The 54,929-nt window shown below is 59.7% G+C and carries 41 protein-coding genes (1 of these 41 running past the window's edge); 17 read left to right on the top strand and 24 right to left on the bottom strand.

The genetic code is table 11. The annotated features are described in order from the left end of the window. Both ACQK2L_RS12980 and ACQK2L_RS12975 read left to right on the top strand, forming a co-directional pair. On the top strand, positions 1 to 844 hold an 844-nt coding region (locus ACQK2L_RS12980; protein WP_425397403.1), incomplete at its 5' end, for a PEP-CTERM sorting domain-containing protein. 171 nt (positions 845 to 1,015) lie between these two features. Next, positions 1,016 to 2,023, top strand: coding sequence for a hypothetical protein (locus ACQK2L_RS12975; RefSeq protein ID WP_425397402.1), 1,008 nt, complete (start codon positions 1,016 to 1,018; stop codon positions 2,021 to 2,023). Positions 2,024 to 2,042: 19 nt separating this feature from the next. On the opposite strand, the gene ACQK2L_RS12970 is transcribed toward ACQK2L_RS12975, so the two are convergent. Then, entirely contained in the window at positions 2,043 to 3,917 is a 1,875-nt protein-coding gene (locus tag ACQK2L_RS12970; RefSeq protein WP_425397401.1) for a peroxidase family protein, read from the bottom strand. Between the two features lie 213 nt (positions 3,918 to 4,130). On the opposite strand from ACQK2L_RS12970, the gene ACQK2L_RS12965 reads away from it, so the two are divergent. Then, positions 4,131 to 6,344, top strand: a complete 2,214-nt coding sequence (locus ACQK2L_RS12965; RefSeq protein WP_425397400.1) for a PEP-CTERM sorting domain-containing protein — start codon at positions 4,131 to 4,133, stop codon at positions 6,342 to 6,344. Between the two features lie 50 nt (positions 6,345 to 6,394). Here ACQK2L_RS12965 and ACQK2L_RS12960 read toward each other — a convergent pair whose 3' ends face one another. After that, the gene (locus ACQK2L_RS12960; protein WP_425397399.1) at positions 6,395 to 7,303 is read right to left on the bottom strand and encodes a hypothetical protein; all 909 of its coding nucleotides are present in this window, start codon (positions 7,301 to 7,303) and stop codon (positions 6,395 to 6,397) included. Between the two features lie 349 nt (positions 7,304 to 7,652). Here ACQK2L_RS12960 and ACQK2L_RS12955 point away from each other — a divergent pair, with 349 nt between their 5' ends. Beyond that, complete coding sequence (locus tag ACQK2L_RS12955) at positions 7,653 to 7,841, top strand: hypothetical protein (RefSeq protein ID WP_425397398.1); 189 nt, start codon at positions 7,653 to 7,655, stop codon at positions 7,839 to 7,841. Positions 7,842 to 7,976: 135 nt separating this feature from the next. Beyond that, positions 7,977 to 8,915 (top strand): hypothetical protein, encoded by a 939-nt coding sequence (locus tag ACQK2L_RS12950; protein WP_425397397.1) that lies wholly within the window; start codon positions 7,977 to 7,979, stop codon positions 8,913 to 8,915. Positions 8,916 to 8,958: 43 nt separating this feature from the next. Here the strand turns inward: ACQK2L_RS12950 and ACQK2L_RS12945 are convergent, their stop codons facing one another. Continuing rightward, positions 8,959 to 10,695 carry a DUF389 domain-containing protein gene (locus tag ACQK2L_RS12945; RefSeq protein ID WP_425397396.1) on the bottom strand — a complete coding sequence of 579 codons (1,737 nt, stop codon included), beginning with the start codon at positions 10,693 to 10,695 and terminating at the stop codon, positions 8,959 to 8,961. 421 nt (positions 10,696 to 11,116) lie between these two features. On the opposite strand from ACQK2L_RS12945, the gene ACQK2L_RS12940 reads away from it, so the two are divergent. The 3 genes from ACQK2L_RS12940 (at position 11,117) to ACQK2L_RS12930 (ending at position 16,800) form a co-directional block, all read left to right on the top strand. Beyond that, the gene (locus tag ACQK2L_RS12940; protein ID WP_425397395.1) at positions 11,117 to 13,489 is read left to right on the top strand and encodes a transporter substrate-binding protein; all 2,373 of its coding nucleotides are present in this window, start codon (positions 11,117 to 11,119) and stop codon (positions 13,487 to 13,489) included. A 424-nt stretch (positions 13,490 to 13,913) separates the two neighbouring features. Then, positions 13,914 to 14,756: a hydrogen peroxide-dependent heme synthase gene (gene hemQ / locus ACQK2L_RS12935; protein ID WP_425397394.1), complete on the top strand. Its 843-nt coding sequence runs from the start codon at positions 13,914 to 13,916 to the stop codon at positions 14,754 to 14,756. Positions 14,757 to 15,054: 298 nt separating this feature from the next. Next, on the top strand, positions 15,055 to 16,800 hold the full coding sequence (locus tag ACQK2L_RS12930; RefSeq protein ID WP_425397393.1) for a peroxidase family protein: 1,746 nt from the start codon (positions 15,055 to 15,057) through the stop codon (positions 16,798 to 16,800). Here ACQK2L_RS12930 and ACQK2L_RS12925 read toward each other — a convergent pair. Beyond that, positions 16,735 to 17,970 (bottom strand): endonuclease/exonuclease/phosphatase family protein, encoded by a 1,236-nt coding sequence (locus ACQK2L_RS12925; protein WP_425397392.1) that lies wholly within the window; start codon positions 17,968 to 17,970, stop codon positions 16,735 to 16,737. The genes ACQK2L_RS12930 and ACQK2L_RS12925 overlap by 66 nt on opposite strands. A gap of 216 nt (positions 17,971 to 18,186) precedes the next feature. Here ACQK2L_RS12925 and upp point away from each other — a divergent pair, with 216 nt between their 5' ends. The 6 genes from upp (at position 18,187) to ACQK2L_RS12895 (ending at position 24,677) form a co-directional block, all read left to right on the top strand. After that, positions 18,187 to 18,873 carry a uracil phosphoribosyltransferase gene (upp, locus tag ACQK2L_RS12920; protein ID WP_425397391.1) on the top strand — a complete coding sequence of 229 codons (687 nt, stop codon included), beginning with the start codon at positions 18,187 to 18,189 and terminating at the stop codon, positions 18,871 to 18,873. Between the two features lie 147 nt (positions 18,874 to 19,020). Beyond that, positions 19,021 to 20,283, top strand: coding sequence for a NupC/NupG family nucleoside CNT transporter (locus ACQK2L_RS12915; protein ID WP_425397390.1), 1,263 nt, complete (start codon positions 19,021 to 19,023; stop codon positions 20,281 to 20,283). 131 nt (positions 20,284 to 20,414) lie between these two features. Continuing rightward, the gene (gene hpt, locus ACQK2L_RS12910) at positions 20,415 to 20,969 is read left to right on the top strand and encodes a hypoxanthine phosphoribosyltransferase (RefSeq protein ID WP_425397389.1); all 555 of its coding nucleotides are present in this window, start codon (positions 20,415 to 20,417) and stop codon (positions 20,967 to 20,969) included. A 119-nt stretch (positions 20,970 to 21,088) separates the two neighbouring features. Then, positions 21,089 to 21,340, top strand: coding sequence for a DUF485 domain-containing protein (locus ACQK2L_RS12905; RefSeq protein WP_425397388.1), 252 nt, complete (start codon positions 21,089 to 21,091; stop codon positions 21,338 to 21,340). After that, complete coding sequence (locus ACQK2L_RS12900; RefSeq protein WP_425397387.1) at positions 21,337 to 23,064, top strand: cation acetate symporter; 1,728 nt, start codon at positions 21,337 to 21,339, stop codon at positions 23,062 to 23,064. Before ACQK2L_RS12905 ends, ACQK2L_RS12900 begins: the two co-directional genes overlap by 4 nt. Before the next feature lie 53 nt (positions 23,065 to 23,117). Then, positions 23,118 to 24,677: a cryptochrome/photolyase family protein gene (locus tag ACQK2L_RS12895; RefSeq protein WP_425397386.1), complete on the top strand. Its 1,560-nt coding sequence runs from the start codon at positions 23,118 to 23,120 to the stop codon at positions 24,675 to 24,677. 24 nt (positions 24,678 to 24,701) lie between these two features. Here ACQK2L_RS12895 and ACQK2L_RS12890 read toward each other — a convergent pair whose 3' ends face one another. From ACQK2L_RS12890 to ACQK2L_RS12865, 6 genes are all read right to left on the bottom strand, one after another. Continuing rightward, positions 24,702 to 25,175, bottom strand: coding sequence for a hypothetical protein (locus tag ACQK2L_RS12890; protein ID WP_425397385.1), 474 nt, complete (start codon positions 25,173 to 25,175; stop codon positions 24,702 to 24,704). A gap of 83 nt (positions 25,176 to 25,258) precedes the next feature. Further along, positions 25,259 to 26,815: a SpoVR family protein gene (locus ACQK2L_RS12885; protein WP_425397384.1), complete on the bottom strand. Its 1,557-nt coding sequence runs from the start codon at positions 26,813 to 26,815 to the stop codon at positions 25,259 to 25,261. A 74-nt stretch (positions 26,816 to 26,889) separates the two neighbouring features. Next, positions 26,890 to 27,201, bottom strand: a complete 312-nt coding sequence (locus ACQK2L_RS12880; RefSeq protein WP_425397383.1) for a hypothetical protein — start codon at positions 27,199 to 27,201, stop codon at positions 26,890 to 26,892. Positions 27,202 to 27,298: 97 nt separating this feature from the next. Continuing rightward, entirely contained in the window at positions 27,299 to 28,414 is a 1,116-nt protein-coding gene (locus ACQK2L_RS12875; RefSeq protein ID WP_425397382.1) for a DUF444 family protein, read from the bottom strand. Positions 28,415 to 28,591: 177 nt separating this feature from the next. After that, positions 28,592 to 30,649, bottom strand: a complete 2,058-nt coding sequence (locus tag ACQK2L_RS12870) for a PrkA family serine protein kinase (protein ID WP_425397381.1) — start codon at positions 30,647 to 30,649, stop codon at positions 28,592 to 28,594. A gap of 705 nt (positions 30,650 to 31,354) precedes the next feature. Further along, on the bottom strand, positions 31,355 to 32,362 hold the full coding sequence (locus ACQK2L_RS12865) for a hypothetical protein (RefSeq protein ID WP_425397380.1): 1,008 nt from the start codon (positions 32,360 to 32,362) through the stop codon (positions 31,355 to 31,357). A gap of 153 nt (positions 32,363 to 32,515) precedes the next feature. On the opposite strand from ACQK2L_RS12865, the gene ACQK2L_RS12860 reads away from it, so the two are divergent. Both ACQK2L_RS12860 and ACQK2L_RS12855 read left to right on the top strand, forming a co-directional pair. Continuing rightward, complete coding sequence (locus ACQK2L_RS12860) at positions 32,516 to 33,766, top strand: TIGR00300 family protein (RefSeq protein ID WP_425397379.1); 1,251 nt, start codon at positions 32,516 to 32,518, stop codon at positions 33,764 to 33,766. Between the two features lie 140 nt (positions 33,767 to 33,906). After that, positions 33,907 to 34,743, top strand: a complete 837-nt coding sequence (locus ACQK2L_RS12855; protein ID WP_425397378.1) for a dimethylarginine dimethylaminohydrolase family protein — start codon at positions 33,907 to 33,909, stop codon at positions 34,741 to 34,743. 15 nt (positions 34,744 to 34,758) lie between these two features. On the opposite strand, the gene ACQK2L_RS12850 is transcribed toward ACQK2L_RS12855, so the two are convergent. The 6 genes from ACQK2L_RS12850 to ACQK2L_RS12825 form a co-directional block, all read right to left on the bottom strand. Continuing rightward, positions 34,759 to 35,460 (bottom strand): hypothetical protein, encoded by a 702-nt coding sequence (locus ACQK2L_RS12850; protein WP_425397377.1) that lies wholly within the window; start codon positions 35,458 to 35,460, stop codon positions 34,759 to 34,761. Positions 35,461 to 35,711: 251 nt separating this feature from the next. Then, the gene (locus ACQK2L_RS12845) at positions 35,712 to 37,067 is read right to left on the bottom strand and encodes a porin (protein WP_425397376.1); all 1,356 of its coding nucleotides are present in this window, start codon (positions 37,065 to 37,067) and stop codon (positions 35,712 to 35,714) included. A gap of 377 nt (positions 37,068 to 37,444) precedes the next feature. Continuing rightward, positions 37,445 to 38,173 carry a DUF4190 domain-containing protein gene (locus ACQK2L_RS12840; protein ID WP_425397375.1) on the bottom strand — a complete coding sequence of 243 codons (729 nt, stop codon included), beginning with the start codon at positions 38,171 to 38,173 and terminating at the stop codon, positions 37,445 to 37,447. Positions 38,174 to 38,238: 65 nt separating this feature from the next. Further along, complete coding sequence (locus tag ACQK2L_RS12835) at positions 38,239 to 38,829, bottom strand: CvpA family protein (protein WP_425397374.1); 591 nt, start codon at positions 38,827 to 38,829, stop codon at positions 38,239 to 38,241. A 68-nt stretch (positions 38,830 to 38,897) separates the two neighbouring features. Continuing rightward, positions 38,898 to 40,736, bottom strand: coding sequence for an ATPase, T2SS/T4P/T4SS family (locus ACQK2L_RS12830; protein ID WP_425397373.1), 1,839 nt, complete (start codon positions 40,734 to 40,736; stop codon positions 38,898 to 38,900). Continuing rightward, complete coding sequence (locus ACQK2L_RS12825) at positions 40,736 to 41,881, bottom strand: type IV pilus twitching motility protein PilT (RefSeq protein WP_425397372.1); 1,146 nt, start codon at positions 41,879 to 41,881, stop codon at positions 40,736 to 40,738. The genes ACQK2L_RS12830 and ACQK2L_RS12825 overlap by 1 nt, the downstream gene beginning before the upstream one ends. A 232-nt stretch (positions 41,882 to 42,113) precedes the next feature. Between ACQK2L_RS12825 and ACQK2L_RS12820 the strand changes: the two genes are divergently transcribed. Next, complete coding sequence (locus ACQK2L_RS12820; protein WP_425397371.1) at positions 42,114 to 43,334, top strand: hypothetical protein; 1,221 nt, start codon at positions 42,114 to 42,116, stop codon at positions 43,332 to 43,334. Positions 43,335 to 43,340: 6 nt separating this feature from the next. Here ACQK2L_RS12820 and ACQK2L_RS12815 read toward each other — a convergent pair whose 3' ends face one another. From ACQK2L_RS12815 to ACQK2L_RS12780, 8 genes are all read right to left on the bottom strand, one after another. After that, complete coding sequence (locus ACQK2L_RS12815; RefSeq protein WP_425397370.1) at positions 43,341 to 44,432, bottom strand: WD40/YVTN/BNR-like repeat-containing protein; 1,092 nt, start codon at positions 44,430 to 44,432, stop codon at positions 43,341 to 43,343. A gap of 4 nt (positions 44,433 to 44,436) precedes the next feature. Beyond that, positions 44,437 to 44,709, bottom strand: coding sequence for a MoaD/ThiS family protein (locus ACQK2L_RS12810; protein ID WP_425397369.1), 273 nt, complete (start codon positions 44,707 to 44,709; stop codon positions 44,437 to 44,439). Positions 44,710 to 45,164: 455 nt separating this feature from the next. After that, positions 45,165 to 47,468, bottom strand: coding sequence for a hypothetical protein (locus tag ACQK2L_RS12805; protein ID WP_425397368.1), 2,304 nt, complete (start codon positions 47,466 to 47,468; stop codon positions 45,165 to 45,167). A gap of 305 nt (positions 47,469 to 47,773) precedes the next feature. Then, entirely contained in the window at positions 47,774 to 48,736 is a 963-nt protein-coding gene (locus ACQK2L_RS12800; protein WP_425397367.1) for a lytic polysaccharide monooxygenase, read from the bottom strand. A gap of 200 nt (positions 48,737 to 48,936) precedes the next feature. After that, the gene (locus tag ACQK2L_RS12795) at positions 48,937 to 50,736 is read right to left on the bottom strand and encodes a hypothetical protein (RefSeq protein ID WP_425397366.1); all 1,800 of its coding nucleotides are present in this window, start codon (positions 50,734 to 50,736) and stop codon (positions 48,937 to 48,939) included. A 120-nt stretch (positions 50,737 to 50,856) separates the two neighbouring features. Next, positions 50,857 to 52,722 carry a DUF7453 family protein gene (locus ACQK2L_RS12790; RefSeq protein WP_425397365.1) on the bottom strand — a complete coding sequence of 622 codons (1,866 nt, stop codon included), beginning with the start codon at positions 52,720 to 52,722 and terminating at the stop codon, positions 50,857 to 50,859. Positions 52,723 to 52,852: 130 nt separating this feature from the next. Beyond that, a complete protein-coding gene (locus ACQK2L_RS12785) occupies positions 52,853 to 53,725 on the bottom strand; it encodes a hypothetical protein (RefSeq protein ID WP_425397364.1) in 873 nt (290 codons plus the stop codon). Between the two features lie 17 nt (positions 53,726 to 53,742). Continuing rightward, a protein-coding gene (locus ACQK2L_RS12780) for a PQQ-dependent sugar dehydrogenase (RefSeq protein WP_425397363.1) crosses the window boundary here: on the bottom strand, positions 53,743 to 54,929 show its 3' portion. Its footprint extends 235 nt past the window's final position; only the last 1,187 of its 1,422 coding nucleotides appear in the window; the start codon falls outside the window, past its right edge; it ends in the stop codon at positions 53,743 to 53,745.

Genomic DNA, 54,929 nt, shown 5'->3' with positions numbered 1-54,929 from the left:
TACAACCACCGGCATGATGGTGGACGGTGATCCCGGCGTTGGCAATGATCCCGCTTTGGTGCAATACATGTTCGACGCCAACGGCGTCGACGATGTGAAGCTGACGTACGCTACCACCAGTGGCATCTTCTTTCTGGCCAATGGGTTTGAATTGACTTCCGGTGGAAACTCGCTGAACGTCGATTTCCAGGGGACGGGCGGCGCGACAGAAGCCGGCTTCATGGCTTACGATTCGATCAACGGTGTCGATGGCTCGCCGGACGGCGTCACTCGCACCGAAACTTACGCCTCAGCATTGGGCAATTCGGGCATGGTTGACTTGACCGTGGAAATCGATCCCTTCCTCCCGGGTGGTCCCGCAGTAGACGGCAACGCCCGCGCTATCGATCGCACGGGGAACACCTATAACGGCGAATTGGCCGACTTAGCGATCGACTGGATCGGAGCCGACGCCCGCACTGGCGGATTGAACGAGTCGATCATGGTGTCGCTCGGCAACCTGAAGGCAGGGATCTACGAAGTAACTTCGTACCACCACGACCCACAGGACCTCATGGGTGATCTGAACGTGCTAGTCAACGGTTCGATGACCACCATGGTCGCCATGGGCAACGGCGACCCAGGCGCGTCTTCACCACCGGGATCAGTCAGCTTTCTTATCGCTAGCGACGGCAATTCGCCAGTCGACATCGAGTATGCTCTGGCCGAATTCTCGCTAGGTCCACCACTGCGTGCATTCCCGCTTATCAATGGCATCGAGGTCAAACTGATCCCCGAGCCGTCCACGATCTGGCTGTGCGGACTCGGAGCAATCGGTTTGATAGCTCTCCGCGTTCGGCGGTAGATTCGAGCACGTGTTTTATCCTCGGTCTATTTAGCACATCCGATGGCGGCATCCGCTGAGGTTCTGTACCCTTATAGACGCGCTCTCGGGGGATGGGCTTGGCAGCATTGATGGGAATCGACCAAAGCCAACAGTACTCCGTGCAATAGTACGCTAGACCGCAGAGGACCCATGGATCGTACACAATTGAGAACAGACTTTCTGGCTGTCCTCATTTATGATGACAAGAATGGATGCTATTCCGAAGAACCCCGCGTTTACACTGCGACACACCCAGAGATCGCCTATCGACTTGCCGTATCAGATGGCGAAGAAGAGAGGTATGGCAAACGCTTCATCGGCTTGGCCTATCTAGACGAGACATTGGAGGATGTGCCGCCCATCGCCTGCTCCCAAAAAGGTGAGGCATCTGAGTTTGTTGTTGACAAACAGCAACTCACAGCGTTCTCCAACCCGCGCTGGAAAGGTGTGCCTTGGGATGAAGTGGAATTAGCTGATGCATTACGAGGTCCCCCACCGATTCTGGAAATCCAGGGGCTTGAATCCGTGCCGTGGGAAGAATACTCCCATGCTTATGGCAAAGCCACAGACGTTGCCAGAGACATCCTTGGCTTGGTATCAACAGACAATGGCGTTCGCGAGTCCTCGCTGTGGCAACTTTTTGGTTCTATCTACCACCAGGGCTCCATCTATACAGCCACAGCGGTAGCCGTCCCGTTCTTGCTTCAGATCGCCGGTGACGCAAGGGTCCCGGATCGTGCAAACGTGGGGGATCTATTGCTCGACATCGCCAACAGCAGCGCTATACATGAAGAGAAGATACGAAAGCAATGGAAGCGGCGCCGCGATGACTTTGGAGATTTCTATGCAAAGAACTGGGAAGAAAACGCCGAATACGAAATCGAAAGCGTCGCGTCTGTCCGAAGAGCTTTTGCAGATAACATCGCTGCTGTTCGGGAGTTGAGTTCAGACCCGGATGCTAGAGTCTCCACAATCGGAGAAGCGATTCTGGAGAACTTGGAGACCCCACTAAGTCCAATCACTCTGTGTTCGTACTGCGGAGGCACGGGAGATTGTTACTGCAAGCGGAAAAATGTAGCAAACACTGGAGATTGCAAAAGGTGCAAGGGATCGACCCTCTGTCACGTGTGTAGTGGTAGTGGGATCAACAAGGAATAGCCTAAGATTGTGCCAACATCTACCGTGGGCGACACCAAAGAACGGCCACTGCGCCAGCTAACAAGCAAGCGGTGACCATCGACGCCGGTTCGGGTACGACGGAACGCACCGCAACGGTCGAACCGCTGCTGACCTGTCCAAGCACCAGGCCGAAGTTCGCCTTCCATAGATCGTAGGCTTCGGTGCCCAGGCCGCTTCCGAGGTTGTTGCGCCACACGCTGTAGTCGGCCAGGTTCACTACGCCGTCGTTGTTGAAGTCGCCCTCGTTGAGTTCTGCGAACTCTGGAACGAAGAACACGTTGGTTTGCAGGCCGGTAACGTCTGTGTTGTTCTGGATCACGTCGGCTAGCGTGAGTGTGTCAAGGTCGACGATCCCGGCGATGGTTGGGTCGAGGGCGCCGTCCTGGTAGAGCCCGGCCTCGGCGCCGGTGTAGAAGAAGCGATCGCCATCGCGCAGTCGATCAAACTGACTTTCGATCACCGCCTTGAAGAAGCTGCCCACGCTGGCGCCGGCCACGTGGTCTTCGGCCAGTCCGCCAACCCAAGCGTCGACGTTGTTAATGTCGTCGTCGTAAATATCGGCCAATGCCGCAGCAAGTTCCGGATCGCTGGTGATCTCAGTGAAGCTCGCCGCGGAACCTTGACCATGCCTGCTCCGTAATTCGGAGTAGTTTGGCAGGCCGGCGTCGCGACCACGTTGAATGTTGATGGCCGCCAAGTCCATGCCCCCTGCGCCTGGAGGGCCGAACAGCGCGGTGCGTAGATCGTCGACCATCAGGGTGTCGATCTCCTCCGCGCGCTGGTTGGCCGCACCGCGCAGCAAGCTATCGATCAACGCGGGGTCGCCGTCAATGAGCGTGGGATTGAAAAACGCATTGCGAAGCGGCAGCTCCGAGGCCGTGCCCTCGGCGTCGAGCACCTGCAAGTTGCTGGAAACCTGGCTGTGCCCCAGGCGGAATGCGGCGTGGGCAAACGCATTGGTTACCGCCGCGGTGAGATTGGTGCGGTAATCGTGGTCGGCCGCCCTGGGCGTGCTGGGGCCATCGCCAATTAGCGCGGGCAGGAACTCGTTGTAGGTGATCGCTTGGATCTCCGCCCCCACCAACTGGCGGGCGAGTTGGAAACGGCCTTCGTCGTCCAACTGGGGATCGGCCACGGCAATGGCGTCGACCAGCCGATTGTGCTCGCGCGCAAAAATGGTCTGCAGCGACGTAAGCAGCGGGTTCTCGTTGGCCCGAATGTCGCCGGCCAGGTACATGTCGGTATTGGGGATCGGGCCGTGATTCTCCACCTCAAGGCCACCGGTGTTCTTCGGCAACAGGTCGTTCGCGCCCATGGCCAGCTTGCCGCCAGTGGTGCGAAGTGCAGCGGCCCGCGCATCGTCGCTGCCGTAGACGAGCGACGCATCCAAGTAGCTCGTGACGTTGTTGATGGGGGTGCGCTGGCGCCCACGATCGCTTCCAGGTTCCCAATTGGCGCGCACAAACGGGATGGGCGCCGGTCCCAACGGATCGGCGGTGTCGTTGATCGCGATTGGGGCTTCGCCGTTCACCTCGGCACCATCATCCGTCATTACCATTTCCAGGTCGTGCGTTACAAACTGCCCCCACGCCCAAGCCAGGTCGCTCAACCCGCGCACACTTTTGGCCGTTTGCGTTTGCGCGAATACGGCATTGCTCACGTCGCGAGAGTTGGCGCGCTGCTCGTCGCCAATCATGGTTCCCGAACTGTCGAGAAATCGCGCGGAGTATCCGAAGCGAATCATCCCGGTGCCGGCGGCCCCTCGCTCGGTATCTGAGAGATGGTTGTTCGTGCCGTCGAACGTGCGGTACTGTGCTTGGGCCGATCCCACGACCAGCAGAAAGGCGATCGCCGCCTTGGAAAGAACCTTCATCTTTACACCATCCCCCTGTTCCGCTGTGACTCCCGCCCACAGGGAATTATGGTACCACTGCGGCCCGCCGCAATGCAAGCCGGCGGCCTCGGCAGGCCCGCTGTGTCAGGGAAATCGCGATCCGCCGACGCCCCAACATTTCTTGACAAGCGGTTGGCCGACGGGTTAGTTTTTGTCGAGCAACTGGGTTTTATACTAGCTAGGAGGGGAAACATGTGTGGGCTCTGGCGCATCGTCTCTGCATGCACGCTGCTAGTCATCTCGGTCGTTCACTCGACCGCTTCGGGGCAAGTCTTTTACACGTTCACTTCCGGGCCCTCAGGCGATGGCTTCGACTGGCCTGCTTCGCCGACTGGTCTCTTGCCCGGAGGTTTCGATTTCCATACCCCCGACGGTGTAGATTTCTACAACTACACTGGCAACAACTTGTTCTTCGACAACAACTATCAGGTGGCTGGCAACTCGCCCGACATCGATGGCGATGCAATCTGGGGCAATCCCAACTCGGGATCGGTCGATGTCAACTTGTCGGGGCTGGGAACGCAAAGCGTGTCATTCTCGTTTGCCCAGTCGATGGGCAGCGAACCGTTCCAGACCGACGACTTCATCGAGATCTACGTAGAGGATTCCGAAGGGCGTGCTACCTACCACTATGCACCCTTGAGCAATACGTTCACTGGCTTGGGCGGCTTCGACGGCTACTCCGACACGGTGCAAATCGACACCTCGTTCCTGATGGACGATGACGAGTTGGTGGACGGCGGTCCCTTTGTCGACATCGAGTACATCTACATCGAGATGTACGGCTTGGACAACACGGTGGAACCGGCGGAATTCGCCATCGACAACTTCTCGCTCGATGGTGGCGGTGGCAACGGCACGGATCAGCTCTACCCTTCGGTCAATGGTGGTCAGATCAACGTCTCCAACTCGACCAACAGCACCAACACGCTGCGTGGAATAGGACTGCATGGACAGGGCATCGAAGTCACCAACGACGCGCTGACCTCGACAACATTCTCCATCGAGATCGTTCCCGGCGGCGACCTGACTCCCGCCGGATTGCCCAGTGGTGCATCCATCGGCCCACTTTCGACGCAGTTTAACCCCAATGTGGCCACGATCGACCGCTCGCTACCCAGCGGCAGCTACGAAAGCGACTTCACCATCATCAATGATGGCGATCCCCTGGATCCGGACAACAGTTTGACATTGAATATGAATCTCTTCGAATCCGAGTCGCTCACCGGGAACTTCTCCGGCGTGGACGTGGCCGCGTTCGAAGACGTAACCCTCGGCAACGCAGCAGCGCCCGAAGGCGGGTTCCGCGCCGCGGTGAAGGTCACGGCTACTCAGACGACGGGACCGTTCTCCGTCGACGACTTCCCCATTGAACAGCGAGTGCTGGACGGGGAGTTGATCCAAGCCAACGTGGCGTTCCATCGCTTTGGGCAGCTATCGGGACCCCATGTCGGCACCTATACCGTGTCGCTGGAGCAGGCGGCCTTCGTGGTGAACGAGTTCGTCGACTTGGAAGTTTTCCTGGCCAACAAAGAGCCTGTTCCCGACGAGAGTTGGACCCTCAATTACACGCTCACCAATAGCAACAACGACAATGCCAATTTCACTGCCGGGTTTGGCTACGCTGGTCGGTTGGGCGTGAACCGGTTCGAAGTTGCCGCGACCCTGATTGATGGCACCAGCAGCACGAACCAAAACGTCGGCATGCAGTTCACCACCGATCCCGATCCTTCCAGCGCCGAGATCATTGGCGATCCGGTCGATCTACAATTTGGCGGCGGTGCAGGTGATCCCTACGTACTACAGTTCACTTACGACGAGTTTCTGGTACCAGAGGGGTTTGCGGAGTCGCAACTTGAAGTGCTCTGGTACGATCCGGTGGCCGAGGAGTGGACCTTGGCGATCGATGGCAACTCGTCAAGCACCAGCACCTTCTTCGCTGGTTCGTGGGAAGAGTACCTCGCCGGCCCAGGGGGTGAAGTCTTCGACGCCAGCGATCTGGGAGCATTCGGTGTGGATGTTGCGAACAATCACGTCTGGGTGGCACTCGACCACGCATCGATCTTTGCCGTTGGTGTGCTGTCCGAGAGCACGCTGCTTCCTGGCGACTACAACAACGATGGGCGGGTGAATCTGGCCGACTACACCGTGTGGCGCAATAACCTGGGCAGCAACGCTACGCTGCCCAACGACCCCACGCCCGGCGTTTCCGCAGCCGACTACGACGTATGGAAATCGAACTTCGGCAGCAGCGCGTCCGCCTTGAGCCAACACGCCGTGCCCGAACCATCGACGGTTGTCTTGGTGCTCCTCGGCCTGAGTGCAATGGCGTCTTGGAAGCAAAGCGAGTCTTCCCGACGTAAGCTGCGCCCCGGTGGGTACGCGAAAGCTCAGTGTTTGTGCTAGGTGAAAGCACTAGATCGCACAAGCGATCCGTAATAAGGGTTTGCGCCGATTTAGGATCGTTTTCGACCCACTCCAGCCAGGCAAACCACTGCGAAGCCAAGGGCCAGTGCGCAGGTGGATGGTTCTGGCACTTCCGCCACGCCGGCATTCACCACCAAGCTAGATAGAAAGGAGATACTCAGCCCATCGTCGCCAGGGCCAAAGGCAACATCGAAGGAGCCAGAAGTCATCTCGTTGAGTGGTACCACGGCGTTGGAGTCATTGAACTCACTTAGGCTGAAATAGTTGGACGCGACGACGAACTCGCTGGACGGACCCGCGATGGTGCTGTCGGCTGCTCCAATCACACTATCACCGTCTCCGATGGCAAGAGTGATCCCGGGCATCCAGGTACTGTCGAGAGTTCCAGTGAATACGGCGGAGTAATCGAATGAAAACGTGTAGAGATCGGTCTCGGCGCCAAACACTGAGAAATACAGAATGTTCTCGCTGGAGACCTGACCGAAGAATACCGATCCCGGAGTCTGGGCAGAGGCCGAAGCATTCATCGTCGTCACCAAGCTGTCGCCAATACCAAACGAATCCAGGTCATAGTCGTCGACAAAAGGATCAAGACCGTTTAGCAAAACCTCTTCCGAAGCACTGGCGGAGCCGATGCTTCCTGGAGGGTTGCTGGGAGACTCACCAGTAAACGTGGAGCCATTGGGTCCAATGTCTTCGAACACCAGGTCACCAACCTCGGTGGAAGTTTCGAAGGTCGCTGGCGAAGTATTGTTGGTCAGCGTGTCGGTGATCGTCACGCCAGTGAGCGTGAACGTCAACTCAAGTGTGGCGTCGGCGGTGTTCTGCGCTTGCGCTGCAAAGGAACTACATAGCGATAGGATCGACACGGTGCCTACTATGAACGCGCGATGCAGTTTGGTGAACTCTTCACAACGTCTAAGATCGTACGCCATCATTGGTCAATACCTTTGGTTAGCCTCGAATCAACAGATGCCCATTACTCGCCGCTTAGCTGCCAGCCGTGCCCCCTTTGGCCACCACAGCGATGGCCGCCAACCATCGAGAGTTAGAATGTTGGACTAGGGGAACCCGCACAGCCAACCCGACCAGTTTAGTCGCAGCCAGTTGACTGTCAATGTTTCGATGTGCTGGCACGGCGTAAAAGTCATGTTTTTTCGAGAATTCCCTAGAATGCTGAATTATTTTCGGAAGCCGGCCGGGCACAGTCGCCGTTTCAGATTTCTAACCGCTTTGCGCCGCGGGCGCTAATGGGCTACGAGCTCTCCCGAACAGTTCGCCATTCACGTGCTGCAGCGATCCAGAGCACCGTCCGCGGCCTTTCCCAACGACCCCACGCCCGGCGTGACCGCTGCCGATTACGACGTGTGGAAATCGAACTTCGGCAGCAGCGCGTCCGCCTTGAGCCAACACGCCGCGTCCGAACCATCGATGGATGTCTTGGTGCTCCTTGGCCTGGGAGTGATCGCGTTTTAGAAGCCAAGGCAAATCATCTCGGCGTAAGCTCTGCCCGCGGGTCGGTTGATCGCGTCAACTTGCCTAGCTAGATTGCATGTCTACGCTGCCGCGAAGCTCCACCGCGTAGTTGACTCTTCTTGCCGGCGCCGAGCTATGAATCCTGAAATTCGTTTGCATGTCGAACCAGGGGTGGTGAAGAGTTGGGATGCGTTTCGACGCGAGAGCCCGCCTTGCTCGATTGCACTAGACGGATACGTGGATGGGCCACCAGACTTTGACCACGATGGGCCGTACGCCAACTTCGATCATCACCGCGGTGTAAATCGCTTGGCCACCCGTAGCACGGCGGGCCAAGTGCTTGTTGCCATCTATCTCGGCCTATTCGAGAGCTTTTCCGAAGGCGGCAAACCGCTGGCAAACGTGTTTGTAAACGACTGCGATCAAGACGTGTGCATGGCGTACTGGTTGCTTGTGAATGCTGGTCAAGTGAGCGAATTGCGAATTGAGATGACGATTGCGCAGCTGATCATCATCGAGGACCTATTGGACGCAACAGCCGGAGCGATACCGGCCGATCCCAATCGACCGACCATTCGCAAACAAGCCTGGGCCTTTGAGTTGTATGACGCAGCTCGAGCTACTGGCGATCTGCAGCGGATGAATACAGACGAAATGCGCGGCCTGATTGAAGCAACAGCCGAGCGACTATCCCAGATCGCGTTGGGCAATGGAGAGCAGCGCGACCTGGTGGGGGATTACGAAGTGCTCAGAGGCGGACCGACGTGGCAGATGATTCGCGAGCGTGGTCAGCACGCCCGCACCATCCTGTTTGCCCAGGGGGTGCGTGCGTTCGTGGCGGTGAGAGATCTGGAGCCCGGTCGCTACGCGTATACGATCGGCCGCATGTCGCCATTCGTCGACTTCCCCATCGAACGCATCTATGACGCGTTGAACCAAGCTGAAAATTGCATCGACCCTCACAACCGATGGGGAGGCAGCGACACGATCGGCGGGTCTCCAAGGTCCCAAGGAAGTCGACTCACGCCACAAGACGTTGAGGCGATCGTCGAGGGCGTTGTTCAGGGCGGCTAACTTGAAGCTGCTCCCGGTCGAACTCCGATGTGGTTACCGCAACCTACGGTTGAACCGTATTGCCGGCGCTGACGACAAGATCGGAACCGCGGGTGACTCCATTACCACGGGAACGAAATAGTCTGCGGAGACTCTTCGATTGCTCTTGTAGCAAGGGGGCGGTCAAGCGATCGTAGGTAGTGAATCCCTCTTGCGTCACCACCACATCTCGCCTTTGCCAGATCAGTAGCTCTACACTGTCGCGGCAGGACTCAGGCAACGCCTGCTGAACGCTTGCCAATTCTGTCGCGCCGATTTGCTTGTGCCCAAACACCTCCACTAACGCGTGCCAACGGCCGTCGCGCCAACGAAAGTCCGTATTAAACGGCGTCAATCCCAGAGTTTCTTCTACGGTTGATTGGATGGCGGCCGTAAGGAGTGGCAATCGCTCGGCTTCCTCTGCCCCGGCATCCAGGACGTTCGACCACTCCACCCGAACTGGCCCATTGCGGTCCTGCAGCGCCGACGAGTCGACCCGAGCATAGAAATGCAAACTTGGGTCGCCGAACCGCAGCTGTAGCCGTTGTTCTATGTCGGCGATCTCATCCCTTCTGAGTTGTCGTAGTGAATTCAAATAAGCCACGACGATGCCCTTGTTCAGGTCCGACTCACCATATTCGACGCGCGTCAGTTCGATTCCTGGCTCACCATCGAACGCTTCGAGGAGCACTTGCGATGCAAGCGATTCCATGGCCCCGAAACTCTGCGGAGCGGAAACAAGAAAGTCGCCATTCAGGTCCGGGCGTACCACTTGGAGGGACGAGCCAACGGCTGACACGTCTTGGGAGTAAACCGTGCGGACGACAAGATTCACTGGAGTGTCAAGCGTGCTTGCCAGAGCAGCTTCCATGTCGGTGACCCATGTCGGAGAGATCGTCCGATAAGAACGCACAATAGCCAGCACTTGAACTCCACTGGGGTCCCACTTGTGGCTGACGGTTTCCAAGTCGGCTCCGTGTTTCTTTGAAAGCTCTTCCGCCAACGTTGTTTGAATTCCCCGTTCAATCTCCCTGGCGTTGTGGATCTTCATTAGCGAGTTGGTAAGGACTACGGTCATCAACACGAAGGCCAATGCTGTGGGACCAAAATGCCGAATAAGCTGTCGAGTTGTTCGTGGTTTGGCGGGCACGAGACCGCTCGCCCAGAAGGTCAGCAAGGCAACGACCAGGATGGCAACGAAGTTCGCCAAGAACAGCAGCAATGCCCCACCCGCTCCGTACCATGCGCCAAGTGACAGACACAACCCGCAAGTCGATAGCGGAGGCACGATCGCGGTTGCGATCGCCACACCTGGTAGCGCGGGACTTACCCGCTCGTCGACCATGGCGTAAGCTCCGGCAAATCCTGCGAACACTGCTACCAAAAGATCGAGCAGGCTGGGCTGCGTGCGGGCCAGCATTTCGGTGGTGGCTTCGCCAAAAGTGAGCTGTGGCATCCCCACGAGGTAGGCCGAGGCGATGGCGAGCACCACTCCGAGCGCTTCGCACCAAAGTGCGGTCAATAGAAGCCCAGGTTTGCCGCGCAGCATGCCGAGCGCGATACCAAAGATGGGAGTCATCAATGGCGACACCAGCATCGCGCCAATGATCACTGCGATGCTATTGGCAATCAGCCCAAAGGAAGCGATCATCGAAGAAGCGATCAGCATCACGAAGAAACGGCCGCGTGGCTGCGAGGCGTGGGATATATCGTGGACGATCTGCCGAGAGCGTGTCGCCGAGACGCGAGAGAAGCGGAACATGCGATGGGCCCGAGATGAGAAAAGACGATCCCTCGGAGTTGAAATCGATCCCTCAAGGTCCAGTAGAACGCGCTAAGACAAAGAGTTCAACAAAATGTTGGGCGTGCCGTAGACACTACGGCAGAAGCTGGGAAAACTATGCGCTCTGTATGGCCGGATTGCGGCAAACCAATGCTGCACATGCCCCCTGCGAGGCACCGTTCGCAACCTGCAGACAACGTCTGTTTGCGAGCAGTAGCTTCCCCAGCTCCTCAGGCCATGGTGCAGGTTCGCTGCTGTCGCTACGGCCGATTTCCTGAGTAGAATGGACGATTGCCAATTGACGGTCGGCGTTTTCGGAGCAAGCGTGATCTCAATCACGTTTTGACAGAAGCCCACTAGATCCGCATTCGAGTTCCGCAGTGACGACAAACAGGTAACGATGGAATCCACACCCAACAGTTCTGCCGATCCAGACGACAACGCCCCGCACGCGGACGGCTCCAAGTCGCTCGACGAAACGATGCAGCTTGGGGGCGACACCAAGCCGGCCGCTGCGAGCGGCTTGCACAATCGCCCCGAGCAGTGGATCGGTCAGAAGCTCGGCAAGTACGAGATCACGTCTTTGCTTGGTGTGGGCGGTATGGGCGTCGTGCTCCTGGCGCGCGACTCCACGATCGATCGCGACGTGGCCATCAAAGTACTTCCGCAGGAGTTGTCGGCCGATGAGCTTTCCTTGCACCGTTTCCTGGCGGAAGCGAAGAGTGCGGGAAAACTGAGCCATGCCAACGCGGTGACCATCTATGAAGTATCGCAAGAAGGGCCCATTCACTATCTGGTGATGGAAGTGGTGTCTGGCGGCAGTGCGGCCGGGCATTTGGAGCAGTCGGGTGCTTATGCGGTCGCCGATGCGACTCGCATTGTCGCCGAAGCCAGCAAGGGGCTCGCGGCTGCACACAAACAAGGCCTCGTCCATCGGGATGTGAAGCCTGCCAACCTTCTACTGACCCATGACGGAGAAGTGAAAGTCGCCGACTTCGGCCTCGCCAAGCGGGCGGACAATCGGTCGATGGCGATGACCCAAGCCGGGCATCTAGTCGGCACGCCCTACTACATGAGCCCCGAGCAATGCGAGGGAGGCGATGTCGACGCTCGCAGCGACATTTACTCGCTGGGGGCGACTTACTACAGCCTGCTAACAGGTCGCTGTCCGTTCGAGGATAGTGGCAGTGTCGTGCAGGTGATGTATGCCCATTGCACAGCAGGCCCACCCGACCCGCGAGAGGTTCGTGCGACGGTGCCCGCCGCATGTGCGGCGATCGTTCAGCGAGCGATGGCCACCAAACCTGAGGATCGCTATCAGTCGATGGACGAGATGCGAACCGATTTGGAGGCGGTGCTCGCTGCGATGTCTGGGGCGGGGATTCAGTTGCCGAGTCAATCTTCCGCCGCGCTACCACGCTCTGGCACGAAGACTGCCAGGCGAAGTTTCGTAGCAAAGCTGGTCGGTGCCGCTGGATTGCTGCTCTTAGTCGGCGGCGGCATCGCTTATTTGTCTGGCGGGCGGAGCGGTGATGGTAGTTCGACGTTGCCAGAAGAAGCGCAGCCAAATCCAGGCGCGGTGGCCAGCACGCCGCCCACTGGAGAGCCGATTCGCGTGGGCGTCTTGCACTCGCTGACCGGAACCATGGGCCCCAGCGGAAAATCGGTAACGGATGCCACACTTCTGGCGATCGACGAAATCAATCAAAGCGGTGGACTTCTTGGCCGCCCCGTGGAGGCGGTCGTTGCGGATGGTCGGTCCGATCCTGACAGATTTGCTCGTGAGGCGACGAAGCTGATTGAAGAAGAGCAGGTATGCACCGTCTTCGGTTGCTGGACGTCCGCAAGTCGCAAGACGGTTGTCCCCATCTTGGAGGAGTTGGATCATTTGCTCGTCTATCCGGTGCAGTATGAGGGCATCGAAGAGTCGCCGAACGTGATCTACACGGGGGCGGTCCCCAATCAGCAGATCATTCCTGCAGTGAAGTGGGCCTATGCGTTCGACAACAAGCGGCGTTTCTTCCTGGTCGGATCGGACTATGTCTTTCCGCGCGTGGCGCACGAGATCATCAAGGATCAACTCGAGGAACTCGGCGCGGAGTTGGCGGGGGAGGCTTTCCTGCCCTTAGGCAGTTCGCAGGTGACGCCCATCATCGAGCAGATTCAAGAAGCGAAGCCGGATGTGATCCTCAATTGCATCAACGGAGACTCGAATCTGGCTTTCTTCGCCGAGTTGCGGGCCGCCGGTATCGACGCGAGTGTCACGCCGACCATTTCGTTTAGTGTCGAGGAGGAAGAACTGCGTCAACTGGACCCGTCTGCCATGGTCGGAGACTACGCGGCGTGGAACTACTTTCAAAGCGTTGAGTCGCCGGAGAACAAACAGTTTGTTGATCGCTTCAAGAAGAAGTATGGTCCTCAGCGTGTCGTGACCGACCCGATGGAGTCGGCCTATCTTGGCGTAAAGTTGTGGGCGCAAGCCGTTGAGGAGAGCAACAGCACCGACGTTCGACAGATTCGCAGGGCGATGCTCAATCAGCGGGTCGCTTCACCTGGTGGAGAGGTACGCATCGATCCCGCAACGCAACACACCTTCAAGACACCTCGCATTGGTCGAGTACGTCCCGATGGGCAATTCGAGGTCGTCTGGACCGCGACAAAACCCGAGCACCCGAATCCCTACCCTTCTACGAGAACGGCCGAAGAGTGGCGGGCCTTCCTGCACGACCTCTACACAGGATGGGGCAACCAGTGGGCGGCACCCGCGGAGTGATTCGACCGCGGCCAACTTTCCCCCCATATTCTTCCCGCTGGTTGTAGTTATTGGACACTAACTGGGGGACAATGCGGGGTTAGGAAGCGTTGTGCTGGACTTACTTCCGCACTCGGAAGTGGCTCGCGGCGGTGAGGCTTCCGGCGCACCGGAATTAGAGTTTTGTCCCCCTGCCGAGGGTTTTGCCCCAGGTGGGGGAAACCACCTGGGACAAAACTCGTGGACCATTATTGGCTGTTGTTGCCGTAAGTTATTGTCAGTAGATGACTTGCACGATTCGGCGGTTGGAATAGCTCGTGAGTTTTGGTCCCATGGATCGAATGTTGGCCCAAAACGGACAAAACTCGACGCCCTGCAACCAGCCGGCGGTGTGGTTTACGATTTGGGTTCGATCCACTCCATCCACATAAACAAGGTCTCCACCATGTCGCGTCCCACGCCTGCTGCTGCCCCCAATGTCGATCCGTTGCATCCTGCCGGCGGCGGGTGGCACTGCAGCCATTTGTTCTACTCGTTTGATCGCGGGGTGCTGGCCGATATGCCGGAAGAGCTGCGAGCCGCGGGGCGGGAGGAGCTGGTGGCCGCGCTCGACCCCGAGGCCGATACGGCGCCCACTCGCCTGCAGGTGAGCGTCACCAGTGGGCATAAGGCCGACTTTGGGCTGATGCTGATGGACACCGATCCGCTGAAAGTCGACACGGTACACCAGCGGATGATGGCCTCGCCGCTTGGCGTAGCGCTGCGGCCGGGGTACTCGTTTGTGTCGATCACCGAGATCAGCGAGTACGTCCCCAGCACCGAAGAATACGGGCAGCGGTTGGTGGCCGAGGGCGAAACCAAAGACAGCCCCAGCTGGCAGGCCAAGGTGAAAGCGTACGAGGGGCGGCTGGGGGCGATGAATCGCCAGCGGCTGACGCCAGAATTCCCCCCCTACAGAGCTACGTGTTTTTATCCGATGAATAAGAAGCGGAAGACCGGCGAGAACTGGTTCACGCTGCCCAAAAGCCAGCGAAACCGCCTGATGGGCGAGCACGCCCGCAGCGGAATGGCCTTCGCCGGCAAGGTGAGCCAGCTGATTACCGTGGGCGTGGGCCTCGACGATTGGGAGTGGGGCGTGACGCTCTGGGCCGCAAATCCGGAATATTTGAAAGATATCGTCTATCAGATGCGGTTTGACGAAGCCAGCGCTCGCTACGCCGAGTTTGGGCCGTTCCTGGTAGGATACGTAACTAGCGCAACGGAGATGCTTTGCCATTGCAGAATTTGAGAGGGTAGTTAAACTGGAGGAGTGGGGATTACCGCAATGGTCCCACACGGAACAGAAGCCTGGATAGGCAATCTTCCCACGAGTCCGACGCTCTTCCTCTATTTAGGTCGCTAATCGCCTGACGCACTTTTGATCGTCCTCGAGCCGATGTGCCCGAGCTTTCGTCGATCAGTCAGGTATCGCCCGACCCCTTCTCTTTTGGCTTTGTCGGTGCTGACTGATTGCGTGGAAGCCCTATGGTATTAAGATCAGGGTTGGATCGAAGTAGCGTGGGCTAGACTCTGAAGAACCACACACCATGATTGACACGCTTGTATCATCTCTGAGAACTCGTCAACTCTGTGCCGCACTGCTAGCCGCTGGCTTGCTCGGCGGCACGGCTGTGGCTCAGCCGTTTCGTACGTTCGACGGTAGCGGCAACAACTCCGTGAACTCCGACTGGGGACAAGCTGGCACCGCGTTTTTGCGAGTGTCGCCCGACTCGTACCCCGACGGCATCGGCGACGTGTTCCTCTCGTCACCCGACGTGCCCAACCCACGAGTGGTGAGCAACGCCCTGTTCAACCAAACCTCGCCGATCGACTCGACGAACGGCATGTCGAGCGGCGTTTGGCAGTGGGGTCAGTTCCTCGATCACGACATCACGTTCACGCCGACGAACTCCGCCGAGCCGCACATGATCTTCGGCCCGGTGAACGACCCTTATAACATGTCGATGATTCCGATGAATCGTTCGATGGTCTCCACCGGCAACGGAGTGCTGCGCCAGCAGACCAACGCCATTTCGGCGTACATCGACGCTTCGAACGTGTATGGTTCGGATCAACAGACGGCCGACGCGCTTCGCTCGGGCGTGGGCGGCAAGTTGCTTACCTCGTCGAACAACCTCCTACCGACGACCAGCGACGTCACAAACGTGCACATGGACAACGGCGGCAACCCGACCACCATGTTCGTGGCGGGCGACGTGCGTGCCAACGAGCAACTCGGCCTCACGGCCATGCACACGCTGTTCATGCGCGAGCACAATCGTATCGCCCAACTGCTGGTCGACAACGAGGGGTACGACCCCGTGAACGACGACGAGCTGATCTACCAGAAGGCCCGCACCATCGTGGGCGCCGAGATGCAGTCGATCACCTTCAACGAGTTCCTGCCGGCGCTGCTGGGCGACTACGCTCCGCAAGCGGTCGACTACAACTACGATGCGAACGTTAACGCCAGCATCACCAACGAGTTCGCCACCTCGCTGTTCCGCGTGGGGCACACGATGCTCAACGAGAACCTGCTGCTGGCTGGCGAGAAGGGCCAGGTGGTTGGTCAGATCGCCTTGCGCGACGCTTACTTCACCGGTTCGAATGTGATTGGTTCGCAGCCCGAATTGGTCGACAAGCTGCTGATGGGCCTGGCCACTCAGACCGCGCAGGAAATCGACACCAAGCTGGTCGACGACGTGCGCAACTTCCTGTTCGCCCCGCACCAGGGCATGGGGCTCGACCTGGCGTCGCTGAACATCGAGCGAGGACGCGAGCACGGCCTGGCCGACTACAACACCATGCTGGCAACGTACGAAACGCTGATGTCGGGTGTCGACGGGTTCGACTCGATCGACCTGAGCGCGGCCGTCGACTTTAACGACCTGAACACCTCGGCCGAAGTGATCGCCGAGCTGGAGCTGCTGTACGACAGCGTGGACGACCTCGACTCGTGGATGATGGCCCTGGCCGAAACGCACGTCGACGGCGCGAACGTTGGCCCGCTGATCCTCGCCGGCCTGGTCGATCAATTCACCCGCCTGCGCGACGGCGACTCGCACTTCTACATGGGCAACTCGTACCTGTGGAGCGACGAGGTGGGCGGTATTGTCGACTTCGACAACCTGGTGCTGATGGACATCGTGGCGTGGAACACGGAGATGAAGAACTCGCCGATGAACTTCTTCCAGGTAGCCGCGGTGCCTGAGCCGGGTACGCTGGTGCTACTCGGCATCGGGCTGGTTGGCTTCGTCGTCGCCCGACGGAAACGCCAGATCCACCCAAACTAGTCGGTGGTCGGTGGCCTTGATGGCCTCGGCGCCCGGCTCACCCCGCTTCGGCCAGAACACACCCGAGCCGACCACGCGTAAGTCACGCGACGGAAGCACGTAGTCGACTCGCAGGTTACCGTGACCATCGCCGCTGAAGTCGGCCGTGTCGAAGCGCGGGTCGCCTTGGTGATTGGAGTTGAGGTCCGCGTGCAGCTTGGCGGACTCGATGGCTCCTTCGCTAGCGGGTGCGAACGAAGCGTTCACCCGCGGGTGGTCGAGGAGTTGGCGAATGTTCGCGCCGGCCGAATCGCCGTCCACCGGGTCGGCGTTCAGGTCGCCGAGGATCACGAACGACGCATCGGCCGGCAAACTGCCACGCTGGCCGCGATCATCCACCAGGTAGCCTGAGCGGTCGGGCGAGATGTAATCGGCCCAGAGACGGATCTCGTCGTGATTGCGGCGGCCGTTGCGGTTCTCGGGCCCATCAAACACAGGAGGCGTCGGATGCGAGCAGAGGAAGTGGACGGTGCGCTTCTCGCCGCCGATCTCGACTTCCACCGGCACGTCCCAATGGCTCTTGGAGGAGAGGCGAAAGACCTCGAGCACTTCATCCGAGTAGTAAGGCTCGTTGGCGCCCGGCTTGGTTGGCAAGTGGTTGTCGGGAACATCGCGCCACAACAGCTTTTGAAACGTACGCACATCTTTCTCGAGGAACGCCAATCGAGAATAGACCGCCATGCCATACTGCCCAGGGTATCGACCAAAGCCAAAGGCGTCGTTCGGTCCATCCTTGGCGCCATCGCCATCCACATCCAGTCCACTCGGCACGCCGGTGTTGACGGGAGCGGTGAAACGATACCGCAAATCAATCGGCTTCATTCCCTTTTGCGACTTACCCAAGTAATCCGTACGAAAGACCTCCACCGCATTTCCGTCCTTCGTGTAATCGAACTCGTTGACCAGCAGCACGTCGGGCCGCACTCGCTGGATCACTTCGGCGATCCTTTGAACCCGCGCGTCCCCCACGTTCAAGTCATCAAGTAACTGCCCCTCCTCGTTCCGATAGAACGACACGTTGTACGTCGCCACCCGAATGGAGTCCTTCGGCTTGGCTGGCTCGTCGGCGAGCAACGAGGAACCACCGTACAGAATCACACATAGAGATAGACTGAAAGGAAGAAGCTTCATGGCACAGCACGGCAGCAGGAACGGCGAAAGTCTGCGGACTGGGGACATTGTAGCGGCAATCCGTCGGCGTGGCTCATCCGAGGCCATTGAAAAGCGGAGCTTTTCGCGCGGCGGATTCTTAACATCTGCTCGCCGGCGGGCTAGAATGCCGGGCAAGTGGCGGTTGTTCGTCGCCGCGTGATCTACGCTTCTCGCTCTCCCGGGAGTCGTTGCCCGATGTCCACTACCACCACCAGCCGCTCGCCCCAGATGTCGCCCCACAGCCAGCAGATCGCCTCCGGAGTTTTTGAGGTCGCCCACCCGTTGATCGAGTGCCACCTCACCGCGCTGCGCGATCAAAGCACCAGTCCGCTGTCGTTCCGCGCACACGTTCGCCGACTTGCAACGCTGCTGGCGTACGAGGCCACGCAGGACCTGTTGATCGAGCAAGTGCCGGTCACCACACCGCTCACCAAGACGACCGGCGGGAAGCTCGCGCAGCGGATTGGACTGGTCCCTATCCTCCGCGCGGGGCTGGGCATGGTCGATCCGGTGCTCGACCTGATCCCCACTGCCGAGGTCTGGCACCTGGGCCTGTACCGTGATGAGGACACCGCTCAGCCGGTAGAGTACTACAGCAAGCTACCACCCGACCATCCGGTGGACGTCGCGCTGGTGGTCGACCCGATGCTGGCCACCGGCGGTTCGATGCTCGCCGCGCTTGAGACGCTCCGCACCTGGGGCGTCACTCAGGTGAAGCTGTTGTCGATCATCGCCTCGGAGGAAGGCATCAAGAACGTCGAGGCCGAGTTCCCCGACACGCAAATCTACGTCTGCAAGATCGATCCCGATCTGAACGACGTGAAGTATATCGTACCGGGCCTGGGCGATGCGGGCGATCGCATCTTCAACACGCTCGATTAGGCGCAAAGGCGCCAAATAGCCGGCCCGCTACGCGGCCGGCGATGATTATACTGGCGGATCGATCGACTGTCGCCGCTCGCGCTGTGCCACGCGTGAGTGCGTGCGGTGGTCTAGTTTGCCCCATCCCTCGAGATACGTATCGCCGCCATGGAACGCTTTGTCAGTCTGCTGGGAATCGTCGTGTTCATTGGCCTGGCGTGGGCGATGAGTTCGCATAAGCGAAAGTTCCCCTGGCGAGTTGTGGCTGGTGGACTGGCGTTGCAGTTCGTGATGGCCGTCTTGATCCTCTCCAAACCTGGGCAAAAGGTATTCGGCTTTGTTCGCGATGTATTCACCAAGCTGACCGACTGCGTGGATGCTGGCTCCGTATTCGTGTTTGGCGACGTCTTCGAAGAGCACTACATTGCTTTCAAGATTCTGCCGACCATCATCTTTTTCTCCGCGTTCATGTCGATCTTCTACTACTTTGGTGTCATTCAGAAGGTCGTGGGCGTCATGGCCTGGGTCATGCAAAAGACGCTAGGCACGTCGGGCGCTGAAACACTGTCGTCCGCAGCCAACGTATTCGTAGGACAGACGGAAGCGCCGCTAGTCATCCGCCCCTACATCAGTTCGATGACCATCTCGGAACTCAATGCCGTGATGATTGGCGGGTTTGCAACCATGGCTGGCGGAGTGCTGGGAGGACTAGCCGGAATGGGGTTCGACGCTGGCGTTCTGCTGGCTGCGTCGCTGATTTCTGCTCCCGGGGCACTGGTGTTAGCCAAGGTCATGCAACCAGAAGTAGACGAACCAAAGACGCGCGGCAGCGTGAGAGTCGACGTCAAGGATGAGAGCGCCAATGTGTTGGAAGCCATTGCTAATGGCACCATCGGCGGGCTGCAACTTGCACTCAATGTCGGCGCCATGCTCATCGTCTTTCTCTCCCTCATCGCAGTGGTGAACATCTTACTAGCGCTTTTGGGAGACGGTTACTGGTATGTCGTTGAACGACTTGGTATCAGTGAAACTCCCGACAACATAACTCCCTGGTCGATCGAGAGAATTCTCGGGACTATTTTCCAACCTATCGCCTGGCTCATTGGCATCGAGTGGGCCGATTGTCCGAGGGCTGGAGAACTGCTGGGATTGAAAATGGGCACGAACGAGTTCGTCGCCTACGGCAGACTGGGCAAGTGGAACGCGCCGGATAGCGGCGTGGAGATTTCTGAGCGCACCCGATACCTGATGACCTACGCTCTGTGTGGCTTTGCCAACTTCTCGTCCATCGGCATTCAACTTGGTGGCATCGGAGGCATTGCACCGGAGCGACGAAGCGACCTGGCCAAACTAGGGCTGCGAGCAATGCTCGGAGGAACGCTGGCTTCGTTCCTGACAGCGTCTATTGCGAGCTTGCTGTACACGGGTTGAAACATCGCAAAGTCCCGGCGAAGTAGCTCGCCGGCTATATTTCCCGCCGAAACCAACTCGCTGACAATCACGACTTAATCGTCTATAATTCACCTTCTCCCTTTCACCCCCCCAACCGCGAGCTCTCCAGCATGAAGACCCTCTACACCAGTCAACAACTTCACGATGGTGTATCGGCCATGGCAAAGGAAATTGCTGACTGCTACGAAGACCGGCAGCTTACGATTGTCGGCGTGCTGACAGGTAGTCTGGTGCTCGTGGCCGACTTGATTCGGCTGTTGGAATTGCCGATGCGTGTCGGCGTGATTGCCGCCAGCAGTTACCGCGGCGCCACGACCACACGGGGCGAGCTCTCCATCAACGACGAGCTCATGCTCGACATCCGCGGTCGCGATGTGCTGTTGGTCGACGATATCTTCGATACCGGGCACACGCTCGTGAAGGTGATGGAGAAGATGCGGGAGTACGAGCCGACTTCGCTTCGTTCGGCCGTGCTGCTTCGCAAACATGGCCGGCAGGAAGTCGACGCCGCGCCCGACTTCGTCGCGTTCGACATTCCCGACGAGTTCGTCGTCGGCTACGGGCTCGACTACGAAGACATGTACCGCAACCTGCCGTTCCTGGGCGCGCTGGAAGAAGCCGACTTGGCGGCCCACGCCGAGAACACTAGCGAGCAGATGGCCTAACGGCCAAGAACCCGCGCAGCGATCCAAGTTGCCGCCCGCCCTCTCGATGCGTTAGACTACGCCCAGTCAGCTTTTGTCCCTTTGCGCTGCGAAGCGCCCCTCCTCTCCCCCAGGCATCCATGATCGAACGAAACGCCCGCATCGGGCTGGTGCTGTTTGCTGCGTACGTCGCGCTATACGGCGGCTTCATGCTGCTTAACGCGTTCGCACCGTCCACTATGCAATGGACACCTGCCTTGGGGATCAACCTGGCCATCTGGTACGGGTTCGGTTTGATCATTTCGGCGGTCGTCCTGGCGCTGCTCTATGGTTTCCTCTGCAAGTCCAACGGCGGCCAAGGATTGGACAACTCAGGGGAGACCACTCCATGAACTTCGATCCATCTCCTCTAACCGTCGGCGTGTTCGCCCTGTTCGTCGCGGTGACGCTCGGCATCAGCTTCTACATGGGCCGCAAGGCGAAGTCGTCGCAAGGCTACTTCGCCGCGCACGGCCAGATCCCGTGGTTCGTCAACGGAGTGGCCTTCGCCGGCGACTACTTGTCCGCGGCCTCGTTCCTCGGCATCTGCGGCATGATCGCTTTCTTCGGCTACGACGGCTTCCTGTACTCCATCGGCTACCTGGCCGGCTGGATTGTCGCGCTGTTTGTCATCGCCGAACCGATGAAGCGGCTGGGCAAGTTCACGTTCGCCGATGCGCTGAATCACCGCTTCAACTCCCGCAGCATCAAACTCGCCGCCGGCGTCAGCACGTTGGCGGTCAGTGTGTTCTACCTCATCCCGCAGATGGTCGGGGCCGGCGCGCTGGTGACTCCGCTGCTCGATTGGCCACACTGGCTTGGCGTGTGCGTCGTGGGCACCGTGGTGATCTTGATCGTCGTCACCGCTGGCATGGTGTCGACCACCTGGGTGCAGTTCCTCAAAGGCTCGCTGCTGGTGGTGTTCAGCGCGGTGCTCACCGTGTTGATTCTGTACCGCGGATTCGAAGTTACCGAGCAACCTGTCGAGCAGCAAACCATCGTCCGCTCCGGCGACAACATCACCGTGAATAACCAGCCCGCGGACGAAGCAGCAGCCGAGGCCGCGCTCCGCCCCATCGGCGAAGTCGTCGCCCTGCCCGATGGCGAGAGTCGCACCGGCCCGGTCGGTCCGATGGAGTTCTTCAGCACCTTGCAGGAGAGTGAAGTCGTGCTGTGGAACCAAGAAAGTACCACCAGCGAAGATGGCGCCCTCACGGTTACCTACACACCCAACAAACGATCAGGCGCCGAGGTACTCCTTCCCGGTGAGAAGTTCACCGGCCTGCGCAGCGACAAACTCATCGACAAGGTGAACTTCCTCTCGCTGATGCTCGCCTTGTTCTGTGGTACCGCGTCGTTACCGCATATTCTGATCCGCTACTACACCGTGAAAGACGGCGCCGCGGCTCGCAAGAGCACCATCGTCGGCATCGCTTGCATTGGGTTCTTCTACGTGCTCACGCTCTACATGGGCCTGGGCGCGATGACCAGTGGCGACATCTTTTCGTTCAACTCGAACATGGCCGCCCCGCTACTCGCGCGGAGCATCAACGAGCCATTGTTTGCCATCATCTCGGCCATCGCGTTCACCACGGTGCTCGGCACCGTGAGCGGTTTGATCCTGGCATCGGCCGGCGCGGTCGCGCACGACCTGGTTGAAGCGCTATCAACCGAGACTCTCACCGATCAGGAACGCGTTCGCATCGCCAAGATCGCCTCGGTGGTGGTTGGCCTGATTGCGATCGTGCTGGGCATCGTGTTCAAGGAGATGAACGTCAGCTATTTGGTCGGCTGGGCGTTCAGCGTGGCCGCCTCGGCGAACTTGCCCGCGTTGGTGATGATGCTGTTCTGGCGCCGCGTGACCGCCGCGGGTATCTCGTGGGCCGTGGTGGTCGGCATGATCAGTTCGCTCGCTTGGATCCTGCTCTCGGCCGACAGCTACGAGAAGATCTACGGCCTGCCCGCCTCCGATGCATTGGTCCCCTTCAGCCAGCCGGGCATCGTCACCATTCCGCTGGGCTTCGCGGTGGTGATCGTGGTGTCGCTGCTCACCCAGCCGCGTGAAGCGGCTGCCTGAGTGGTCGATTGTCGCGCCGCGACCTAAGGTAAACGTGGACATTACCTCTTAGCGTGAGCGACCTCGTGGCCAAGCAAGACAACACCCGACGATTGGTCGTCGTGCTGGGCGATCAACTGAATGCCAACTCGGCGGCGCTCGACGATTTCGATAAAGCACGGGACGTCATCTGGATGGCGGAGGTCGACGACGAGTCGACCCACGTGTGGACGCACAAGGCGCGTATCGCGCTGTTTCTCGCGGCGATGCGCCACTTTCGCGACTCCCGCCGCACTGATGGTTATGAGGTCGACTATCGCCAGCTCGATGAGGGTACGGAATCATCGCTGGGCGAGGAACTGCAGCTCGCCATTCGCCGGCATCGCCCCGAACGCATTGTCATGGTCCAGGCGGGCGAGTATCGCGTGCAGCAGCAGATCGAGCAGACCGCCGACACAGCCGGAGTGCCACTGGAGGTGCGCGACGACCGCCACTTTTACTCCACGCCCGACGAGTTCGCCCAACATGCCAAGGGTCGAAAGCAACTGCGGCTGGAGTTCTTCTACCGCGAGCTTCGCAAGAAGCATCAAGTGCTGCTGGACGACAACGGGGAGCCGCTCGGCGGTGCGTGGAATTACGACAGCGCGAACCGCGACAGCTTTGGCAAGCAGGGCCCGGGCCAACTGCCCGAGTTGCCGGCGTTTCGCTCCCACGGCCCCACGCAAGACGTGTTGAAACTGGTCGCAGACCGTTTTGGCTCGCACCCGGGAGAGCTGGAAGACTTCAACTGGCCGACAACGCCCGGCCAGGCCGAGCGGGCGCTCGAGGAGTTCATCGAACATCGCCTGCCAACCTTTGGTCAGTATCAGGACGCATTGTGTACCGATGAACCGTTCCTGTACCACTCGCTGCTGGCGTCGTCGCTGAACCTGAAGCTGCTCGACCCGCAAAAAGTTGTGGCCGCTGCGGAAGAGGCTTACCACTCAGGCCACGCGCCGCTGGCGAGCGTCGAGGGCTTCATCCGCCAGATTCTGGGTTGGCGAGAATACGTGCGCGGCATCTACTGGCACTTCATGCCTGAATACCTCGAGCGAAACGCCCTGGCGGCCCGTGGTCCGCTGCCCGACTTCTACTGGACCGGCAAGACCGACATGCACTGCCTGAGCCAGGTGATCGAGCAAACGCTGCGTTACGGTTACGCCCATCACATCCAGCGGCTGATGGTCACCGGCTTGTTCGCCATGCTGCTCGGCGTCGACCCCCGGCAGGTGCACGAGTGGTACCTGGCCGTGTACGTCGACGCGGTGGAGTGGGTCGAGCTACCCAACACGCTCGGCATGTCGCAGTACGCCGACCGTGGCGTCATGGCCAGCAAACCGTACTGCGCGAGCGGCAACTACATCAACCGCATGAGCAACTACTGCGCTGGCTGTCGCTACAATCCATCGAAGGCCACCGGCGACGACGCTTGCCCATTCACCACCCTGTACTGGGACTTCCTCGCCCGCCACCAAAAGCGCCTCAGCGGCAACAATCGAATGACGATGCAACTGAAGAACCTGGAGCGGAAGAGCAGCGAGGAACTGAAAGAGATACGCGAACAGGCCAAGGCATTGCGAGAGCGGTTGCTCTAAGGGAGTGATACTCTTGAACCGCCCCTATACTTCGGCCGCCGCGGCGCAAAAATCGTCCACCAGCCGCGAGAGCACCTGCCGTGTGATGTCGAACGCTTCGGCCTGGCGGGCGGCGCGGCGGGATTTGTTGTAGCGGCGCAGCGAGATCGCGCCGGCCGTGACCAGCACTTCGTAGTAGCTCGTGGCGTTCTCCGCGCGGTGGGGCGGAGTGCTCCGCATCTGGATGGTGCACGACTCGTCGTCCACCTCCACAGGCGCGATCGCTTCGAGCAGGTAGCTGACCTTGCTGGCCAGTTTGTCGGCGATCTCACGCAACTCGCCCGACGTCTTGCCATCGAGCTTTTTGCTCTTCAATTCCAGCAGCCGCACCGAGACGCCCAGACTTTCGATGGCCGCCAGCTCGCACAGCACCGAGTGGTCCCCTTCCTGCGCAACAAGACTCACCGGCCCAGCTCCGGCGGCCGCTAGTTGCTGTTCGAGTTGTTTGGATATAGACATCTGCTTAAGTCCCAATGCTGAATAACCAATGACCAATGTGATCGTCTGCATTGATCATTGGTCATTCAACATTGGTTATTCCTCTACTGGTCTTCTTCGTACTGTTCCATGTCCGGGACTTCGTCGCCCCAGTCGATATCGTGGTCAGAACCATCGAACGATATCACCGCCTGGCGTCCTTCGAGCGTGGTCTCGATGTGCACCGGGCGGCTCCAGATGCGGTGCAAGTTCTGCAGCGTGTCGTTGGCGTAGTTCATGTCGAGTTCCACGCCGGTGTACGAGTGCTTCAGGTACAGCTCGCCCCGATTCCGATAGTTGCCATCTTCCACGACAATCTTCGGCCGCCCCATGTTCGTCAGGCTGTTGAGCAGCTGCTGCTTGACCTTGGGAAACGCCCTGCTTTCGATTTCGTAGTACTCGGTATCATCGTTGTAGCCAAAGCGGAACAGCTTGTGCTCGCGAACGAAGTCGAGGGTCAGGAACTCGTCGATGAACGTCAGGTCGTTGTGGATCTTGCGAACTTCGAAGATCTTCTCGCGCCCGGCGCCCAGTTTTTTGTCCCAGTCGCGGCGGGCCTGGAAGTCGTCGCACTCTTCGTACTCTTTGCCAAACGCACCGCGATTCCAGCGATCTTCGATGTCGCGGAATAGTTCGATGCCCACCTTGTAGGGATTGAGCCGCGTGGGACTCGAAGCCAGGGTGCCGCTGTGGTGGTCGCAGTAGTTCACCACATCGCCCGGCGTGAGGCCTTCGCGGGTCATGATGGTGCTGTGCCAGTAGCTGGCCCAACCTTCGTTCATGATCTTGGTTTGGCCCTGCGGGGCAAAGTAGTACGCCTCGTCCCGCAAGATCGCCAGCACGTCTGCTTGCCAAGCCGCAAGCGGAGCGTGTTCCAGCAGAAACAGCATTACGTCCTGCTCGGGATGCTCGGGGAAGCGCCGTCGCTGGGTGTCCGAGTCGCCGAGTTCCTCGACGTCAGTCTCATCGTCGCCAGCCGGTTTTTCCTTGGGATTGATGAACGAATCCATGTACCCCTTGGCCGGGAACTTGCGACTTTGGTTCTCTTCATCCTCCTCCGGCTTCTGTCCAAACTGGTACCGATTGCGATCCGCCCGACGCTTGATGAATGGCGAGTGGATGTCGATCAGATCGTCGACCGACGAGCAAGCGTCGATGAAGTCTTCCACCTTGTCCACGCCCACGGCGTCCATGTGACGGCGAATCCGCGTGCCGTGGTTGGCCATCTCATCCATCATCTTGCGATTGGTCTTGCTGAACCAGAAGTTGTTCTTGAAGAAATCGCAATGGCCATACACGTGCGCCATGACCAGCTTCTGATCCACCAGCCCGTTGGAACGCATCAGGTAGGCGTAGCACGGGTTGTTGTTGATCACCAACTCGTAGATCTTCGACAGCCCGTAGTTGTAGCTCTTCGAAAGCGACTCGTACTCCATCCCAAACCGCCAATGCGGATACCGCACCGGGAACCCGCCTCGCGCGGCGATGGCGTTGAGCTGATCGGCGTCGATCAGCTCGAAGATCGTCGGAAAGAAGTCGAGCCCATAGTTCAGCGCATGCTGCTCCATGATCACTTGCTGCTCAGCAAGCTCGGGCGTCAAATTGGAATTTGGAGTCGACATTGTATGGCCTGCCGGAAGCGTTGGCGCCCGGAGATATTGTTAACCACGGAGTTCACTTTGACCTGGTCGCATGCCTAATTCCCTTGCCGAGGAAGCAAGTCGCTCACCAATGCCATCACACCCTCGGTCGTGGTCATGTCGGCAAATAGTACGTCTCCATTGTCAATCGAAGCGTCAACTATCGAAACCTGCATATCGAAAATGCCGGAACAAAGCTGCCCGCCATTAGTGGATATCGAGAAATCGTAAGGCGTCATTCGCAGGTTCCAGCCAAATGCATCTTGCTCCTCACCTATTTCGTCTCCGAAATCAAAAGCCTCGGCTCCAAAATCCTCAATCAGCCGGTCCTTCAAAGCCCTTATAGAACGAAATCCTGGAACTGGCATCGCTCACTACTTTCCTGCCTACCTATTACCTTCAGTACTTGTTCACGGTCTCTGCGTTCTCTGTGCTCTCCGTGGTTCATTCATCGACATGGGAACTTCACCTACCCGTCCCCAGAAACGTTCCAATCGCATCGTAGATCGCGTCGCGGTCTTCCATTTCTGCGGTGACCAGCGTTTCGTATTGGTCGCCGAAGCGGGTTTCGAGGTTGCCGAGGTATTCGCCGCTGCCGTAGGGGCTTTCGACCTGCCCGTAGCAGTACAAGTTCACGTGCGGCATGATCTTCTCACGGAGGATGTTGAACGCCCGCTCGTTGTCCTCGCCCCAGTTGTCGCCGTCGGAGAACTGGAAGCAGTACAGGTTCCATTCGGCAGGCGGCAGCTCCTCTTCAATGATCTGCGCGCACACTTTGTAAGCGCTGCTGATCCGCGTGCCGCCGCTTTCGCGGGTGTGGTAGAACGTGTGTTCGTCCACCGCCTTGGCCGCCGCGTCGTGGATGATGTACCGCGTCTCGATGCCGCCGTACTGGCGGGCGAGCCACGTGTCGATCCAAAACGCGGCCGTGCGGACGATCTGCTTCTGCTCGTCGGTCATCGAGCCGCTGACGTCCATCATGTAAATGACTGCCGCGTTGACTTCCGGCTTGTTGATCGTGGTCCAACTGCGGTACTGCTGGTCGCCCTTGATGGGGGTAACTCGCGGTTCGTCGGGCTCGTAGCTGCCGGTCGAAATCTGCCGCTTGAGGGCCTTCAGGTAGGTTCGCTTCTTGTGCCGTAGCGACTCGGGACCGGTCGAGCGAATGCTGTTGTACTTGGCCTTCTCCTGTTCGATCGACGCCGTGCCCTTCGGCTGAATGTTCGGCAGCTCCAGCGCATCGCCCAACAGGTCGGCCAACTCTTCCAGCGTCATGTCGACTTCAAGCAGATGGCCTCCGCCGGGATCCGAACCAGCTTCACCGGGCCCACCGGGTCGCTCCTTGCCGCCTTTGCCGACGGGCGTACCCTCCTCGCCATCGCCCTGCCCCACGCCGCCGTTGCCGTTGTCGCCGAAGCGGAAACGCGGCACGTCGAGCTGCGGCACCGGGATGCTTACCAGGTCTTTGTTCTTGCGACCAATCATCTCGCCATGCGAGACGTACTTCTTCAGATTCTCGCGGACCTTGCCGCGCACAATCTGCCGGAAGCGTCGTTGATCGCGTTCAATCTTCAGGGACATGGGTAGTTGTCATTCCTGGTGGTTCTAGGAGTGTGTCATTCCGAGGGAGCCTAAGCGACTGAAGGATTTGACGCTTGACCCAGCAGTGGTTCGCAAGGCAAACGAGATTCTTCAGTCGATTCCAAGCCCGCACAGAGGTTATTCCGGTCTGGGCTCCTTCAGAATGACACTAATTCTCTACTCCTTCTTACTATCGCCACGCGCGAAGATGCTCGCTACGTAGTTCAGCACGTCGGTCGCGCTCTCGTCGTCGTAGCCGTAGTTGCGGATCAAACGGTCTTTGACGATGTCGATCTTCTTTTGCGTGTCCGCGTCAACCACGTTGGAAACCAGGCTGGTGAGCTTGATGGTGTCCTTCTGGTCCTCGAACAGCTTGAGTTCGAGCGCCTTGTACAAGCGTTCGTTCGACTTGTAGTCGAAAGTCTTGCCGTCCATCATCAACGCGGCGATGTAGTTCATGATTTCGCGGCGGAAGTCGTCCTTGCGGCTTTCGGGGATGTCGATCTTCTCTTCGATCGACCGCATCAGTCGCTCGTCCGGCTCCTCGTACTGACCGGTAAACGCGTTCTTCACCTTTTCCTTCTGGGTGTACGCCTTCACGTTGTCGATGTAGTTGCCGCACAATCGGGCGAGGGCGTCCTCGTCGGCGGCGATGGCACGTTGCACTTCGTTCTTCACGATGTTTTCGTACTCCTCCTTCACCACCGACAGTAGTTCGCGGTACTCCTGCTTGGTTTCGTCGCTGTTGATCAGGCTATGGTGCTTCAGCCCGGTCTCTAGCTCGTTGAGCACCATGAACGGATTGATGCTTCTCGCCTCGGGGTGAGCGACCAGGGCGTTCGAGATCTTGTCCTGCACGTACCGCGGGCTGATGCCCAGCATGCCCTCGTTCACGGCCTGGTCGCGCAGTTCCTTGATATTCTCCTCGGTGAATCCTGGCAGCGTCTTGCCGTTGTACAGCTTGAGCTTCTGCAGCCGCGTAAGGCCGGCGTGCTTGGGCTCTTCGAGCCGCGTGAGAATGGCCCACATGGCGGCCATCTCGATCGTGTGCGGCGCGATGTGCTTGCCTTTGACCGTCTTGTTGTTGTAGTCCTTTTCGTAAATCTTGATTTCGTTGTCGAGGATCGTGACGTACGGAATGTCGATCTTCACCGTGCGGTCGCGCAACGCTTCCATGAATTCGTTGGTTTGCAGCCGCTTGTACTCCGGTTCGTTCGTGTGACCGATGATCACCTCGTCGATGTCGGTTTGGGCGAACTTCTTCGGCTTGATGCGATGCTCCTGGCTAGCGCCCAGCAGGTCGTACAGGAATGCTACGTCGAGCTTCAGCACCTCGACGAACTCGATCAAACCACGGTTGGCGATGTTGAATTCGCCGTCGAAGTTGAACGCCCGCGGGTCGCTGTCGCTGCCGTACTCGGCAATCTTGCGATAGTTGATGTCGCCAGTCAGCTCGGTGGCGTCCTGGTTCTTTTCGTCCTTCGGCTGGAACGTACCGATGCCGATACGGTCCTTTTCGCTAAGGATCAACCGTTTGACGCGAACATCCTGGATCACACGCGTCCAGTCGCCATCGTACTTCTTCAGGCGCTGCTGATAGATGAATCGGCAGAACGGATCGAGCTCGCCGGTGATCTTTACCTGCGGTTCGTCCTCGCTGCGGCCGGTGTTCAGCCGGCTCTCCACCTCGCCACGGAATCGCTCGGGGATCAGGTGCAGCGGATCCTCGTTCATCGGGCACCACTCGATCGCGTCGGGGTTGTCGGGTTCAGTCTCGCTAACCCACCCCAGCGTGTAGAGCGCCCCCTCGTCGGTAGCCGAATACCGTTCGAGACCCTTCTTCAGCAACCGGGCGATGGTACTCTTGCTGCTTCCCACCGGACCGTGCAACAGCAGCACGCGGCGTTCGATGCCGTAGCCGTTGGCCGCGCTTTCCAGCGCGTTGACCAAACCTTCGAGCGAACCGCGCAGGCCGAACACCGCGTCCTTGCCGTTGTTGTCCGGGTCGTCGAAGAAGCGGTAGTACTTCTTCTTCTCGCGGCCCGACTCCACCACGTCCACGCCGTACGACAGTATCATGTCGTACAGCCGCTGATAAGCGGTGCGCGTGACCAAGGGATTCGCGCGGACGATTTCGAGGTACTCCTCGAACGAACCAATCCAGTTCTTGCGGCGAAACTGATCGCGATCCTGGCGTTGAGCTACCAGATCGATAATCGTGCGTCCTTCACTCATCTTGCTACACTCCCGAAGGTATAAAGGCTCGCATCATCGCGAGTCGTAGGGTTCGATTTAAAACGCAGTCGGATTTGGATTTGTCCAGCAACGAATACAACGCAACCGACGGACGGTCGCGACTGTTTGCTCCTAATTCGTGCGCCGAATCAAACCGACAACACCTTCGTTCCTACAGCCCGCGCAGGCGCAGGGGTAGCGACCAGCGGGGGCCATCGGGCGGTGAGCCAACGCGCGTCCATTGCGGTTGGGTGCGGCCAGGGAAGCGGGCGGGGGATAGACATTCAACCCCGCGAGAAGTGCTGCTCGCCGCGTACACCCGATAGAACCTGAAGCATGCGACTTCGCTTGCTCCCGTCGCACGACTCGCTGCTTCGGTCCTACCGAAGAGGAGTAACACGGCGTGTCGCGAAATCACCTGCCGAAGGCGAGGTTGGCAAAGATCGGCAGAAGGTAAGGTGGGGGCGTGTCGGCCGAAGGTTCGCTTGCGGCCGCGATTCACTTGCTTGCGGGAACATCCCTGCCGCAGCAAATCGCACCTGCTCATCTAATTCAAGTATTGTTTGCAATTTCAGGCGCGGCAACACCGATATTCGTACGGACCGTAAGAATCGCCAATTTGACGCAAATCCGAATTTCCACCCCGGTAGGACATTTTAGGGGGAAACACCGCTTTTTGAGCAACCTGAAACGAGCGGGCGACGCTCAGCTCTCTTTTTTGCCGCCGCCGCTGCTCCGCCGACGCCCACGGCCGCCACGCGAGCCACCGCGACCACGGCTCGACCGTTTTCGCTCGCCGCGAGCGGCAATGTTGGCATCCACAACCACGCCGATCGCCTCTTGCCAGGGCGGAATGTTTTTGTGCGAAACCGCACGCGCGCGTTTTTCCGGCTTTGTGTCATCGTCGTCCGCATCGTCCGACTCGTCGCCGTGCTCTGCCGATAGATCATCGTCCTCTTCGGCGGCGGCCTCTTCCGACTCCTCGGACGTCTCCCGCTTGCGACCTCGACCGCGCCGACGGCCGCGGCGGCGGCGACCACGGCGGCGCTCGCCATCGCCTTCTTGGTCTTCGGACTTCTCCGCGGCCTCGCTCTCGGTCTGCGACTCGGCCTCCGCGTCTGCGGCCGGCTCCTCCTCAGCCACTTCGGGCTCTTCCGCTTCGACAGTTGGTTCCGGCGCCGGGGCCTTCTTGCGACCACCAAAGGGAAACCAATCGGGAAGCGCCAAACCGGTACCTCCAAACCCTGAAGGGGCGGCTGGCTCGCTAGGTGCCTGTTGCTCGACCGAGGCTTCTTCCTCCTGCACTTCGGGATCTTCGGTGATCGAAATCTCCGCCACCACCTCGGTCACTTCCATCACCTGCTCGACGACTGGCTCATCGGGCGTGTCATCCGAGGTGTCCCTCGTATCCACCTCGGCTGGCTGCTCTTCGGCAACTTCCTCCTCCGGCGCTGCTTCTTCGGCTGGCGCGAATTCGGCAACGAGTTCTGGCTCGGCGGGTTCGGGCTCGGGCTCCTCGACCTCCAAACCAAACGACTCGGCCAGCTCGCCCCACGCGCTGGCGGGACGCGACGGCGCGCGGTGCTCGACCACCGGTACCACGGGCGCTTCGGCCGGGGGCGGCGTTTGCTCGGGTTCGGGTTCTGCGGTCGGCTCGATGCCCAAACTCTCGTTCAGGGATGCCCACTTGTCCTGTTGGTCGCCGGATTCCATGTAAGTCGTTTTCTGAGTGATGGATAGAGTCGAACCGGTGGTCGCCCTAGGAGGGCGCCGCCAGCGGGCTTTCCGAAATTGGCCCAATAGCAGACAGTATAAGTAGTTACGCCGATTCTCGAAAGCCAGCCGAAATCCCACGGATGCTGCGTCATGAAGCAAGATAGCAAATCGAAGTTCGTCGAAGAGGTCGAACTCCGCGGGCATATTATCGATAGTTTGCTGCTGCCGAAGGTGCTTGACACCGTCACCACCGGCCGTGGCACCTTCGAAATCCGCCAGATCGCGATCGGCAGCGGCCGGCACGACCCCAGCCACGCAGTGCTGGGCGTGTACGCCGAGGATCAGGAAACGCTCGACGAGATCCTGGCACAGATCTCCGACCACGGCGCCACGCCCACTGCGGGGCAGGACTGCCGACTGGTCGAGGCCGACATCGACGGTGCCTTGCCGGAAGGGTTTTACAGCTCGACCAACCAGCGAACAGAGATCCGGCTCGATGGCCAATGGACCGAAGTGGCCGATCAGGAGATGGACTGCGGCGTCGTGCTCGACTCCGAAAGCGGCCAACCTCGCTGCCTGCCGATGACCGACGTGCGGCGTGGCATGCAGGTAGTGGTCGGCCACGCTGGCGTGCGGGTGTTTCCGCTCGAGCGGCAAGACGCTGGGCATGCGTTCTCGTTCATGAACAGTTCGGTCAGCACCGAGAAGCCCAAGCGAGTGGTGGTCCGCGAGATTGCCCAAGCGCTGCTCGCGAATCGCAACGGTCCTGGCAAGTCGCTGCTGGTGGGCGGTCCGGCGATCATTCATACCGGCAGTGGCCCTTTGGTGAGCGAGCTCATCCGCCGCGGCTACCTGCAAAAGCTGTTCGCCGGCAACGCGTTGGCCACGCACGACATCGAGCAATCGCTGTTCGGCACCAGCCTGGGCGTGAACGTGCAAGACGCGCAAATCGCCGAAGCCGGACACGAGCATCACTTGCGGGCGATCAACCGCATCCGCCGCGCGGGCTCCATCGCAGGCGCCGTCGAGCAGGGAGTGCTGACCAGCGGCATCATGCACGACTGCGTGAAACACGATGTCGAATTCCTGCTAGCCGGCAGCATCCGCGACGATGGCCCCCTGCCCGACGTGGTGACCGACGCTTTGGAAGCTCAGCGACAAATGCGCGTTGGGCTAAAGGACGTGACGTTCTGCCTGATGGTCGCCACGATGCTGCACTCGGTGGCCGTGGGCAACCTGCTTCCCGCGTGGGTGAAAGTAGTGTGCGTCGACATCAACCCTTCGACGGTCATTAAACTGGCCGACCGCGGCAGCTTCCAGACCGTAGGCCTGGTGACCGACGTCGAACCGTTCTTCCGGTCACTCTTGGCGGAACTGGACGAGTTGTCAGGACAGAGCTAAGTAGAAACTCGGTACAAGATGCGTCAGCGCTGGCCAAATGGGCGGAACTCAGAATTAGCCACGGATGAACTCTGACAGGACGCTAGAACGTTGCGATTCGTGTTGACACTGCAGTAGTGAAACTTATGACAGACCAACCTATGCAACGCCCTCCCACGATACTCATGTGCCAGCCGACGTACTTTGGTATTGAGTACGAGATCAATCCGTGGATGAACGTCGAAGTGGCGGCCGATCACGCGGTGGCCGAGCAGCAGTGGAATGGGCTGTTCGAGCACCTGAAGTCGACTGGCATCGCCATCGAGTTAGTCAAGCCGCGCAAGGGCCTGCCCGACCTGGTATTCACGGCCAACGCCGGGCTGGTGTATGAGAACCGCGTATTGGTGTCGCGGTTTCGGCATCCCCAGCGGCAAGGCGAGTCACCGGTGTTTCGTGCATGGTTCGAAGAGCATGGGTTTGAGATCGTCGACTTCGCCCCGCCCGACCAAGGGGGCGGGTACGACTTCGAGGGGGCGGGCGACGCGCTGTTCTGCGGCGACACCCTGTTCGCCGGCTACCGCATGCGTAGCGACGCCACCTGCCACCAGCAGATTGGCGCAATCCTGGGCGTGCGGGTGATTCCAGTCGAGTTGGTCGATCCGCGGTACTATCACCTCGACACCTGCTTCTGTCCGTTATCGGAGGACGAAGCCATCTGGTACCCGCCGGCGTTCGACGAGTACGGCCGCCGGGCGATCGAAGGCGCGGTCGCGAACCTCATCGAGGTCGAGCAAGCAGAAGCCGAGCGGTTCGCCTGCAACGCGGTAGTGGTCGGACAGCACGTGTTTACCAACACCGGCTGCCCAAAGCTGCACGAACGACTGGCGTCGCGCGGCTACACGACGACCGCTACACCTTTGGACGAGTTTGTCAAAGCGGGCGGCAGCGCGAAGTGCCTTACGCTGCGACTCGATGGCGAAGAAGCGGCCGCGTGGTAGTCGCACGCCTGGCGCTCACTCGGCCACGAAGTCGACCCGCTCGAACTGGCCTTCAGGGTCATTGATGGTGACCTTGTCGCCGGGCTTGTGCTGGATGTAGCCGACAAAGTGCTTGAAGGCGACACCTGGCTCGAAACAATCCAGTCGCTTGAACAGCGCGTCGACCCAATCGTAGGCCTCGCCTTCGTCAGCGGGACCACTCTCGCCACTGGCAGAGGAAAACTCGAGCATGTCTTCGCTCTCCCCTTCCTCGTCGTAGTTCTCGCCGACCTCCAGGTGTTCGATTTCGTTGCCGTTGTCGTACAACGTGTAGCCGAGCGCACCTGCCGTATCGCTAACCTGGTAGTACAGGACCTTCGTGCCTAGCTGCTTGGATAGGGCAACCGCGTCGTCTTTGTTGAGATGCGTGGCCAGTTCGGCTTTGAGTGCTTCGGGATCGAAGCTGCCACCCATAAAGGGATTCATGGCGTCGGAATAGCTTTCGCGGCCAATCACCTGACTCCAACGATGGCCGGCGAATCGAAAGACGAAGAAACACTGCTTGGTCAGTTCGACCTCTCTGCCGGCAACGTCCACTTCTGGCGCGCTGGCGCCGCGGTGCTGGGCGAGCGCCGCGCTCACAGCCTCCACGTCGGCATCGACGAACACCGACGAGCCGTTGTATTCGAAGGATCCCACGCCACGCATGGTTGCAAGCTCGGATTCTTGCTCGGCCATCACATCTCCTTGGGCTTCAGGACTCGGGAAGAGGCTTTGTCTCCCCGAAGATTACCCGAGCCTGGAGCGTGCGCCAACAATCGAGCCACGCCGTAGGGTGTCCTTCCCTCAGGAGGTTTGCTCTGCGCACAAAAAAACCGGGGCCCTTCACAAGGAAGGGCCCCGGTCTGTAGGTTTCTTAAGAGAGTGCCAACCGTTGGCGGGGGTCAGTCGCGTGGGCGGATCATGTTGCCGTAGGCTGGCGGTTTCTCTTAGTAAGTCAAGATGCAGTCAACACCGAACACGGTCTGGTCGAACTCGGCACCGAAGGCCGTCTCGGCCGGCAGCCAGTTGTGGCGAACTTCTGGACGAAGAACCACGTTGGCGTGCGGACGGTAGTTTAGGCCGTAGGTCAGGCCGTAGACCGAGGTGGAGTCGTCGGCGGCAACAATGCCGTCGCTCTTCCACCATTCGAAGCGAGCACCAGCAGCCCAGCAGTCGTTCATGGTGTAGAACAAGTACTGGTTGATGCCGACCTGAGCTCCACCAGCACCACCCGAGGCGGTGTCGTTGTAGCTTACCAAGTCGCTCTGGAACACGTAGTTCAAGCTGTCGCTCAGCGTAGCGTCAACCACAACGCTGTGGCTGTAGCCATCGGCACCAGCGGTACGCAGACCGAAGTTGCCAGCGGTGAGGATGTAGGTCAGGGCGACGTCGTCGGTCAGGCTGGTCGAGAAACCACCCAGGAAGGTGGATCCACCGAAAGCTTGATCGAAGCCAGTGTCCCAACCAGCGGTCCAACCACCGTACAGCTCAACGCTGTCCAGGCCGCTGTAGGTCGCCAGCACACCGGTGTGGGTGAACGGCTCGCTGTTGAACATGGTGTAAGCGTGGCTGTAGAAGAAGTTGTCCGGAGCGGTAACTACTTCGTAGCCAACCAGCGTGAAGAAGTGACCAGCGATCACGTTCCAGTCGCCAGAAGCAACCTCAACATAAGCTTGAGGCATAGCCCAACCGTACGATCCGTGGTCGAAACCGGCCGAAGCATCCCACACAGGGCTGTCGTTGCCGAAAGACTGGGTCTTTTGAGCATCGGTACCGTACATGATGTCGAAGCGGAAACCCCAGTCAGCGCTGCAAGCGCCAGCTTCGGCAACCTTCTCGATGTACAGCCATTGTTGGTGCAGGTTCAACCGGTCCGGCTGGTCGTTGAAGGCCAGCAGATCGTTCGGCTGGAACGACAAACGGGTGTTGTCGCTGTGGTAACCCATTTGAGTCCAACCACCCATGGTGATGGAGCAGCAACCACAAGGATCGATGCAGTCCATCAGAGCCCAGGGATCACCCAGGCAGCAGTCGCCCAGGCAGTCGCCCAGGCAGCAGCCGCTGTCGCAACAGCAGCTCGAGCAACATGAGTCGCCGCAGCACGAATCGCCACAGCAACCAGAATCACAACATCCAGCATCTTCGCATCCACAGCTCGGTTCCTCACAGCCACAGGCAGGCTCGCCGCACTCGTAGCCCGTGAGGTCGTAGTTGAATGCCGTTTGGACCGCCGACTGCCCAAGCGCCGGTCCGGCACTCATGGCGATCAAGGCACAGCCCATCGTCCATTTCACAACGTTCACTTTAAGACTCCTTCTTCGGGGACTATCGCGGCATTCGTCGGATGCCTACGAAAACGGGGGAGTATTCCACGGCGAACTACGCCGCAGGCGGGTCGTAGTTCGCGCTAACGACAAAACCGCCTCGCTGAACATATCGACGCCCGCACCCGTCGGCATGCATCGCCACCATGGCAACTTGGACAAGAATCTGCGACAACTGCCACAATCGTGGTAAGCTGTGCGGCCTGTACAGATAAAGCCGCGCGAACGAGAAACACGCTGCGGATAGCCCCCGCCAGAGGGCCATCCAGTCAGATAAGCCAGGGAAACTTTGCGGGCTTGGGCGACACCAGGCGGCTGCGTTTGCGCCTGCCATCTCTTTGCAGATGGGAGAAAGACTACCAGCCCATCGACTGCTCGGTCAGGTACCAGGCGCTGCCGCCGATCCCTTTCAATTGCACCCGCCTGACCTGCACGCGAAATCTCACGGGGTTCCCGGCGCCGCTGGGTGGGACCAACTCAAATTGCTGCAGCACCTCGAAGGTTCCACGATCGCGAGGGGCGACCAGCACGTCGCCCGGCACGATCTTCGATCCCTCTGGGGCATCGCGGAGCACGGTGGCCAGTTCTTCCTCCTCGAACTCTTCCAGCCGCTTGATGGCGGCTTCGTCGGTGGCGTAGTGCTGCTTGAGCGACTCGTCGAACGGGCGCCGGCCATCCGGTGCAACGGTCAGCTCGAGCGCCGTGATCAGTTCGTCATCCATGACCAGTTGGCACCACTCGCTGGCCCACTCCTGAGCCTCGCCGGCCAGCAGATGCTGCTGCACCATCCCCCGAACGTACACGCCCGAACCAATGGTCAGCGACAAGGCGAGCCCCACCAGCGCCAGCGAACGGCCAACCTGCTGCCCCCCGCTGCGAGCAATGCGCCACAATGCCAGCAGGGAGAAGATGATGCCCAGCAGCGGGACAATCAACAGCGAAGGCGTCACCAGGGCCGAGGCCGATAAGACCCCCAACACGGTGGCCAGGATTGCCAGCACACTCACAGATCGGTATTCGGCGACCGCCTGGACGTCGTCGCTCACATACGGGTCGTTGCCCGTGGCCTCGGTGGTGTGACTCATTATCTCTTAACGCTCCATCGCACTCGCCAATGCTCGCCGCTTGCCCAATCGGCAAATCTTCTCTTCTACGATCGCAGGTTCTCCTGCTTGCTCACTCCTTCGCGCTGCTGATTGAACTCTTTGATGTACTTTCCTTGGGTGAAGCTTGCCTTGCCGCTGCCCATATTCTCAGGCGCCATCATGCTCTCTGCCATGTTCAGCCACACCACGTCCGGGTTAACGAGCGGGGAGCGGCCACTCTCGAGGAAGGCGCCGCCGAAGATGTCGTCGTCGAAGGGCGCTGCAATTAGACTAGCTCCCACGATGCCGGCCATCAACCACCCGGCGACGATGGCCATCAAGGGACCACCCACTGGATCGATGGGATGCTTGAACCGCATTTTGGTCTTCGACAGGTTAGCGGCACAGATCCGTTGCAGCACCACGAACGCAATGACGTAAATCAGCCAGATCGCCACAAAGTCCAACAGGGCTGCGTAACTATCGCCTCCCTTATCGGCGATGAGCTTCGCCAGTGGCGAGTAGAAACCGTAGGCAATCAATCCGCTCAGCAGGATGTTGATCACCGTTATGGTGTTGTTCCACAGCCCTTGCTGAACACACATGGCGACGGTCGTAAAGAACACGGCGCCAATGATCACGTAGTAAAGCCACATGGTTTTTGAGGGGTCAGGATTCGGGGGTCGGGGAAGTTAGCAACGAGGTTGTAGGATATTGCGGAAGCTTACGCTCCTTTGAGGATGCGTTGGGCCTCGGGGATGCTGGTCACGCCTTTGGCGACCAGCAGAATGGCTTCCTCCTGGAAGGTCCGCATGCCGGCCAGTCGGCCTGCCTTGCGCAGCAGGTCGAGCTTCGGTTGCTTGATGAGCACCTCGCGGACCTTGTCATCCGCCACCAGCAGCTCGAACAACCCAGTGCGTCCGACGTAACCCACGTTGTTGCAGTTGAGGCACGGCTTTTCGAGTTCTTCGGGCTTGGGCGTGCGATACAGTTGCTGCACCTTGCCGGGTGGCAGGCCGAGCTTCTTCAGCATGTCGGGAGTCGGCTCGAAGCCAATCTTGCACTCGTTGCACAGCTTGCGAATTAAGCGGGTGCAAAGCACGGCCGTGAGGTTCTCGGCAAACTCCTTCTGCGGCACCTTCTTTTGCAGCACGCGAAGCATCGCCTCGGCCGCTTCCATGGCCGGCACGGTGGTGATTAGCAGGTGATTGTCTTGCACTTCGCCCAGCAGAATCTTGGCCGATTCGCGATCCACCAGATCGCGAACGATATAGACGTTGGGGTAAGTGCGAATCAACTGGGGAAGCAACGTGGCGGGTGTTTCCCCTTTTTTGCTGTCGAAAGTACTCAGGGCGACGTTTTCCATGTCGCGTTCGGGATGGTGCACGTCCTCGATCGCTACGAAGTCGCGCATCAGACGGTCGGTCTCCAGAATCGACACGTCGGTCAGCGTGGTGAGTCCCCCTTCGGGCGGAGCGGCAATGACCAACACCCCTTCGTCCAGGGCCATCAGTTCTTCCCACCGGGCTTTGATCTTCTCCCGCATGCCAAGATCGTCGTACGTCAATAGCTTGGTCTGTGCACCGCCCAGCATCTCCAGTAGCACTCGCTCGCCGGTCTTCACGCCCTGGCTGACGAAGGGGCACAGGTACTGCACGCCTTCGTACTTGGCGCCGAACTGGCCGGCTTGCTTTTGGCGTCGTTCGGTGATGTCGAGATTGGCGAGTTGCTTCATCACAGCCAGCATTACGTCGCCACTCTCGCGATCGCGGCCCTCGCCGTTGTGCCAGACGCCGTCGATCAGGTGCTTCACGTTCACCCCGCCCTGCATGTAGTCGAGCACCATGCGGTCGCTGCGACGCGTCGCCATATCGGCAATCATCTCTTTGACGAGCAGATAGCCAGGCGACTGGCGGGCGGTGATCAGGTTGCCTTGATTGGTCTTGTCGTCGCCACCGAAGGCCGACAGGTCGACGGGCGCGCCTTTCTCGTAATCGGCCATCGGCTCGCCTCGGCCGGTGATGTACCTGAACCAATCGGCCGTGAAGACCTTCTCGTGCGTCTCGACCGACTTGTTGTGAGCCACCGTATACATGATGAATGGCACCAGGTACGCAAGCGTCAGTGCTCCAATGCCTACCGCGTAGATCGGAACCATCACCAGCAACAGCAAGGCCAGCACGAACGGAAAGAAGATAATAGGATTCCACTTGCCGTAACCCAGGCCGTGGCGTTGCGAGCTGCGATTCACCCAATCGGCCGTGACGATCCAGAGCAGCACCAGCAAAATGACCGGGATCAGCTTGAGCCAACTAAGAAACGCCGGCCCACGCTTGGCGTTCATTTGGGCTTTGGTCCAAACGGCGCCGGCCGCAGGCTTGGCGGCATCGCCACCAGCCGCTTCTTCGCCATCGGCGTTGTCGGCACCGTCGTCGGCCTGGTCGCCAGCTTCACCGCCCTCGGCTGGCTGAGCTTCTTCTTCCTGGGCGAAGGCCACAGGCGCGGTTGGCCCTGCCAAACCGACCACCAACGCAATGAATAATAACCAAATGAGTCGCTGCATCAGAGAATTCCGCCTTGCGCTACGTCGATACCCTTGAGTGCCATCTTCAATGCTTCGCGATTCGGGGCAACTTCCATTGCCACGGTGCGATCAATCAACTCGTTGTCTACCAGCTTCTTCAAACTCTGCGTGAAATCCTGCATGCCGTCTTCCGAGCCGATGCGAATGGCGTCGGGCAGTTTCTCGTCCTGTTCTTCCAAGATCAGTTTGCGGACCGTCGGCGTGAAAGTCATGATCTCCACCGTTGGCACCCGCCCCACGCCAGGTTTGATACTTTTGAGCAGCTTCTGTGCGACGATACCCTTCATGTTGAAGGCAATCGCACTCCGCAGCGCGCTGTGCATCTCCTGGGGAAACAAGTCGAGGATACGACCGATGGTGGTCGCTGCACTCGAAGCGTGGATCGTACCGAACACCAAGTGGCCGGTCTCGGCCGCGTGGATGGCGGTCATGAACGTCTCTTTGTCACGCATCTCGCCCACCAGCATCACGTCGGGATCTTCACGCACGGCGTGCTTCATGCCGACTTCGAAGTCGACGACGTCCAACCCGATCTCGCGCTGGTTGATCAAGCACTTGTCTTCGGTGAACACAAACTCGATGGGATCTTCGAGCGTGAGGATGTGCTTGCGATACCGTCGATTGATCCAGTTCAGCATCGAGGCGATCGTGGTACTCTTGCCCGAACCGGTCACACCCGCCAGCAGCACCATGCCCTGATCGTAGGTGCACAGATTCTCCATACCCGGCGGGAGGTTGAGTCCCTCGAAGTCAGGAATCCAGCTACTCACCCGCCGAGCGACCATGCCCATGTGGCCGAGCTGCTGCAACAGGTTCACGCGGAACCGCCACACGGTGCCGTCCACGTCGCAGGTGTGCGCAAAGTCGGCCCCGCCGTCCCGCTCGAAGATCTTGCGATTCCGCTCGTTCATCAGCGGGTAGCAAAGCTGCACCATCTCTTCATCGCTGATCACACCACGGTTCATCGGCCGAAGCGATCCGTCGACGCGGACCATCGGCGGCTTGCCAACCTTCAGGTGCAAGTCGCTGCCCTCGAGCTTCACACAAGCGCGAAACAGCTTGTCGACCTCCAAATTGGGTCGCACGTGCATGAGACTACTTTTGACGTCGTCATGCTCAGCCATGGAAGGAGGATCCTGTAATGCAAAGTCCCGTTACCACCCCCACAGCCGCCTGGCCGGTGGGGAAACCTCTAGTTTACACAGAACCCCCCCGCGAGTGGACACCCCGGGGGGAGAAAAAGGCCACCGTGCAAAGCGGAAAACTGATGCTACCCGCCCCACCTGACGTCCCCGCCTCGCGAGGATTGGTTACAATCTGCAGACAAGTTCGTTCATTAAACCTACGGCAATTCCCATGCGTTGGCAGTTCTCCGACCCCCACTCGCCCGCCGACCTCAATCATCGCGGCCAGGTGCAAGAGCGAATCGACCGCTGGTGGGAGGCATTCGCCCACCAAGCGCCGCGGCTCGAGCGGCTTTTCAAGCGGGAGGACCAGTGGGACCTGCCCAACTGGATGGCCAGCAACCTGCAGGCGATTCATCCTCAATTGATGTGGGAATACGGCCCGGCCGTGGATTGCGACGGTCATCGCCTGGTCATCACGCCCGAGTCGGCCCGGCACCTGCGTCCTCTCACCGAGACCATCCTGGACAAGGCACCAACAATTCCAGGTTGGGAATTCTACGGACACCGCCTGGCCGAGCCAGTCGATATGGTTGGCCCGACGGTCGAGGCTCGAGTGGGGTTCGAACCTGAAGACTACCAGGTGCAAGTTCAAATCGGAGAGTTGAATCGGATCGACCTTTGCTATTTCTCTCCCACGATCCCGTCGAGCGAGGACCAACAATCGCGGCACGCTGCATTCGTGATCACTGAGACATTGCTCGGCGAAGAACTGCTCGACAACTGGATCGGTTACATCGACGTTGCTCCGCTGAAGAAACAAGGCGTACTCGGATCGTTTCTCGGCAAACAGTCTGAAGCGAAGAGTTTGATACCTCTGGATCGAATGCACGATACGGTGCACGCGGCAATCGGAAGCTTGCACGATCAGTTGCCACGCACGCCACATTACGACTGGGTCGATTCTGCGGAGTGGACGGGTTGGAAACTCGAGCCTGACCAGCAAGACGACTACTGCGAACAGCAGGACTTGTTCGTAGGTTTCTCGGCCAACCCACCCATGTGGACGGCTGCTCATCAAGGTGGAGTGTTCGACTCTGCACGGTTCAGCTCTGTTGGCGAGACGTTCTGTTATGTCAAACTCGATGGTTCAGAGGGGTTGGACGAAGAGAAGTTTGCTGACAAGTCGGAAATCGAAGACGCCCTCAACGCGGCGCTCATTCCGGCGAAGCTCGGCTGCCACATGGGCGGAGGTACCGGGCTGCGATACTCCTATGTCGACCTCGCGCTGACCGACTTGGATCGAGCAATCGACGTCATCCGAAAAGTGCTGCAGGCGGGCAACGTTCCCCGCCGGTCGTGGATTCAGTTCTTCGATTCCAACTGGTGCGCCGAGTGGGTCGGCATCTACGACGACTCACCGCCGCCGCCGATTCCCGACTTCGACGAATGACCGACGCTACACCACCGCCACCTTCACGCAGTTGATCGGCGGCAGCGAGTCGAACAAACACGTCCACTCGTCGCCGCTGTCGTGGCCCATCCACAGTTGGCCCGTGGTGCTGCCAAAGTACACCGCGGGGTCCTTGAGTTCGTCCACGGTCATCGCGTCGCGGAGCACCGTGAAGTAGCTGTCTTTCTTCGGCAGCCCCTTGGTGAGTCGCCGCCACTTCTTGCCGCCGTTGGTCGAGCGCCACACGGCCGGCCGCGCGTCGGGGCAGGTTCGCGTCATCGGTTCCAGCGGCACCACGTACACCGTGTCAGGATCGTGCGGGTGGACGACAATCGGGAAGCCAAAGTCACTCGGCAACCCCTCGGCGATGGAGTACCACGACTGGCCATGGTCGTCGCTGCGCAACACGCCGATGCCGGGACGATCGGGCCAGCCGCCGTGGTTTTGCATGTACAAGCGGCCCGGCGCGTCGTTGTGGCGGGCCATCTTGTGTACGCATTGGCCGAACTCCGGGTAAGGGTCGGGCACAAAGCCAGCGCCCACTCCGTTGTTGGCCGCCTTGAATGTCTGCCCGCCGTCTTCGCTCAGGTAGTGCCCGCCGGTCGAAATGCCGAGGTGCATCCGCTCGCCGTCGCGGATGATCGTGTGCATGCAAAGGCCACCGTTGCCCGGCTGCCACTTTTTGGAGTGCTTGTGGTTGCTGATGCCCGCGACCATCTCCCAGGAGTTGCCCCCATCGCCAGAATGAAACAGCGAAGCGGGCTCGACGCCGGCCCACAGGTCTCGCTTGCCAGCGCCCGTTTCGAGCGACCAGATGTTGCCCAATGCCCGACCGTCCTTCTCGGGGAACGCCGGCGCGCTTTTGGTCTCTTTGAACTTCTTCCCTCCGTCGGTCGAGACGATTAGCTTCATCCCGAAGAACGCATGGCAACTGGAGGCCAAAACGCGGGCGGAGCGGCGCGTGTCGACGAGCGCCGAGTAGACCGAAACCCCAGGTCCGAACGGCCCACGGAGCGAAAACCGACCACGCCCCTTGCCCGCCTCGGCGATGAACAGCCCCTTCTTGGTGCCAATCGCCAGCAGTACTCGATCCGCCATCGTGCTATCCTCCGGAAACGGCCGTAAAAATGGAAAGTTCGTCGCCCTCGGCAAGCGGCTCGTCGAGCCCCGCCGTCTTCGAAACCATCGCGTCGTTCACAAACACATTCATGTGCCGCCGCACCGCATGCGTCTCGTCGCACACGCAGCGGTACACGTCGGGCCGCACCGCAGCAATCGCATCGAGCGCTTCGCGGACCGTGCTCGCCGCGACGGTCAGTTCGCCGACACCGCACTCCGCCTGAAGCATGCTGGGAAGTTGAACACGAACCTGCATCTGCTCGCCTCTATTCTTGCTTGCCACAATCCAGCCAAAAGCGTACCCGTTGCCCCCGCACCCGTCGAGCATTTTCACCCGCGACCAACGCCGAGCAGCGACCTCTTTGGCTAGTCGATTTCAACGACGTCAGATCGACCGTTCTGCCACGGAGTTTTGGGCCAATTCCCCCGATTTCCATCCATTGGCCCAAAACCCCAGCCGCATTGGTCGCCTTACGTTGCAAAAGCCCCTTGTTTTCTCGACCAAACCATTCGGGGGGTGCGACAAAACCCTCCGCGTTGTTCCCCGCATGTTTAAGAGTTGGCCCAAAACCCAATGGGTGGCCCAAAACTCGATAGTGGCCGATCGCTCCGCAATCGTGCGTCATCGCGACGCTTGCTACCGACGAGGCGTAGCTCGTCGGCTATTGGGCCACCAAATCACACAACTGTACATAATGACACGCACCCCTATTAGACCATCTTTGGGTGCGATTTCAATAGAGTTTTTTGACACCGCAGGACTGCCAAGAGAGCCACGAGCAGCAAGGCCACCCCACCCGGCTCCGGTACCCCGGCCGCTTCCACGTTGGCAGAATCGCTCTGGCCAAAGTGCGACTTCCACACTTCGTAGTCCGCCGAGTCGACACCCGGCAGGCCGTCGCCGGCGTTGTTGATCACCGCGTCGTCGGCCGCGCCGAGGTTGTTCCGCCAGAGGGTGTAGTCGGCGAGGTTCACGACGCCATCGCCATTGAAGTCGCCAGGCGTGGACGTGGGCACTTCGCCAACCGTGAGCACCGTATAGCCCGCCAAGTCGCCGGTGGTGAAGTATTCGAGGGTGAAGTCGTCGCCGTAGACCGCATCGGTGATGGGGGCCCAATCGGCGAGGTCGGTGGACCAGTAGCGGATGGCGTCGGTGCCTTGGACGAGGTCGAGGAAGTCGTTGATAGAAGCGTCGGCTTCGCCGTTGAGGGCGAGCATGCCGCCGGTGGTCATGTTGAGGAAGGAATCGTGGTCGAGGTCGGCGTCGATCGTCAGTTCACCACCAATGCGTAACAATCCGCCGCTAGATATTTCAAGCGTCGCACTCCCTTCTTCGCCAAGGCGCAGACCGCCGCTGTTGTTCCATTGAGAGCCAGTACCAGTAACCGTTGTCGATGCCGATGCCTGTGAAAAGAACCCAAGTGCGCTATTTCGACTGCTGACTAGTCCGCCCGCTTCTACCTGGAGCGTCCCGTGACCAGAAGCACCGACTGATAGAAATGTTCTGTTTTCCCAATACGAGCCAATCCCGGTGACTGTGACAGAACTCGTTGAATCTACTCGGTTGGCGACATTGCCAAAGGCGTTATGGACCTGTCCGCCTGCCTCGATGCGGAGGATCCCTTTGCCCCGGTCGCCGACGGTGAGGTCGTTGCTGTTGTTCCACTGAGAGCCAACGCCAGAAACCGTGGCCTCGCCAATTGAACCGATGTTTACTCCCAAGTAGCCATCCGCACTGCTTGCGGTGACTCCGCCGGTGATGGTCAGACTGCCCTGGTCTTTATATCCCACACCTAAGTAGCCACCATCCGCGGTAACGCCTAGTGTGCCGCCCGAGCCAAAGCTGGTAATTGCCTGCGTGCCATGGGAGGCATCGAATTGCAAGTTAGCATCGAGTACTGCACCCTGGGTAGCATAGATCGTTCCATTGCCATACAGGTCATCCAGGGAAGCGAAGAGCGTGCCGGCTGTGACTTGTCCGCCATCGTCAACGGTTAGTGTCCCGTGGCCGTCCCGACCAATGCCGAGTTCACCGCTGCACATCCACTCAGAGCCAGCGCCGGTGACGATGGCGGAACCCGATGAGCCCACAGAGTACCCAAGTATTCCAGATGTACTGCTAACCTGTCCGCCCGCAGACACCAGCAGCGATCCGCTACCCTCAGAACCGATCGATATCGTGCCGGTGCTGTTCCATTGGGAACCGGCACCGGTGACGGTCGCTGTACCCGTGGCCCCAGGCAAATACCCGACATCGCCGTCGGCGTTGGTAACGACACCACCTGCCGTTACGAGGAGCGACCCGCTACCCTCGCGACCGACGGAGAGTGAGCCGACGCTATTCCACTGAGAGCCGACGCCTGTGACGGTCGCCATTCCTGTTGAACCCGATTCCCTTCCGAGATGGCCACCCAAGCTGCTCACTTGCCCCCCCGCAGAGACAACCAGCGATCCGCTGCCCTCGTTGCCAACGTACAGCGAGAAACTGCTGGTCCACTGGCTGTCGGCTCCGGTTACAATAGCTGAGCCAGTGGACCCTGGACCGTGCCCTAGATAGCCATAGCTGTTGCTGACCATTCCTCCCATTGATACTTGGAGTATCCCGCTGCCCTCTCGACCCACGTAGAAGTCGCTGGTGTTTTCCAGCAAGGAACCAGAACCGGCAACCGTAACTGATCCAGTGGATCCGAAGGAATCGCCAACATAGCTAACCGGATTGTAGACCGCTGCGCCATCTGTTACGTACAACGCCCCATTCCCTTCTCGACCCACGTAGCATGCTGTGAAGTTCCTCCATAACGCGCCAGAACCTGTCACTGTTGCTATGCCTGTGGAACCTGAAGAGTACCCAACGTAACCATTGAGATTGTCGACTCTTCCCCCATCTGCCACTCGCAGCGTTCCTTCACCTGAGTAGCCAATATATAGATTGCTGGAATTACCCCATGTGGAGCCCGCGCCGGAAATCGTTGCCGAACCCGACACCTCTGATTGAAAACCAATATAACCAGACATGGAATCTATATCGCTTCCGCCATTGACATTAATCGTTCCGTCGGAACTTTCGCCGATATATACGTCGTCGAAACCAAACCACCTATCAATATCGGCTGGACTCACATCCCCAGAGGAAACTTTCGCCGCCTGCCCCAAGGATGGATAGAACAGCAGAAGCAACAGCAAAGCAGTAAAATGGCGCTGCATGAAAATACCAGGAAAACACTACCTGCCAGCGGGATGAATGGATGCTATCGATGGCACCGAGTATACCCGAGAATCGCGTGCTTGTGGGCGGGAGTAGGGTGTTTCTTTGAGCGGTGTCAGATTCGCACAGTAGCTGAACGTCGCCGCACGCGGTACAGAATGGCAAGCATCAGCAAGGCGAGCGTGGTCGGCTCCGGCACGCGAGCCGATTCGCTGGCTGCCGAGTTCCCCTCCCCAAAGTGTGACTTCCACACTTCGTAGTCCGCTGAATCGACGCCCGGCAGGCCGTCGCCGGCGTTGTTGATCACCGCGTCGTCGGCCGCGCCGAGGTTGTTGCGCCAGAGGGTGTAGTCGGCGAGGTTCACCAGGCCATCGCCATTGAAGTCGCCGGGCGCGCCGGTGGCCGCGATCATCAGGTCGGAAGTGGAGAAGAAGACTTCGCCTACCGGATCGTCCCGTTGCCAGGCTATCCAGAGTACGTGATGACCTGATCGATCTTGAGGAATCGTGACATCAAAGAAGTAGTGATTGCCTTCCAAGACCGGGTCAGGCCGTCCGAGGAACTCCATTTGCTCCCAGTTGAGTGGAGAGTCGGGCGACCAGTCGGCGGTGGTCATCCACACGTCCCAGACGCTCGGCTCATGCACCGCCGGGGCGTAGAAATCCACCTCCAGCGACTCGCCAGGCGACACGAGCGTTGTCGGCCAATCGGCACTCACTTGATCAAGCCCCGCGTAGGTTCTCGGGTAGTCGGAGGAATTGGCATCCGTCCTGCCCCCGCTGGCCAGTGCTCCATCCGGCACCCAAGGCGAGTAGTCGAACGCTTCTGGCAAGCCTGCTTGCACTGCATCCGGAATGTTCCGCGAGACCTCGTTCCATGTGTAGTAAGATTGTTTGCCATCAAGGTCCACCGCGTTCTCAGCCAACTCGAAGTTTGGATTCTCCGGATTGCTGGAATAGACTTCGTAGACACGACTGCTCGGCGATATAGCAGTGCCATGACCGATAGCAACCGATGCGTTCACCCATGCCGCCAACCCCACCACAACCAACATGCTCAAATTCGAATGGTGTCTCACTTCGTGCTCCAGTAGATAGTGCCCAGAAATCGCCTTGGACCAGATAACCGCTAGCGAAACCTCGCCGCGTCACGACAAGGAATCGAGGAGTGATTTCGGAATAGCAGAGACAGACTATTCCCGCTTGCATCCAGTTTTACGTGGCACGCAATTTACTTGACAGATACGGACCGAAGTGATCGTACAAGTAGGGCAACTCGCTATCGGCGCGCGACGCATGCCAACGTCGAAAGCATCGCGATCAGAAGAACCACCCCACCCGGCTCCGGCACGCGAGCCGCTTCGACGCCGGCGGAATCACTCTCGCCAAAGTGCAACTTCCACACTTCGTAGTCCGCCGAGTCGACGCCCGGCAGCCCGTCGCCGGCGTTGTTGATCACCACGTCGTCGGCCGCGCCGAGGTTGTTGCGCCAGAGCGCGTAGTCGGCGAGGTTCACGACGCCATCGTTGTTGAAGTCGCCGGGCGTGGACGTAGGCACTTCGCCCACCGTGAGCACCGTGTAACCCGCCAGGTCACCGGTGGTGAGGTACTCGAGCGTGTAGTCGTCGCCGTACGTTGCATCGGTGATGGGCGCCCAGTCGACGAGGTCGGCGGACCAGTAGCGGATAGCGTCGGTGCCTTGGAAGAGGTTGAGGAACTGAGTGATGGAGTCGTCAGCTTCTCCGAACAGGGCGAGCATGCCGCCGGTGGTCATGTTGAGGTATGCACCGTGGTTGGTGGACAATTCACCCGCGACAGTTACTAAGCCTCCCCGTGCGATGCTCAAAGAACCATCGACATCAAGCTCCTCGAGGAGACTCCATGCCGAACCACTTCCGATGACCTTTGCGCTCGTCGAACTTAGAAAGCCGCTTTCGCTTGAGATCCGTCCGCCGGCCTCGACGTTCAGAGGACCTCGAAGGATAAGTCCATCAACCATACTCCATTCGGAACCGCTTCCGGTGATCGTTACGGTGCTTGTTGGACCGACTTCGCCGGATTTGCTGGTAACCAGTCCGCCCTCTTTAACGTTCAGTGAGCCACTGCCGAAACGGCCGATGTAAAGCCGATTGCTGTTCCATTGAGAGCCTGAACCTGTGATCGTCGCCACACCAGTAGAACGCGACCCTCCACCTATGTAGGAGATGGTGGAGGTAACCGTTCCGCCCGCTTCGACGTTGAGCGCGCCATTGCCTCCACCGCCGATGTAGAACATGTCGCTTTGGATGGTCCAATGGGAGTCGGTTCCCGTAACCGTTGCGATCCCCATTGCTTCCGGCCAACGGCCGATATGCCCGGAGGAAGATGTAACCTCGACTCCATCTGCGATCGTCAACGAACCCCAACTCTTATATCCCGCGCCGAGCGTGCCACCGTTTGCGGTGACACTCAACGTCCCTCCGGTGCCAAAAGTAGCAATCGCCTGGGTTCCACCAGAAGCGTCGAATCGCAGATCTGCATCGAGTACCGCACCTTCGGTTGCAATGATGGTACCGTTGCCGTGGAGATCGTCCAGCGAGGCCCACAGTGTAGCAGTCGTGACTTCTCCCCCGTCCGCTACAGTCAGAGCGCCGTCGCCCGCAAATCCGACATACAGATAATGGTCGCTGCTCCACTGCGAGCCTGATCCTGAAACTATCGCCGCGCCTGTCGCACCGACTTCCACGCCCAGGAGGCCTGCCGCGCTGGTAACCAGTCCGCCATCTTCGACGTTAAGTATACCGTCGCCAAAACGACCGATAGAAAGAGCGCCGCTGTTATTCCAATGAGATCCAGTTCCTGTGATCGTCGCAGTGCCTGTGGCTGCAGCCTCGTCCCCGACATACCCTGAACTCGAGGGGAGAACTGCACCACTTGAGACTGTAATACCCCCATCGGCTGTCTTGCCAACATACCCATTGTCAGTGCTCTGCCACGTTGTCGGATCCTCCGGATCCACGTCCCCACTCCAAGCAATCTCTCCCAGCGAAGCGCGCGCCAGGGAGATCAGACAGACTAGAACGAATGCTCGGCGAAACAAGTTAACTACCCCCTGTGGGCACCGCCTGTCGGCGGCGCGGATGGACGCTGGAGATAGCTCTGAGTATAGCCGAGAATCGCGAGCTTGTGGGCGGGGTGTAGTGTGTTTCTTTGAGCTACGTCAAAATCGCACAGTGGCCGAACGTCGCCGCACGCCGTACAGAATGGCAAGCATCAGGAGGGCGAGCGTGCTCGGCTCCGGCACGCGAGCCGATTCGACGCCGGCGGAATCACTCTGGCCAAAGTGCGACTTCCACACCTCGTAGTCCGTTGAGTCGACGCCCGGCAGGCCGTCGCCGGCGTTGTTGATCACCGCGTCGTCGGCGGCGCCTAGGTTGTTCCGCCAGAGGGTGTAGTCGGCGAGGTTCACCAGGCCATCGCCGTTGAAGTCGCCGGGCGTGCCGGTGGCTGTAGCGACCAGACTCGAAACAAACACTCCGCCAGTCCCGTCGGTGAACGCGGCGCTGAATACCAATTGGCCTGAGTCGTTGAAGCTACTTCGCAATCCATCCTCGTTGCCCGAACCATTCCAAAACCCAAAGGCGGCGATTGTTCGCTCGTCGACACCAGGGCCGTCGTCGACGTCGATCGTTTCGCCTTTGCGAGCCACGAAGTGCAGCACACCGTTAGTGTCTTCGACGAAGAGCGCCTGGTTGTTTTGGAACACAACGTCGTCGCCTCGCAGTTCTGCCAGAAAAGCTACTTGTCCGGCGGCGTTGATTGCGGGGTCGAAGAATCCGGCAAACTCGACTCCTTCGGGCGTTCCGACCGGGTGGTCTCCCTCGCGACCAATAAGCCGTAGCCCGGCGTCGGCACTATCGGCCCACAGGGTTTGGTTCGTATTGAGATCGACATCGTTGGTGCCACCGGGACGATCCAGCGTTTGGCTTCGAAACGCGACATCGCCCGCGGCGTTCAGGTAAACGCTGCCAAACTGCTCGATTGCTTCGGTGCCATGCGAATGAAACGGCTGTTCGTAGCCACTGTAGCGCAGTTGCAGCGGTCCACCGGTTCGACTTGCCCAAACGCCGGCGACATCGGTATCGGTGAACCCAACAAACGCATAGCCTCCAGCATTGTTGATGCTCGGAGTCTCCAAATCGACGAACGACGCACCAGGGAGCCCCGGGGCAGCGTCTCCACCTTGCAGGATACGCTGGACATTGCCGGGCGTGCCCATCCAGATTGCTTCGTCGGTGGCCGGCTGCCCCGGAAAATTGGTAGTCGTCCCGTAGTAGGCGACGATTCCGTTGTCGTTGAGCGTGGGCGACGCAGCCAGACTGCTGTAGTACGCACTGCCACTAGGATAGCCGGCGGCCTGGAAACCTTCGCGCGCAATCGTCTGCGTTGGCTGGCCAATGGCTTCGATCCAAATGCCAAAGTCGTTCGCGCTGCTGCCGGTGTTCGGAAGGCGATGATGCACGGTCGCCACACCCGCTGCATTGAACTTGGCGAAATTGCGATCGATGACTCCCGTCTGCTCGCCGAACGTCGTCGCGCTGTCGGGCACGGGGTCGCCTTCGCGCAGGACGAGCGAGGGCTGCTGACCGGCATCCGCGATCCACACTCCGGAGTTGTCGGCGGTGGTCACTCCCCCCGCGCCCACCTGCAAGTTGCCGCGAAACAAAACCTGCCCGGCGTCGTTAATGAACGGCAACGCCGAGGAGAGACTGGCGTAAGCTCCGCGGACGACCCCGGCTGCAGGATATCCGTCGGCCGCAACCAACTGGGGACCAACGCCCCCGCCTTCGGACCATATGGCAACGGCTGGCGCGCCGACATCGGGAACGTATTGAGCCAGAAAAGCAACTTGTCCATCATTGTTGATGGTCGAAGTGCCGAACCCGCCGTAGGTGCCTTCGCCGCCCAATCCGTTCTGGGCAGCAAGCCCAGTGAAGGCAACGGTCCGCAGCGACTGTGCGAAGACAGGCGATCCGACCACGGCCAAGCAAACCAGTACACCACACCTCGTCCAGACCATATTCATGCGTCTTTAACCCTGGTGCAATTCACGGAACGTCCAACTATAGTCCGACGCTTAGAATTGTAACCCAGGCGAGAGGGGGTGCGAAGTACACCGCGGGCCCATCGCATTGAACAGGATTAGCAGAAAACTGCTAGGAATCAAGCTGCGTCGCGTGCTGGTATCGCCGCGTGGCGCCGCACAGCAGCATCATTCCACCAGCGACACACCACAACACCCCGCTCGGCTCGGGAATTTGCGACGCTGCGAGACCCGGCGCGTCGTTGCCAAACTCCGCCTTCCAGGTAAGGTACTGCGCCGCGCCGATGGTGCCTCCGTCGATGTCGTTTTCGAGCGTGCCAGTGGCGGCGCCGAGGTTGTTTCGCCAGAGGGTGTAGTCGGCGAGGTTCACCAGGCCGTCGTCGTTGTAGTCGCCGGCCAGAACTTGTGGCGTGCTGGCGAGCGTGACATTGTCGATGCCGAGTGACCCTTGGACGAACTCGCCGCCCGCTTGTGCGGCGCCGTGTCGCAACATGACTCGCTGGACACCGCCCATCAGTTCGGTGTAAGTGCCCGAGCCGAGTTGGCGGGCGAGGGCGTCCTCGGCGAGCGAGAACTCGTAGGTACGCCACACGCCATCGGCTGGCACGTTGTTGGCCGTGGTCGATACCCAGCGAGCGGCGGTCCGGACGTTGCCCGATGCGAACAGCACCAGGCGCATCTCGAGTGGCGACTCACCGACGGGCACCATCAGGTCGGCCATCACGCGCGTGGCGTTTATGGCAGCAAGGTCGCCCGTCCAATCGCTCGCGCTGTTGTGAGTCGCCAAGTGAAACGTAGTGCTGACCAGCAAGTGTGCATCGCCCGCCCCGGTTGGTCCACCGTCTTCCGGTCGAGTGATCTGCGCACCAGACGTCCAGTCCATCATGCCCGACTCGAAGTCGTCGGTGTGCAGCGTAGCGGCGGGGCTCAGTGAGCTGAAGGTCCACGCGATTGCAAACGCAAGTCCAAGGGCGAGAGGGGACACTCTCGGGCGGTGGCAGATCAATGTTTCTTCCTCAAACAGAATAGTGACAAACTGAGACAAACGATAACCAGCCACACACTTGCAGGCTCGGGCACGGCGACGAGCCGGTAGATGGCGCCGGTGGCCGCCCCGCCCGGGTTGCCGCTGGCGGCAAGGGCCGTTTTGGTGGCGACGTACACTTCGCCGTTCTCGTCGCGGCCGAACGCCAGGACGTACTCGCCGATGGGATTGCCTCCGATAACGTCGAGCACCAGCGGATCGGCGGGCAAGGTGGCGGTGCCGTCGAGCACGTCGGGCGTGAGGGCGAGCAGCGTTCCGTTCGGCGGGCCGAAGGCGGTGCTGAAGTCGCCAAAGAGATAGACGCCGTCGAGTTCAGGGAACTCGCTGCCACGATACACGACGCCGCCGGTCACCGAGATGCCAATCTGCTCCAGCCCCGTCATCGCGCCGGCAGCGCCAGGGCGTGTGTACTGGGCAATTGGATCGATCAGCGACACAACGGGGTCGGGCGACACCGTGTTGTCGAAGTCGAGCGTGCCCTCTTTGATCCGCCAGCCGTAGTTGCCACCTTTCTCGACGAGGTTGACCTCTTCGACCAAGCCTTGTCCCACGTCGGCCACGATCAGTTGGTCGCCATCGAACCTGGCTCGCCACGGATTGCGAAGCCCGTAGGCCCAAATCTCCTCGCGAACGCCCGACTCGCCGACGAACGGGTTGTCGCCGGGGACGCCGTACTGTCCGCCGGGGCCGTTCGTGCCGGCCACATCGATGCGGAGCACCTTGCCTAGCAGTTTGCTACGATCCTGCGCGTTGCCCAAACCGCCGATGGGATTGCCGCTGCCGCCGCCGGTGTGGCCCGGCTCGTCGTCACCGCCGCCGCCGCCATCGCCGGTGGTGATGTAGAGCATGTTGTCGGGACCAAACTCGATGTGGCCTGCGTTGTGGTTGAACTGCGGCTGGTTGAACGTCATGAGGATCCGCTCGGAGGCAAAATCGGCCACGTTGGGATCGCCCGACACCGTGTACTCGGCCACGACGCTCTGGTGATCGATAGGATCGGTGGCCGTACCGGAGGAGGCGGACGGGGCACTGTAGTAGACGTAAAACTTGTCGTTTCCGTCCTCGCCCACCTCCCCGAAATTGGGATGAAACGCTAGCCCCAACAGCCCGCGTTCGTCGAAGCCCGGTCGTTCGTCGACCAAGC

It is taken from the genome of Aeoliella sp., from assembly GCF_965227375.1.
Taxonomy (GTDB): Bacteria; Planctomycetota; Planctomycetia; order Pirellulales; family Lacipirellulaceae; genus Aeoliella.
This window is presented reverse-complemented; position numbering and strand designations above follow the sequence as displayed.

Coding starts and splice junctions, on each gene's coding strand:
- ACQK2L_RS12975 (WP_425397402.1), top strand. CDS start 1,016: ATGGATCGTACACAATTGAGAACAGACTTTCTGGCTGTCCTCATTTAT.
- ACQK2L_RS12970 (WP_425397401.1), bottom strand. CDS start 3,917: ATGAAGGTTCTTTCCAAGGCGGCGATCGCCTTTCTGCTGGTCGTGGGA.
- ACQK2L_RS12965 (WP_425397400.1), top strand. CDS start 4,131: ATGTGTGGGCTCTGGCGCATCGTCTCTGCATGCACGCTGCTAGTCATC.
- ACQK2L_RS12960 (WP_425397399.1), bottom strand. CDS start 7,303: ATGATGGCGTACGATCTTAGACGTTGTGAAGAGTTCACCAAACTGCAT.
- ACQK2L_RS12950 (WP_425397397.1), top strand. CDS start 7,977: ATGAATCCTGAAATTCGTTTGCATGTCGAACCAGGGGTGGTGAAGAGT.
- ACQK2L_RS12945 (WP_425397396.1), bottom strand. CDS start 10,695: ATGTTCCGCTTCTCTCGCGTCTCGGCGACACGCTCTCGGCAGATCGTC.
- ACQK2L_RS12940 (WP_425397395.1), top strand. CDS start 11,117: ATGGAATCCACACCCAACAGTTCTGCCGATCCAGACGACAACGCCCCG.
- hemQ (WP_425397394.1), top strand. CDS start 13,914: ATGTCGCGTCCCACGCCTGCTGCTGCCCCCAATGTCGATCCGTTGCAT.
- ACQK2L_RS12930 (WP_425397393.1), top strand. CDS start 15,055: ATGATTGACACGCTTGTATCATCTCTGAGAACTCGTCAACTCTGTGCC.
- ACQK2L_RS12925 (WP_425397392.1), bottom strand. CDS start 17,970: ATGAAGCTTCTTCCTTTCAGTCTATCTCTATGTGTGATTCTGTACGGT.
- upp (WP_425397391.1), top strand. CDS start 18,187: ATGTCCACTACCACCACCAGCCGCTCGCCCCAGATGTCGCCCCACAGC.
- ACQK2L_RS12915 (WP_425397390.1), top strand. CDS start 19,021: ATGGAACGCTTTGTCAGTCTGCTGGGAATCGTCGTGTTCATTGGCCTG.
- hpt (WP_425397389.1), top strand. CDS start 20,415: ATGAAGACCCTCTACACCAGTCAACAACTTCACGATGGTGTATCGGCC.
- ACQK2L_RS12905 (WP_425397388.1), top strand. CDS start 21,089: ATGATCGAACGAAACGCCCGCATCGGGCTGGTGCTGTTTGCTGCGTAC.
- ACQK2L_RS12900 (WP_425397387.1), top strand. CDS start 21,337: ATGAACTTCGATCCATCTCCTCTAACCGTCGGCGTGTTCGCCCTGTTC.
- ACQK2L_RS12890 (WP_425397385.1), bottom strand. CDS start 25,175: ATGTCTATATCCAAACAACTCGAACAGCAACTAGCGGCCGCCGGAGCT.
- ACQK2L_RS12885 (WP_425397384.1), bottom strand. CDS start 26,815: ATGTCGACTCCAAATTCCAATTTGACGCCCGAGCTTGCTGAGCAGCAA.
- ACQK2L_RS12880 (WP_425397383.1), bottom strand. CDS start 27,201: ATGCCAGTTCCAGGATTTCGTTCTATAAGGGCTTTGAAGGACCGGCTG.
- ACQK2L_RS12875 (WP_425397382.1), bottom strand. CDS start 28,414: ATGTCCCTGAAGATTGAACGCGATCAACGACGCTTCCGGCAGATTGTG.
- ACQK2L_RS12870 (WP_425397381.1), bottom strand. CDS start 30,649: ATGAGTGAAGGACGCACGATTATCGATCTGGTAGCTCAACGCCAGGAT.
- ACQK2L_RS12865 (WP_425397380.1), bottom strand. CDS start 32,362: ATGGAATCCGGCGACCAACAGGACAAGTGGGCATCCCTGAACGAGAGT.
- ACQK2L_RS12860 (WP_425397379.1), top strand. CDS start 32,516: ATGAAGCAAGATAGCAAATCGAAGTTCGTCGAAGAGGTCGAACTCCGC.
- ACQK2L_RS12855 (WP_425397378.1), top strand. CDS start 33,907: ATGCAACGCCCTCCCACGATACTCATGTGCCAGCCGACGTACTTTGGT.
- ACQK2L_RS12850 (WP_425397377.1), bottom strand. CDS start 35,460: ATGGCCGAGCAAGAATCCGAGCTTGCAACCATGCGTGGCGTGGGATCC.
- ACQK2L_RS12840 (WP_425397375.1), bottom strand. CDS start 38,173: ATGAGTCACACCACCGAGGCCACGGGCAACGACCCGTATGTGAGCGAC.
- ACQK2L_RS12835 (WP_425397374.1), bottom strand. CDS start 38,829: ATGTGGCTTTACTACGTGATCATTGGCGCCGTGTTCTTTACGACCGTC.
- ACQK2L_RS12830 (WP_425397373.1), bottom strand. CDS start 40,736: ATGCAGCGACTCATTTGGTTATTATTCATTGCGTTGGTGGTCGGTTTG.
- ACQK2L_RS12825 (WP_425397372.1), bottom strand. CDS start 41,881: ATGGCTGAGCATGACGACGTCAAAAGTAGTCTCATGCACGTGCGACCC.
- ACQK2L_RS12820 (WP_425397371.1), top strand. CDS start 42,114: ATGCGTTGGCAGTTCTCCGACCCCCACTCGCCCGCCGACCTCAATCAT.
- ACQK2L_RS12815 (WP_425397370.1), bottom strand. CDS start 44,432: ATGGCGGATCGAGTACTGCTGGCGATTGGCACCAAGAAGGGGCTGTTC.
- ACQK2L_RS12810 (WP_425397369.1), bottom strand. CDS start 44,709: ATGCAGGTTCGTGTTCAACTTCCCAGCATGCTTCAGGCGGAGTGCGGT.
- ACQK2L_RS12805 (WP_425397368.1), bottom strand. CDS start 47,468: ATGTCTGGTTATATTGGTTTTCAATCAGAGGTGTCGGGTTCGGCAACG.
- ACQK2L_RS12790 (WP_425397365.1), bottom strand. CDS start 52,722: ATGAATATGGTCTGGACGAGGTGTGGTGTACTGGTTTGCTTGGCCGTG.